Source organism: Exiguobacterium sp. PvP048, from assembly GCF_040549175.1.
Lineage (GTDB): Bacteria > Bacillota > Bacilli > Exiguobacteriales > Exiguobacteriaceae > Exiguobacterium_A > Exiguobacterium_A artemiae.
Genome location: NZ_JBEPSU010000003.1, coordinates 1 through 56,345, shown reverse-complemented (window position 1 = coordinate 56,345; position 56,345 = coordinate 1). Strand labels below are relative to the sequence as shown.

The window sequence follows — 56,345 nt, the reverse complement described above, 5'->3', positions numbered from 1 at the left end:
TGGCCGGTCTGTCGATTCTGTCGATTCTCTCGTTCTACCTGATTGGTCTGAAGCCACTCCTGTTCGTCGGAATCGGAATCTTCATTCTTGGATTCTTCCTCGCCATCTTCGAAGGAACGATGCCAAGTCTGTTGCCGAGTATCTTTTATACAGACGTCCGTTACCGGACATTGTCTGTCACGTTTAACGTTTCCGTTTCGATTTTCGGCGGAACGACACCACTTGTCTCGACTTGGCTCGTCCATGCGACACAAAATCCACTCGCTCCGGCGTATTACCTGACAGCCGTCAGCGTGATCGGCTTCATCACGTTCTTCTTCTTCTTCAAGAGCACATCGGGTAAAGCCTTAAAAGGTTCCCACCCGACCGTCTCGACGGAAAAAGAACTGCAAGCCGTTGCTAAAAAACCGGATGATGCCTTATGGTGGGCAGAATAATTGATTAAAAAAGACCGGCGTCGCTTCTGCGACGCCGGTCTTTGCTTATTTTGAAACTGATGTCTGCGTCAGTACCGCACCGTTTGAAGCGATGACTTCTTTGTACCAGTAGAATGAATCTTTCCGCGACCGCGCCAGTGTTCCCGACCCGTCATCATGTTTGTCGACATAGATGAATCCGTAGCGTTTGCTGTATTCACCAGTCGACGCACTGACGAGATCGATGCAGCCCCAGCTTGTATACCCCATCATCTCGACACCGTCCTCGATCGCTTCCATCATCGCTTTCAAGTGACCTTCGAGATACGCGATCCGGTACGAGTCATGAATCGCACCGTCCGCTTCGACTTCATCGTAGGCACCGAGTCCGTTTTCGACGATGAACAATGGAACCTGATAGCGGTCATATAATTTATTTAAGATGATCCGTAAACCATCCGGATCGATTTCCCAGCCCCAGTCGCTCGCTTTCAAGTACGGATTCTTGACACCGCTCATGATGTTCCCGCCGGCATCATTTCCGTCTTTTTCCGCTTTTTCTGTCCGCGACATGTAGTAACTGAGCGAGAAGAAATCAACCGTGTAGTCATGCAACAGTTTGAGATCGCCGTCTTCGAGAACGAGTTCGATATTGTTTTCAGTGAAGAAACGGTCGGCAAACGCCGGATAGGCGCCGCGGACGTGAACATCCCCGCAGAAATAGTTCATCATCCGTTCTTCTTCCAGGGCGAACTGGACGTCGACCGGGTTTGAGCTGAACGGATAAACCGGAGCGGCAATCAGCATGCAGCCGATTTGCATCGTCGGATCAATTTCCCGGGCGGCCTTCGTCGCCAGACTACTCGCGACGAACTGGTGATGCAGGCCTTGATAGGTCGACTGCAACATGTTTTCGTCTTCGCGGACCGCCATCCCGAGACTGAGCATCGGCATGAACTGGGCACCATTGATTTCGTTAAATGTCAGCCAGTATTTGACCTTTCCTTGATAACGCTCGAACAGCACCCGGCTGTAGCGTTCAAAGAACGTCACGAGCCGGCGGTCGCGCCAGCCGCCGTATTCTTTTGCCAAATGGAGCGGCAGTTCGTAATGCGAAATCGTGACGAGCGGCTCAATGCCGTGTTTCAGCAATTCATCAAAGACGTTGTCATAAAACTGCAGACCCGCTTCATTTGGTTCCGTTTCGTCCCCGTTCGGGAAGATCCGGCTCCAGGCGATCGACATCCGGTACGTTTTGAAGCCCATTTCGGCAAACAGGGCAATGTCTTCTTTATAGTGACTGTAAAAATCAATGCCGTCATGATTCGGATACGTATACTCTTCTTTTAACTCGAAATCGAACTGCGGATCATGGATGACCTGCATCCGGTGTTTGCCACCCGGCATAACGTCAGCAATCGACAATCCTTTGCCGTCTGTTGCGTACGCCCCTTCGAGTTGATTGGCAGCCGTTGCGCCGCCCCATAGAAAATCGGATTTGATCTGTTTCATGAATAATTCCTCCTCTGATTGGTTTTAGACTAAGATGCGTAAGACATCGCGTGACGGTTCGACCGTTCCTTGATACGTCGGTAAGACGTCGAGATAACTCGCTGTATTCGTCACGATGATTGGTGTGATGACGTCATATCCGGCTTGTTTGATCCGCTCGATATCGAAGCGGATCAACGGATCACCGACACGGATGGATTGACCACTCTCGACGAACGACTCAAAGTGTTGACCGTTCAGCTGGACGGTGTCGAGACCGATGTGAATCAAAATTTCAACGCCGGTGTCCGACCGTAAACCGATCGCATGTTTCGATGGATAGACCGTGACGACTTCCCCGTCAAACGGGGCATAGACGACACCTTCATCCGGAATGATCGCTAATCCTTTTCCCATTGCGCCGCTTGAAAAGACGGCATCATCGACTTGTTCAAGTGAAATGATTTCACCTTTGACCGGTGCGAGGACCGGTAAGCCAACCTGTTCGCTGATCGTCGGTATTTCTTGCGTCACCTGTTCGTTGTCGCGGGCAAAGAAGTATGTCAGTCCGAACGACACGAGTGTCGCGACAGCAAGACCAATCAGTGCACCCCAGAACGTCAAGTTGAGACCGTCCTGCGGAATCATGACCGGAATACCGAAAATCCCGAGTCCGCCCATCGCGTAGGAAGCTGTTCCGAGCCCGCCGCCGACCAAACCGCCGGCCGCTCCACCGACAACACCGAAAATGAATGGTTTTTTCCGCGGCAACGTCAAACCGTACATTGCCGGTTCCGTGATGCCGAAGATGCCGGCAATCGTCGAAGACGTTCCGAGTCCTTTGATTTTCGGATCTTTTGCCCGCATCGTGATCGCGAAGACGGCACCGACCTGACCAAATGTCGCCATCAGGACACCGACTGTAATCGTGTCAAAACCGTTGACGGCCAGGTTATTGATGATGATCGGGACCAGTCCCCAGTGGAGACCAAACATGACGAAGATTTGCCAAAAGGCGCCGATGAAGGCAATCGCGATGACCGGACTCAAGTTGTAGAGGAACGAGTAACCGGCTGCAAGCCCTTGGCTCGCGTATGTTGCAAGTGGTCCGATCGCAAGGAACGTTACCGGAACGACGATCATCAGGACGAGCATCGGTGTCGTAAAGTTTTTGACCGCTTCATGCGAGTGACGGTTAAAGAATTTTTCAAGTTTTGATGAGACAAGCGTCGCCAAGATAATCGGGATGACGGATGAAGCATAACTCATCAGAACGACCGGAATCGTCAGGAAGGTCAGACTCTCACCGGAAGCTTGCAGGGCGACGATCGACGGATAGACGAGCGCGCCCCCGATAATCATCCCGATATACGGATTGCCGCCGAATTTTTTTGCTGCCGAATGTCCGAGGACGACCGGGAGGAAGTAAAATAGGGCGTCCGCCGTCGCGTTCAGGACGATGTACGTACCCATCGTCGGTGTCAATAAGCCAGTCGCAACAAGAATCGCGAGCAACCCTTTTAACAGTCCGCTTCCTGCCATCGGTCCGAGGATTGGTGTGAAGATACCGGCAATCGTATCGATGAAGCGGTTGAATAAACTGGTCTTTTCCGTTTCTTCCGACGTTTCCTGACCGATTCCATTCAGTTCGTTGTAAACATCGCCGACATGGTTGCCGATGACGACCTGGAACTGTCCGCCGCTCTTGACGACGGTAATGATACCGTCGACCTGTTTTAACGCTTCGGCATCCGCTTTTTGTTCATCCTTTAGTTTGAAACGTAACCGTGTCGCACAGTGAAAAACCGTTTTGACGTTGTCTTCGCCCCCGACCAATCGGACGATATCTTGCGCCAGCGTTTGATATTTGCCCACCTGACTCACTCCATTCATGATTTTTTGGAATAAAAAAACCTAAACGACGACAAGTGAAAAACACCTGTAATCCTTTAGGTTTGGCCCGTCGATGCGGTAACCATCCTTACGCACGATTCTGTTTCATGAGATTCTCGATATGAATCATCAAGTAAAGCCGCTCATCCTTTGAGACGGCATAGTCATACTTTCCGGTAATCAAACTGGCAATCTTTTCGACACATTCAAAAGCGAGCGGATAACGTGATTTGACCATTTCATGCAATTCTTCGTCTCCCCCTGCCTTCAGCATCGATTTAGAGACAATCCGCTGGACAAAAAACTTGAGATGCGTTAAAAAACGGGCGTACGCGTGGGACTCTTCATCCAGTTCGACCTGAAAATGATAGGTGATGATCGTCATGATCGCCTGCGTCGCCTCCGTCATTTCGGTGACGATGTGGAGACTTTCACCTTTGACGCCGGACATCGAGGCATTGACCAGGTGCAGGGCAATCGAAACGGCTTCTTCCTCCTCGAGACGGACATTATGCCGTTCATTAATCAGCCGGACCGCTTCTTTACCGGCCGCGAATTCCGGCGCATAAAACCGTTTGACTTCCCAGACGAGCGGATTCCGAATCAGGATACCATCTGCATACCGTGACAGCGCATAATGAATGTGATCGGCCAGTGTCACGTACACTGTGTCATGGAGCGATTTGTTGAGTCTGGCTTCAGCCATCTTGACGATTTCCTTAACCGTCTCGATTTCAGCTGGCGGCATCTCGTTTAAAAAATCGATGAACCGTTCCCGGCTCTCTTTACTCTCGAGCGTAAAGACTTTCTCGATCCGTGATTCGTCAATCACATCGCCCATCCGTTTTTGAAACGCGATTCCCCGCCCCATGACGACGTGTTCCTGTCCGTTCGATTCAATCGCCACGACATTGTTATTAAACACTTTCACGATTTGCACGGAATCCCTCACCTCCACCCTTAAGCATCGTATTGAAAAGAAAAAACCTAAATTCATATCCATCGCCGCAACACGCAACAGATATCAATTTAGGTTTTGCCTGCTTTCGCAGTAACAATCCTGAATGGTTTATTCTTTTCATTACTAGAATACGATGGAAAACGTGCCGCGTCAATCATTTTATGAAGCGCTTTCAAAATATATTTTGAAACAGAAAAAAACAAGCACTCCCCGTGTTACAGAGCGCTTGCTGTTGTGGTTACGTTAGTTGTTAATCTCATTTTTCGTCGACGGCTTAAATCAGGCAACAAGCAACACAAACAGCGTCTAAAGTTTCGATCTGGGGCTTCGTCGCTCTCATCTTAACGATGATCGTGACATCAATCGCTGGTATCACAGGTTCACGTGTCGCTTCACGCGGTCGTATCGCCAACAAATAATTAAATGTGTTAAGCCGGAGGTCCCCGCGACCTTCGGCTTTTTTGTTTGACAATCATTTTGAATCTGTTAGGCTGTTAACTAACGACCGTTAGGAAGGTGAATGAATGAAAGCTTCATTATTATTGCAAACTGCCCTGCGGCATTTTGCACAACACGGCTACGAAGGCGCTTCCTTACAAGAGATTGCCCAGGAAGTCGGCATCAAAAAACCTTCGATTTACGCCCACTACCGTGGAAAAGACGATTTGTTTCTGACAGCGATGACACATGCGCTCGAGACACAGAAAACACATCTCGCCACGTACTTCATCTCGACGCGCCATCTCTCGCTCGAAGCGAGCCTAAAAGGTTTTTTTGATTGGTTTCTCGAGGAAAGCACCCAAAATGATCAGCTGAAATTCATTTTACGGATTGCCTACTTCCCGCCTGTCAAACTCGAGCGGGAAGTAACGGATTTGATTAATCCGTTTTTTGATTCGATGCAACGCCACTTGACCCGTTTGTTGCGGGAACGCGACCGACAAGAACAGATCTTATATTCGGATGATTACGAAAGTGCCGCGCTCGCCTACTTGACGGTGACGGAAGGTACGATGACGGAGTTCGTCTACAATGGTGTCGAAGCCTATCAACGACGTTTTACTGCCGTCTGGCCAATTTTTTGGCGGGGACTTATCCGCTAACTAAAAAAGAAACAGAGGAATTCACCATGCAAAATAACAAATTGATCTTAGGCACCCTGCTGCTTAATCTTTTTATCGCGTTTTTAGGAATTGGTCTTGTCATTCCCGTTACCCCGACCATCATGAACGAACTGAACATCTCCGGTTCGACCGTCGGTTACATGGTCTCGGCATTCGCCTTTGCCCAGCTCGTGTTATCGCCGCTTGCCGGTCGTGCCGTTGATAAATATGGCCGGAAGCCGATGATCATTATCGGTCTGTTCATCTTCAGCATGTCAGAACTGTTATTTGGTCTCGGTCAATCGGTTGAAGTCTTATTCGCATCGCGGATTCTGGGCGGGGTCAGTGCCGCCTTCATCATGCCGGCTGTCACAGCATTCATCGCTGACATCACGACGAATGCAACCCGTCCAAAAGCCCTCGGCTACATGTCAGCGGCGATTTCGACCGGTTTCATCATCGGTCCGGGAATCGGTGGTTTCCTGGCGGATATTGGTACTCGTGTCCCGTTTTTCTTTGCCGCAGCGCTTGGTTTGACGGCAATGGTTTTGTCGGTCTTTACGTTACGCGAACCGGAACGCCATTATGAACAGACGACAACACCGCAGCAAAAAAACGGTTTCCGGAAAATCTTTTCACCGCTCTACTTCATCGCCTTCATGGTGTTGTTGATTTCTTCGTTCGGTCTCGCTTCATTCGAATCGTTGTTCGCTTTGTTCGTCGACCGGAAGTTCGGCTTTACGGCAAAAGACATCGCGCTCGCGATTTCACTCGGTGCCATCGTCGGTGTCATTTTCCAGGTCGGCTTATTTGAACGTCTGACGCGCTGGTTCGGTGAGATTCGTCTCATCCGCTACAGCTTGATCGGTTCAACGTTGCTCGTACTTGTCATGACGTATGTGACAAGTTATCTCTCGATTATTCTTGTGACGATGGTCGTCTTCGTCGGCTTTGACTTAATGCGTCCTGCGGTCACGACGTATCTGTCGAAAATCGCCGGAAACGAACAAGGTTTCGTTGGTGGGATGAACTCAATGTTTACGAGCATCGGGAATATTCTCGGACCGGTAATCGGCGGCATCCTGTTTGATGTCGATCTCAACTACCCGTTTTATTTCGCGACCGTCATGCTTGCCATCGGCATCGCCCTGACCTTCGTTTGGCGGGAACAACAGCCGGCTGATCTGACGGCTGAAGAAAAAACGTCATAATATTGATAAATAAAATAGAAAAAACTCACGTATTTGTAGATATGTGAGTTTTTTTGCCGTCATTTTTACTGATTGTTAAAGAGAACCTCCCAATAATTATGATGTTTTGGAGTTGTCCTCCATCTTCGGTCGACGAGCAGTATCGTACAGCCGGAATAACCAAAGGTATAATCCGACACCGACGAAAGAAAAGAATAGGATGACGCCAAAAATACTAATCGGCGACAGGATTCCTGACAAATAGACAGTCAACGGAGCAAGCGTTTTTCCAAGTGTGTTCTGCAGACTGTCGGCTGCTAAGTACTGTCCTCTCACATGTTTAGGGGCATAATGACTCACGAAACTCTGCGTGACGGGTGTCCGAATAATTTCCCCCAGCGTAAAGATGACGGTACAGAAAAATAAATACAAGATATTACTGCTCATACCGACTAAAAACGTTCCGCCCCCTGCAAACAAGGTAGATACAATAAACAGACGTTTTTCTGACCAATGTTTTAGCGAAATTGTAACCGGAAGAATCAAGAGCACAAACAAAAGACCGTTAAACCCGACCAACCATCCGAACAATAACTGGCTCGTCAGACGAATCGGATCTTCCACCCAAGATAGAAGAGACTGCGCGGGTACCTCCTCAATCAAATAAATCGGCAAATAGAGATCAAGTTGCATGATCGGAAACAAGGAAAAAATTCCTGCAAGCACATACAGCATAAAAACTCGATCTTGAAAAATAATGCGGTACCCGGACCATCTTTTTTGAAAGGAATGTTTGATAGATGAAGTTACGTCTTCTTTCTTCTTTTCAAGGGGAACCGTTTCATGTGTCATGAAATACAGCGTCAACAAATACAGCAAAAGAATACCAGCGCACGTCCAAAGTAAGGTTTGGCGATGTTGAAAAAAGAAAACAGCTCCAATCACCGGACCAAGAACCGCTCCGATATTGTTCACAGTCGAAAACGTCGCAAATACCGATCGTAATGCATTCTCAGGAACAATATCTGCCACCATAGCAGAACTAGCAGGACGATAAAACGCAGCTCCGATTCCAATCCCAATAAAAGCGACATAGTCGATCCAATATGATGTTGAGACTGCAAACAATACGAACATACTCATTTGGAGAAACGTTCCAACGAGCATTACCGGGCGTCTTCCCCAAGTATCCGCAAGGTTTCCACCGACTAAACTCCCTAGGATACTCAGCAGAGGAGGAAGCGTCATCAGAAGTCCTGCTTTCTGCAAACCTAATGTTTGTCCGAAATAGACTGTGATAAACGGGAAATACATCCAAAATAATAAATTGAACAGACCCTCTCCTGCTAATCTGACTTTAATGTTTGAATCCCAAGAAAATTTCTCCATAATTTAAGTCCCCTCATTTCAATTCATACACGGAACAGCGCTTTTCTCGTGTAAATTTACTATAAGAAAACGACACAGAAAGAACTAGACTTATATTTCCGCATGGATTATACTAATATTATGAAAAATAAGTAAGGGAAGCCCTGTTTGAATTGTGTTATAAAACGAACATAAGTTCTCTAAACATAATCTTTGAATGTCTTACATACTGTCTATTCATTAGTCGGATACGGATGCTATATCTTCAAAATAAACATACATTGCCCTTAAAAATTGGACGTAACATTCCAACTTTTAAGGGCTTTTTTTGAGTATCAATCAAATAATCTATTCAAATCCTTCACGTGGATATGATGGATAATCCCAGATCACATGCCGGTACACCGTGTCGCCTCCTGTCGGACGATCCAGTCCTGTATCCGAATCAGTTTGTCTGTTTCCGGATTTTCCAAATAGTCAAAGGCTTTTAAGACAAGCGGTGACGCGTTCAACGCATCGACGTCTGCCCGGCTGACCCAGGACGAACCTGTCGAATCCTGCCCGTCAAACGTCTTTGTTACAGACCGTTCACCCTCTACTTCCAACACACGGAAAAACACGCCGATATGATGCAGATGCGACGCCCGGTGCCAGTCGGACTGAAGGAAAAATTCGAACGTTCCAAGCAACTGTTTGCAACGGACTGTCAGCCCGGTCTCCTCCTGGAATTCACGGTCCAGTGCATCCGGTAACGTCTCAAAATCTTCCAGACTGCCGCCCGGTAAATCGTACCGGTACGTGTACGGTCCGCCCTGCTTATGAATGACGAGCAGTTTTCCTTCATTATAATAGATGCCGTATGTACCGAATGCCCGGTGAAACGTATCTTTTGATTGTTGCATGATGATCCTCCATTTTTTAAATAATGAGTATGCGAGATGTTTTTCTGACACAAACCCCTGCAATCATTACTTCCCAATTTTTTGCAATATAGTTGACTGTGACCTCTACTAATCCTTCGCGTTTCATTTCATGTCCCTGTTCCACTCGAAAGGTATGTCGCCCCCAGGATTGTGGATTTATGTATTTAGCGTAATATGCCCCCATAACGCCACTTGCGGTACCTGTCACCGGATCTTCCTTTGTTCCAGACTGCGTTGCAGAAAAATGTCTACCATGCATATCAGCTTCCGCCAAATAGGTTTCAAGACAAATCGGGTGAATCGATGCTTCCGGAAACTGTTTTAAAACTGAAGAAAATTGTGCTACTCCCTGTTGCATCTGTACTTGAATTCCTTTTGGGGTTCGTACTTCCCCAATATTTAACCGACCAATTTTGGTCTCAATCAGTTGATTACGTTCGGAATTAAAGTTTTGCTCTTGCAACGCGGTCCAGGCAGCAATCGTGCCGTGCCCGCAAAGGTTCATTTCAGATTTCGGTGAAAAATATCTGAAGCGGGGAACAGATTCGTTTAATCGACTAACAAATGTCGTTTCCGTAAAGCCTGTTTGCGCTGCAATTAATTGCATTTGCTCTGTTGATAGGGCGTCACTGTTTAACACAACACCAGCAGGTTCCCTTTACCCGGTGTTGTCGTAAAAACATCATAGTGAAAGACTTTAACCCTAATCTCCATTCCTACTCACCCTTTCGTTTCATGTACAAACGAGATGTGTTAACCACCGCTCGACCGATTGTAACTCCCCTTCGAGATAGTCGCCGAACGCCGGGTCACTCTCCGTTCCGAGTAACGTCAGCGCATCTCTCCACAATCCTTCAAGCTCAATCGCTTCATAGACGGGAATTTCGATTAACGAGTCATCGTCGGCTAACGTGGCTGTCTCCATTTCCTTTGCCCAGTCCTGATAAAAAACAATACGTGGATCGGACTTCCGGTTCGAATAAACGGGTCAACTGATAGCGAAGCCTGCCCGATCCGCCTGCCGATCTGATCACGTCCCTCAAAAAGCGTGACCTCATATCACTTTTCCTGCAGACGCCAAGTAGTGTACAAACCGGTTAAACTGGCACCGATGATGGCAATTCTTCGCATGTTGACCGCTTTTTTCCAGTGATTTCCTTCTTAGTGTACCGAAAAACAATTCGACCGCCTACTCTTTAACAGAAGCAAACAAAAAAAACAGAGCGTCATCCGACACTCTGTTCGTTGTTCCTTAGGATGATTGCATATGTTGCCAGTCGTCTTCATCAAAGATCGACTGGACCCATTCGGTGGAAACATATAATGATTTGGCGATGGCTTCGTCGGATTTCCCGAGTTTACGCAGCAAATGGACGATTCGAATCCTTCGCTCGAGTTCACGCTCGTCAGGTAACAATTCCGGCATCATGTCGGCGCCTCCTTTCTCTCTTTAAGCCAACCGTCATCGTTTTGTGTAAGTTACCCGTTTATCGGTTGAATATTCCGATAATTCAAGAGGTTCGATGATTTTTGATAAAGAGTCTCAAAAAAGTAACAGTCTGTTTTTTGTTCACATGTAAAACGAACTTTACAAAATGTAAAACATACTTTACAATTTAAATACCAACTAATGAAGGAGAAACTGTGATGAAGCTGACGAACCGGGTTAAATCGTTGCGGAGCAGCAACGGATGGACGCAGGAACAATTTGCTCAGATGATTGGTGTTACGCGTCAAACCATCATTTCGCTTGAAAAAGGCAGTTACACCCCATCTCTGTTGCTTGCGATGCAGATTGCACGGGTGTTCGAGCGTCCGGTCGAATCGATTTTCTACTTGGAGGAGGAATCGGAATGAAACGTGTCATCATTCAGTCGTGTTTAAACATTTGTATGTATTTTTTGGCAGCTATTTTCATTAGTTCTATTCACGATCAACTAAATGTTTTTCAAAATGATCCGGTCAAAGGAACCGGCTTCAATCTGACACTGGACCTTTCCATTATTCTTCCTGTCATACTGGTCGCAATTGGTCTTTCGGTCACCGGCTACTGGATGCGAACAGATAAGAAGAGTTCTTTTTCCAAGTGGTCGTCGTCGACTACAGAGTTTTCTGATCAAGATGAACGGGAAGAAGTGATCACAGGAAAGGCAACACGCGCCGCCTATGTGACTTTTTTAATTACTTTACCCGCTCTAATGATTTGCTTTTTATTTGATGTTCCGCTGATGTCGATTTTTCCAAACTTTTCATTTTACGCCATTGCGCTCGTCTTAACAGCAGGAACGCTTTCCTATATGGCGGCCTGGGTCTATCATTACCAACGCTAAACACTCATAAATGCTTCACGAAAAAGTACTGGGTCTGTCCTTCCGCCGGATGATCGGGCAGACGACCGTATTCCTCGAATCCGAGTTTTTCATAAAAGCCCGGTGCCTGAAAGCTGAACGTATCAAGCAAGATCTTACTGCATGATTTTTCTTCGGCAATCGATTCGATTTTTGCCATCAGCTGTTTTCCGGTACCGCCGATTCGGTTTTCCGGGTCGACCCACAAAAAGTGCACTTGCAGATGATTCCACACATAACTTGCCGTAACACCGCCGAGGAGTTGCTCGTCTTCATCCCATGCCAAAAAGCAATATGGTTCCGTTTCCGTAAAGAGCGTTGCCGGAACGTGTTGTCGGTTATAAGCAATCAGTTGTTCCCGGATCCATTGCCCTTCTTCCGTCGTACCGCTTGTGATTTCCATCATTCAAAACCCCCGATTGAAATATTTTACAATACGTTCTCATCATATCATAGAGAGAAAAGAAAAAGAGGCGCCGCTTGGCACCTCTTTTTTTTACTTCTTAAATTCTTTTTCTGTACCATCGGCAAACTCGATCTCGATTTCAAGACGGGTCGCGTCATTGATGCCAAAGACTTTCTCGACTTGAGCAATCGCGTCATCATTTGACGTATCGGCATCAAGGTTCAGTTCGTCGAGCTTGGCATCCAGCGTCTTCATCGCTTCATTGCCTTGCGCCTGCTCACCGTTCATCTTGTAATCGGCTTCCGTCCCGTCGTTATCACGGTCATAACTAATGTCGACGGCGTCCATCATGTCCGAAGTATCTGCCTCAACTGACAGACTGACGAATCCGTAATCTTTGTCGGCATTGTCCGTCACTGTATCCTGATCTTGTGTACCTGACGTATCGTCGTTCATCGTGCTGTCATCCGTCATCGAATTATCATTTGTCGTTGTCGTTTCCTCGACTTTTTCCGTTTCCTGATTGTCCGAATTGCCGCATCCTGCGGCAAACAGGGCAAGACCAAGAACCGGTACCAAATATATCTTCTTCATTAGAATGACCCCCTCTTTTTTTGACTATACCCCGGGTCAAGACACATAAATCATTTTAATGTGCGATTTCAGAAAAAGATTCACTCGTCACTTCACAATCAAAACCGGACATTTGACGCGTTTGGCAATCTTATGACTGACACTACCGAGCATCATTTCCTGCAGACTGTTTAACCCCCGGCTGCCGATAATCGTTAAATCGACCTGCTTTTGATTGGCGTGATCCACAATTGTCGGACCCGGCTCACCGCGAAGAATCGTCACGTAATAGGAGACATCTGCTGCTTCGAGCTTTTCTTCGACCGGTGCCAGTCTTTTTCTGCGGGCCACTTCAAGCCCTGCCGTTCCTTTCGTATGCAGGACATCGTCTTTAATTTTTCCAAAATCGGCGACGAAAACGACTTCCACCTGACTGTCCGGACTGAGCCGGGCAATCTTAATTGCTTCTTCCGCCGCCCGGACGGAATGGTCCGAACCGTCGACGGCTAATAAGATATGTTGATACATAACCGTTCCCCCTTAACTCAATGTGTGGAAATTTTCGGGATCGGATCCTGATGAACCGCCAACCGATCAATCAGTTTCTTACTTTCCGGATTCAATCCGATCAGTTCGACTTTGTTTTGATTCGCCATCAAGCGGAGCATCACCTTGTCAATCGCTCCGACGGCCGAATCATCCCAAATTTGGGTGCTGCTGAAATCAATCCGGATTTGTTGGTTCGTCCCCTCATAATCAAACGAAGCGATGAAATGATCAACCGACGCGAAGAATAACGGACCTTTGACGGTATATACCGTTTTTCCGGACGTTATCTGTTGCTTGATCTTGATTTTCGAGACTTTGGCGACAAAGAACAGGGCACTTAACACGACACCTGCCATGACGCCGATTGACAGATCATGTGTGGCAACGACGATGCTGACTGTCGCGAGCATCACGAAGGCATCGGCTTTCGGAGCTTTACGGAGATACGTAAACGACGACCAGTCAAACGTGCCAATTGAGACCATGATCATGATTCCGACAAGAACCGGCATCGGAATTTGAACGACCCAGTTTCCGAGGACGATGATCAAAAACATCAGGAACAGCCCGGCGATAAGTGTCGACAGCCGCCCACGTCCTCCTGACTTGACGTTGATGACCGATTGACCGATCATCGCGCAACCCGCCATTCCGCCAAAAAATCCGGTGATGAAGTTCGCAATCCCCTGCCCGCGGGCTTCCTTGTTTTTTTCACTTTCCGTGCCCGTCATATCGTCGACGATCGTCGCCGTCAGCAATGATTCAAGTAATCCGACAATCGCGAGTGCCAGTGAATACGGGAAAATAATTTGAAGTGTCTCGAAGTTCAATGGGACGTCCGGCAAGAAAAACGACGGTAACGACCGTTGAATCGTTCCGAGATCACCGACCGTCCGTAAATCGACGTTTAAATAAATCGCCGCAATCGTCAGCACGATGATTGCAATCAGTGGTGCCGGAATCGTTTTAAGAAAACGCGGTAACAGATAGACAATTGTCAGCGTAATGGCGACGAAGACGTACGTCATCGTGGAAATCCCGATGAAATGCGGGACTTGGGCCATAAAAATCAGAATCGCCAGTGCATTGACGAACCCGATCATGACGGCACGCGGAATGAATTTCATGACTCGTGCAATCTTGAAGACCCCAAAGAGAATTTGAATGACTCCGGTTAAGATCGTTGCAGCAAGCAGATAATCGAGTCCGTGCTCCTTGACGAGCGGAACCATCAACAGGGCCATCGCACCGGTCGCTGCTGAAATCATCCCCGGCCGGCCACCAACAAAGGCAATGATGACAGCGATACAAAACGAAGCGTATAATCCGACCATCGGATCGACTCCGGCGATGATCGAAAAGGCAATCGCCTCCGGAATTAACGCCAGGGCGACAACGATGCCTGCCAACACATCACCTCTGATATTTGAGAACCACTGTTCTCGTAGACTCATTTTCATTTATTTCTTCCACCTTTCTGTTGAGAACTGTTTCTTTCTCAACATCCTGTCCTGTTTTGAATATCCACAGTCTAGCACCATTGGTTTCAAAAAGGAACACTTTTGGTCTTTTTATTTTCAAACGATAAATTTGATCCATACTAAAAAGGAGTTCATCCGAATCGATGAACTCCTTGTGTAGTACCGGAGTTGGATTTGAGTAGGTCGCTTAAACGTCTTCGGAAATCCTATCCTGAGCATACAGTGGTGATGACCAAAAAATGATTCATTTCAGTGCGCTTGTTTGCTAAGCTGAATGTAATTTCACAGAATCAATAGTTTGCACAGGAGGAATTTTAAATGATTGAATCCGTGATTTCTCTCCTTTCCCCACTCTTTGCCTCTGCTCACGTCAGATGGGGCATTGGTGGTTCGGTTCTCCTCGCCCACCATGGGTTGGTGGAGCATCCAAACGATGTGGATTTGCTCTTTCATCCGGACGATTTCGCTGTGGCTGAACGGATTTTGAAGCAGTTCGGTAAACAACAGCCGTCTCAAGATAAAGGAGTTTTTTTGACACGCCGGTTTGAAGAATACACGATTGGAAGCGTTGAACTGGATCTCATCGTCGATTTCAAAATTCAACATAAAGCAGGCGTTTTTTCATTCATTTTTGATGAGACGGCTATGACGGAACAGGTCAGTTTCGGTGGACAACGCTATCCGTTCATGCATCTTGAGGATTGGTACGTCTTCTATCTATTGATGCCGGGACGCGAATCCAAAGTCCGTCTCCTTGAAGACTACTGGCAGTCTCACCCGCTCGACGCGCCGGAACGGTTACAAACCGCACTCGCTGCTTCCTTGCCGGACAGCATCCGTCAACGGATTGAGCATACTTACCGGTATGCACAGTAAAAAAAGCGGCTCTTCTGCGAAGAAGAACCGCTTTTTGTCATCGGACCATTACTCGGTCAGACACTTTTTGCAATGTTGATAGTTTTTATTACCGCCGGATAAGTTACAGACATCCGTAAAACCTAGGTTTTTGAGCACGTTTTGTGCGGCGTTCCCGGTCACCCCTTTGTTACAGTAAACAATCGTCGGCAACGTCGGATCGAGTTCCTTCGCCCGTGTCCGCAGTTCACCGAGCGGGATATGAATCGCGCCGTCGACGTGATTTTTTTCGAACTGGGCTTTCGAACGGGTATCGATGATTTGGAACGACTTGCCGCCGGCGACCTGTTCGATCAACTCATTTGGTGTCATCAGACGGGCTGTTTTTTTAATCGCATTGTCGAGTGCCATTCCGGTATAGAGCACCGGATCCTTTGTTGTCGCAAACGGCGGCGCATAGGCAAGATCAAGGTGGAACAGATCTTCTGCTTTTGCCTTGAACGTAATCGCTGTCGCGAGGACATCAATCCGTTTGTCGACCCCTTGCGGACCAACGATTTGTGCGCCAAGGACCCGTCCTGTCGCCCGGTCGGCAATCGCCTTGATCGTCATTTCTTTTCCACCCATATATTCCGGACGATCCGGTTTAATATTGTGGAGAACTTCGATGTCGTATCCGGCTTCCCGCGCTTCTTTTTCCGTCAAGCCGGTTTGGGCGACCGTCAGATCAAACGCTTTGAAGATGCCGGTTCCAAGAATTCCGCGGTGTTCCGCTTCTTCCCCGGTGATGACCATCCCGGCAATCCGGCCCATCTTGTTGGCGGTCGAGCCGAGCGGACGATAAATCGCTTCTCCGGTAATGACGTAGAAACTTTCCGCGACGTCACCGACGGCATAGATATCTGCCACGTTCGTCTGCATCTTCCGGTTGACGGCGATTGCGCCTGTCTGACCAAGCCCAACGCCGATCTGTTTGGCGAGCTCCGTATTCGGTTTGACCCCGACTGACAGGATGACGAGCTCTGTCGCAATTGATTTGCCACTTTCAAGGGCGATGTCCGTGACCCGCTCCGTCCCGTTTAATGCCGTCACCGATTCTCCGAGCAACAGTGAGACGCCTTTATCTCTTAAATGATCAGCAACCCGTTCTGCCATGTCACGGTCAAGCGGTGGCATGACTTGCGGCAAACGTTCGACGAGTGTCACCTGAATCCCGCGGTATGACAGTTGCTCGGCCATCTCAAGACCGATGAAACCGCCGCCGACAATCGTTGCCGTTTTTGGATTATGGACGTCGATGTATGAGCGGATCGCATCGGCATTCCGGACATTGCGCACCGTGAAGACGTTGTCGTGATCGACACCCTGTAAGGGCGGAACGATGCTTGATGCACCGGTCGCAAGCACCAGCGTATCGTACGTATCCGTCAACCGATCACCGGTCGCCAGATTAACGATGGTCGCCGTTTTCGTTGCGTGATCAATCGATTCGACTTCGTGTCTTGTGTGGATGTCGATGTTATAACGTTTTTTGAAGAATGCGGCATCGCGCGGTGTCAATTCGTCGATGTCGGCAATCTCACCGCCGACGAAGTACGGAATCCCGCAACCGGAATAGGAGATGTCCTGATCGCGGTCATAAATCGTAATCTGTAAATCTTCACTGTTCCGGCGTGCTTTTGCACCGACCGATGTTCCGGCGGCAACTGAACCAATGATCAACAATTTCATGTAAGTGTCCTCCTGAAAATTAATAAAGTAACAAGCTGATGTACAATCCGAGCAACGTAATCGCAAGCGTTGGAATCGTCAGGATCGTACCGATTTTAAAGTATTGTCCCCAGCCGATTCTGACACCTTTCGAGCGTAAGACATGCAACCACAGCAGTGTTGCCAGACTGCCGATCGGTGTAATCTTCGGACCTAAATCGGAACCGATGACATTGGCATAAATCAAGGCTTCACGGATGATGCCGGTCGTCTGACTGTGCTCGATTGCCAGGGCATCAATCATGACGGTCGGCATATTGTTCATAATCGATGACAGAATGGCGGCGAGGAAGCCCATCCCGAACGTCGCACCGGCAAGCGTCGTCGCAAAACCGTCGATGACTTCGGCAAGCACTTGCGTCAACCCGGCATTTTGCAGACCATAAACAACGATATACATTCCGAGCGAGAAGAAGACGATCGCCCACGGTGCACCGGCGATGACTTTTTTCGTCGGCACACTAGGTGAACGACGCGCCATCAACAGGAAGAACAAGGCGATGACGCCGGCAACGAGACTGACCGGAATGCCGATGAAGTCACTCGTGAAGTAGCCGACGACAAGCAGCACGAGAACCAGCCACGATAACTTGAACATCCGCTGATCCTTAATTGCCGTGCTCGGTGCGACAAGTTGCGTCACGTCGTAGGTCTTCGGAATACTTTTGCGGAAGTAAAGATACAACACAAGCAGACTGCCGATGACGGAAAAGACGTTCACGAAGACCATCCGTGAGGCATATTCCGTAAAACCGATGTCAAAGAAGTCGGCCGAGACGATATTGACGAGGTTGGAGACGACGAACGGCAGACTCGCCGTATCGGCAATGAAGCCGGACGCAAACACGTACGCCAAAACGACGTAGTCCGGTAATTTTAAGTAGCGGACTATGGCAAGAACAATCGGTGTCAGGATCAAGGCAGCCCCGTCGTTCGCAAACAAGGCGGATACGAGTGCGCCGAGCAATGTCAGGTAAACAAACAGTTTGACGCCGCCGCCTTTTGCGATACGTGCCATGTGAAGCGCCGCCCATTCGAAGAAGCCGATTTCGTCCAAAATCAACGAGATGATGATCAGGGCGATGAAGGTAAAGGTTGCGTTCCAGATGATGCCCCAAACCGTCGAGACATCATCCAGATTCACTGCGCCGGTCAGTAAGGCAATCAATGCCATTCCTATCGCGGAGTAGCCGATGCCTAGACCTTTTGGTTGTTTGATGATTAAAAATAAGGTGATCAGGAAAATCCCGATCGCAAGTAGATGTGTTCCGGTCAATGCGTTCACTTCATTTCTTGATTAATTTTTTCCTCTGTTTTACAACGGCTAAATACATTTTTTCTTACATAACATTTCCGTTATGTATCAGCTCTGTTTATTTACTTAAAACTCAGCAACTCTTTGGTAAAGAAACTGGTAATGGTTCCATCGAGTTTAAGATCGTCAACAACAAGTCATGTTGCGGATGATCCGGATTCAATCGGAAATAAATCCATTGCCGTTCACGCCGTTCCAAAATCACCTGTGCTTGACGCAACAATTTTAAGTGACGGCTGACGGCGGGTTGTGAGATATCAAACATTTCGACAAAATCACAGACACAATGTTCCCGGGCATGCAACCGACGCAACACTTCAAGACGTGTACTGTCACTGAGCAGTTTCAAGAACTGGCTCATCTCTTCGACAGGGTTCGCCGTACGAATCAAGTCAATTCCTCCTTTCCGGATTGAGCTTCAACGGGAAAATCGTCAGCCGACACGTTCAGACTGACGATTTTCTCTATATAACCAATTTATTATATAACCTCTTTGTTATTCAAGTCTTTTTTTAGCTGACGTCTATTAAAACGGGGATACAATTGATTTACGATTAAAAAATAGGCAAAAAATGCAGAAAAATAAAAGGTGATGAATTTGTTCATTTCCGTTGTACTCAGCCAGATTGATTCATCGTACATCAACCGTCCAGATGCCGTGATGACGACAGGATACGTCGCAAGCGTCAGACCGATCAGGACGAATAAACAAACACCAAGATCATTGAGCCAGACTTGCGTGCTGCCTTTTGAATTACGAAACATCTTTTCCCTCCTTTAGTTTAAGATAGTTTTCTGCTATTTCCAGTATGATGCCTTCCGGTCCCCTGACATAACAAATTCGGTACGTTTCTCCAAACTGCTCTGCCGGACTGATTGAAGTATAGCCCTGCTCGTTCACGATTGTCATCATCGCGTCAAGCGACTCGACATTGAGACAAAGATGACGAAGACCTGCCGCGTGAACTTCGTTTGATGATTGACCAGTATCGACTGGATTCTGATATTGAACGAGTTCAAGCCACGTCTCTCCGTCGGGTACGCCGAGAGCGGCACATGAAGTCTTGACGTTACGCAGACCGGTAATCCGGTCGAGTTGCGGTGCGGACGATTCCCATTCACCTTTTACGACGAATCCCAGGCTGACGAAAAAATGTGTCACTTCCACTAAACTCAGTACGTTGATACTGACATGATCAATCCGGTTCACTTTCATACCGGTTTTTCCTGTGCGTGTTGTTCCCGTACCATCAACTGATAATCTGGTTGCAGCAATGAAAAAATTCGTCCATCGTGCGACGAGCCGTCTTGATAAAGATAACCACGCAAAATCCCTTCCTCTTCGAATCCGAGTCGTTTTAACAGTTGAACGGATGCCTCGTTTTCTAAAAATGTCACGGCACCCATCCGGTGTAATGCCAGTGTCTCGAAGGCATATTCCAACACAGCTTGAATCGCTTCTGCTGCATAACCACGCCGCCAGTGCGCAGGATCAAGTTCAAAGCCGATCTCCGCCTTTTTGCTGTACAGGCTGAGGTGATTCAGACCAAGCGTCCCGATAAACGTCCCGCTGTCACGGATCAGGATACCCCAACGAATGCCTTGTTGCGTGTCATACGTCTGTTTGAAAGACCCTATGATGTTCAACGCATCGTTTTGTTCACGAAGCGGATCCATTCCGTAAAAGCGGGTGACGGTTTCGTTCGATAAGATATGAAAGAGTGACGAAGCGTGTTCCGGTGTTACTTCCACCAGTGCGAGACGGGATGTTTCTAAAGTGGGAAAAGGCATATTGATTCCTCCAGTTTTGATGTCTTGGTTTCGGTTTGAATCTTTCGTCTAACTTGTGTCTTTTCAGTACCTCACCGCACATCACGCAACGGTTGAAGCACTTCGTTGTTGCCAGTGTCGTCCTATACTAAATGTATAGAAACGCGTGTTTTGTGTAATGAAGGAGTGACTGATCATGGAAGAAGTCAATTTACTCGTTCTTGCCACGCAGTATATGTTTTGGGTCGGATTCGTCGGAATGGCCGCCGGGACACTCTACTTTTTAGTCGAACGGAATTCACTGGCACCGGAATACCGCTCCACCGCTACCGTCGCTGCACTCGTCACCTTTGTCGCGGCCATTCATTATTACTTTATGAAAGATGCCGTCGGAACGTCCGGTCTGTTGTCAGAAATCGACGGTTTTCCAACAGAAATCCGTTATATCGACTGGCTCGTCACGACGCCTCTGTTGCTAGTCAAGTTTCCATTGTTGCTCGGTCTGAAAGGTCGGCTCGGCCGGCCCTTGCTGACGAAACTCGTAATCGCTGACGTGATCATGATTGTCGGCGGCTACATCGGCGAATCCTCAATCAACATCGCCGGCGGTTTCACGCAACTCGGACTGTGGTCGTATCTGATTGGATGTTTCGCCTGGATCTATATCATCTATCTGCTGTTTACGAATGTCACGAAAGCTGCGGAAAACAAACCGGCTCCAATTCGCGATGCTCTTCTGAAAATGCGGTTGTTCATCCTGATCGGTTGGGCCATCTATCCGATCGGTTACGCTGTCACGTTGTTTGCGCCGGGAGTTGAAATCCAGCTCGTCCGCGAATTGATTTACAACTTTGCCGATTTAACGAACAAGGTCGGGTTCGGTTTGATTGCCTTCTTCGCCGTCAAAACGATGTCGTCGCTATCGTCTTCCAAAGGAAAAACGCTGACGTCCTGAACGGATGTTTGAAACAGTTCCGCCTCGCGGTGGGCTGTTTTTTTGATTCTTTTCATTTTTCCAAGTGGTTAAACTCATGGTAATCACTTTTACTGGAAAACCCGACCAGTTCGACGCGTCCGTTGCGATTAACATTGTACTCATACGCAGCATCCGGTTCATTTTGAAAAACAACGGTTATGAAATAAGGATTAACGTGCTGATATTCGTCTTTTTGAAAAGGAACGGTTGAGATGGTCCACTTTTCGCCTGGAAACTCTTTCGCAAGATATGGTTTGACGGCTGCCACGTTTTCCTGAATCTGCGCTTTGATGTCTTCGTCATCCGGCTGGCTCATTAAAAAACTGCCGAACATCAGACAGAGCACTCCTGCCGTCATCAAAGCCAACATCCGTTTTTTTCCCGTCTTCACAAAGCCGAACACGACAATTGGAAGCACAATCAAACCGAATATTCCATATAAAATCCATTCAATGATTTCATGTGGTCCCATATCCGTAACCTCCCTTAATCGCTTTTTCTACCTATTACTGTTCACCACCTCAAATACCTGCTTTTTCCATTAAAAAAACAGATACCTGTTTTTAGGTACCTGTCTGATTTATTAGACGTTAAAACGGCTCGACAACCGTTTTAGGTCTTCTGCCATGGTCGCCAGTGATTGCGACGCGGACGAGATTTCCTGCATTGAAGCCATCTGTTCTTCCGTCGAAGCCGAAATATTTTCCGTTCCGGCGGCCGTACTTTCCGTCACACCTTGAATCTCCCGCATGATTGCGGAAATCTGTTCACTACCGGCCGCCATTTCCTGAACGGCACCGGACACTTCTTCGACTTGCCCCGTCACATCACTAATGGACCGTTCGATTGCTTCAAATGAAGCACTCGCTTCGCCGGCAACCTGAATGCCGTTCGTCATTTCCGTCGTGACTTTTTCCATCGAAACGACGGACTGTTCCGTTTCTTGTTGAATGACTTGAATCAAACTCTCGATTTGTTTCGCGGCTAGTGCCGATTGTTCAGCGAGCGTCTTGACTTCGGCAGCGACGACAGCAAATCCGCGCCCTTGTTCTCCGGCTCTCGCTGCTTCGATTGCCGCGTTCAGTGCGAGCAGGTTCGTCTGCGCCGCAATACCCGTGATCGAATCGGTGATTTGTCCGATTTCCTGCGACCGGTTGCCGAGTCCGACGATGACGTGACCGAGTTCCGTAAAGTCGGTGTTGATCCGTTCCATCTGCTGTCCGAGCTGGCGGACGACCTGACCGCCGTGGGTGACCTTGTCCATCGCATCACCCGTCGCATCCGTCATCTGTTGGGCATTCCCGGCGACCTGACTGACACCGGACGTTAAGTCCTGGACAGTCCGCGATGCCCCGGACACCTGGTTCAATTGCTGGCTGGCCCCGCTTGCGATTTCTTCCATCGTCACGGCGACCATTTCCGTCGCTTTTGTCGTCGCTTCCGCATTCGTACTTAATTCGTCCGATGCTGTCGCAACGTGTTTCGACGTATCCGTCATTTCGATGATGACGTGATGAAGTTGCTCCGTCATCGTATTAAACGACGTCGTCAATTGTCCGAGCTCGTCTTTGGAAACGTAGTCTCCGCGGACCGTCAAATCACCTTCACCCGACTGCTTCATCCAGCCTTGCAGCGAACGGATTGGTTTGGTGATCAGACGCGTGATATAGAGTGCAAGACCGGCAAACAATAACAAGGCGAGCAGGAAAATCCCGAGCATGATGTAAAAAGCAGTCTGCTTTTCCTGTTGGTTCAGTGCGTTGATGTCTTTCGACTGTTTTGTCATTGACATCATCAGACTCTTCGCCGTATTGGCGACTTCGTCCCGTGTTTTCTCGAGACTTTCCGAATAGAAGCGGTAGCCCTGTTCCTTATCTCCCTGTGTGACCAGATCCTGAATCGTGCTCAAGCCGTTATCATATGCCAAGACACTATCCTTTAAGTTCTCGACTTGTTTTTCTGATTGTTTCGTCGGTACAGATGTACGTTCGAATTTGTTGAGGGAAGAACGGATTTGCGCTTGCCGTTGATCGATTCGTGCCCCCAATTCTTCAATACGGGCCGGATCTTTCGTCAGCATCATTTCGACGAGGAACGAATCAAGCGCCCGTGTATCAATCCGGATTTGCGCCACTTCCTGGACCGGAATCAGATTTTCCTTATACATCGCCTACGAGGCATTTGACATCTGATTTAAAAAATAGAGTCCTGCACTGGCTAATAAAATCATCGCGACGATGGCCGTCGCAATCAACAGTTGAATCTTTTTCCGTACTGATAAATTTTTCATTATGTAGACCCCTCCCACCTGTTTATCGGTCAGTTCCACAAATGATTCAGTCTTTTCTCATTTTTCATATTCCGGATGTGTTGTACTAAGCCCTGGTTTACGACAGGTCGTGGCAGATTCGATATAATCAGAATCATACAGAAACAAAAGGAGTGAACGCTGTGCAGTCTGTCTCAAACGAAATTACGCAGTTCCGCGGCACGCACTATGAGTTCGGTCGCGAACAGGGCCGTTACGTCAAACGCAACGAACTGTTGCATAACCGTGAAGATAACTGGAAAATCCGGGTTCCCCGTTTTCAGGTCGATCCGGCCGAAACAAAAGAGATGTTTCTCCGCTACGCCCCGTATATCTGGGATGAGTTACTCGGCTTACAGGATGAGCTCGAATTATCGCTCGCCGATACGTTGCTTCATTTTGGCCATTACCGCGTCGAAGGACCGAGCAGCGGCTGTTCCATCATGACGGGCGATAACTTCCTCGTCCGTAATTATGATTATCATCCGATGACGTACGATGGACGCTTCTCTGTCTTTCAACCGACGGATGGCGGTTCCGCCATCATCGGCCCGGCGTCCCGTGTCACCGGGCGAATGGACGGGATGAACGAACATGGTCTAGCGATGGGCTACAACTTCATCAACCGGCGCCGTCCGGGCGACGGCTTCGTCAGTTTCATGATCGGGCGAATCATCCTCGAGACGTGTACGTCGGTCGAAGATGCGATATCACTTGTCAAAGAGATGCCGCACCGCGGATCCTTCAGTTATGTCGTTCATGACCGGTCGAACCGGTCATTCGTCATCGAGGCGACAGCCCGCGACATTGAAGTCCGGGAGACGAATCTCTGTACGAATCATTTTGATCTGCTGCAACACGAAAATCGGTTCCATCTCGACGATTCAAAACGCCGGATGATGGAACTGAAGACGCACCAGCATTTGATTCAGGATGCGGAATCGGCATTCCGTCTGTTAAACGATTCCGATAAAGGGGTCTTCTCCGAGTTGTACAGTCACTGGGCAGGCACGATTCATACGTCAGCCTATTTCCCGACCGACATGAAAGTCTGGTTCGCTCTCGGCAGTGATCAAGAGCCGGTTACGTTTGATTTTAAAGATTGGCTGGCCGGAAACGACTTTTCGTCCACACACATTCATGGCGAACTTGAAACGGATATCCAGTTCGCAAATACCCTTCAGACGTGGCGCTGAAGACAACAAACACCTCTGTCGTCCATTTTGGACAACAGAGGTGTTTGTTTGTCAGTTCAAGGTTTTCGTCATATGTAAATCCGTCGTGACGAATCCGGTTGTCTCATAAAGATGAATCGCCCGCGTGTTATGCGCAAAGACATGTAATTTGATTTTTTTAATGTTCATCCGTCGGGCGACCTGCTCCAGTACTTCCATCGCTTGCCGTCCGTACCCTTTCCCTTGATGACCTTCTTCGATTTTGAAATCAAAGATAAAGGCGGTTCGACCGTGCGTCGATTCACTTAATTGAAACCAAATCATACCGACCGGCGGCTGTTCGGGATCGTCAACGATCGAAAACAGATAATGCTGTTTCGTCTGGATACCGTCCGGTAATAATTGGCCGTACTCGGCGGCTGACCGGTCAAGCGCTTCTACCTCTGCCCATGTTCCGGCCTTGACCTTCTCTTCGGCATATTCCTTAATGGCTTCCGGTAAGTATGCAGCATAGGCCGCTTCTGTCATTTTCATGAATTGAACCATTCCGTGGCACCTCCTGCTTTAATTCATTTGCTGATTTTGTACGGATGATACGCACGTGCCGGACCAATCTTTTGCGAGCATCGCATAAACGGCAATATCATGATACGACCCGTACAAAAGCTCCGCGTCACGCAGAATCCCTTCCTGCTGAAAACCTAAACGTTCAGGAATCTTCCGGCTTCGGGTATTATCAACGGCACACTCGATGACGACCCGATTCAACTGCAACGTCGTAAAACAATAGTCGGTGATGAAAGAGACGACGGTCGTCATCAATCCTTTGCCGCGTCCGTTCCCGGTCAGGTAATAACCGATCGACGTTTGCCGTAACATCTGATTGATTTCGTGTAAGGCAATCGTCCCGACGAGTTCGCCCTCAAAATAAATCCCACAGGCAAAACCGTTGCCGTTCGCATAGTCTGTCAACCAGGCCGGAATGATTTCGTTCCGGTAGATGTCGGGTCCGGTCGCCCCGTCAACCCAGCCGAGCCATTCCCGCAAGTGATCCCGGTTGGCGTCAATCAGCGCGTAGAGCGTCTCGGCATCCTGGCGCTCAATCAATTTCACACTTAGTTGATCGGTAATCTGGTGCATGAACATGTTTCTTCACTCCCTATGTACGTCTAAAGCTATACTTTAGACGTCGACGCTCAAAATACCTGCTTGAGAATCTGTTGTTGGCTCGATTGCGACAAATTTTTATGAATGACCTGTTTGGGTTTTGTCGTTAACGCCTGCTCGAGGAAATTCGCTTGTGACCGCTCGCCGATGACGATGATCTGATCCCAATCCAGTGATCGGTTTAGTTTTTCGACCTCTCCCGACAACTCGCGGTAAAACCGTTCTGCCTGCTTTTCAACCCGATCGCGGAAATCATCCGTCTGATTGCTGCTTGAAGCACCACTTCGTCCGCTTCGTCCCTGATAACGCCGCCACTGTCCAGTATCGAGATCCAGCTCGTAGTCATGCGTCGCCTCGACTTCTCCAAGTCGTAAAGGTCGGCAAGACCTTTTCTTCTAGTCAACTGTGTTCCAGTTGCGGACATCAACACCAAGACGTGAAACATCTTGGCTTGCGGAAATGGACACGTCCGATTTGCGGGATCCATCACGACCGGGATGTGAACGCAGGACTGAATCTCAAACAAGAAGCCGAACGTATCTTAGCTTCTTCAACCGTCGGGACGACGGGGCTAGCCTGATCAGGTTTCGACCATTAGGTCGGATAACTCAGGAATCCTTCATCTCTAAGCGAAGCATAGGTGGAGGTAGTTCAACCGCTGTTCGTTCTGTTTACAACGATCTTCACTCCGTTCATCGTCGCCGGTATCCTGTTTTATCTGTCCGTCGGCTGCGCTCGCGCAAGCTGGCTATTTTCATCGTCCTCGTCTTACTACTAATCATCGTCACGGGTTTTTCTGTTGACCTTATTTCCGCTCATCACGAAACAGCTTTTCGCTTTCATCGGTGCCGTACCCGGTTTTGCCGAGCGTCTCTATACCCAATCGTTATCCCTCTATGCGAAATATGGAACCTCCATCCCGACACTCGACAATCAATTGTCGTCTGTCGAGAACTCGATGAAAAGTGCGACCGCGCTTCTTGGAAACGTCTTTTCCTCAATTGCCGGTTCTGTAATTTGGCTGATTCAATTCATCGCTTCGACCGTCTTCACATTATTCATCGCCCTGTTTTTATACATTTTCATGCTGTTCGACGGGAAAAAACTACCGAATGCCTTAGTCCAGTTCATCCCGGTCGGTTATCGCAAGGAGGCGCTGTTGATTTTAAAAGACATGAACGGAACGATCCGCTCGTATGTCCGAGCGCAATTGATTGTCTGTTCCTTCGTCGGGAGTCTCGCGACACTTGTCCTCTGGTGGCTCGATGTTCCGTACTTCTTACCGCTCGGTCTGTTCATCTTCGCGACGAACATCATTCCGTACCTCGGACCGTTTCTCGGTGCGGCACCGGCCGTCTTGATCGGCTTTTTGGACGAACCAATCAAAGGACTGTATGTCATCATCGGCATTACGATCGTCCAGCAACTGGATGCCAATGTCATCTCGCCGCTCGTCCAGGGAAAATCCCTGAAGGTTCATCCGATTACGATCACGGTCGTCTTGCTCGTCGCCGGTCAACTGGCAGGGATTCTCGGCATGTTGCTCGCCGTTCCCTTTTACGCCGTCGCAAAAGTGACGGTCCTCAACATCATCAAGTTGGCACAACTCCGGAAGACCGCGTTACGGGCGGACAAACCAGTTCCGGATCGTGTCCCGGAAAATCCAACCTAATACACCCGTCAGAATCAGCAGGCCGGGTAACAGGATGACACCGCCATGGGTCGCCCACCACATCGAAAAGCGGTTTAACAGACCATAGGTACCGAGACGATTGACGAGAATCGTCTACAGCATCGCATAAACGCCAGTTCCGGCTAGCGTTACCAGCACATACAGACGGTATGGATAGGCCAGCAGTCCGGACATATAGTGGATCGGCCGCCGGACACCGGGCAGGAAAAACGACATCGCGATGGCGACCGTACCTTTTTCCTGCAGAATCGCTTCCGCTTTCGCCAGATGTTTATTGGTCAATAACTTTTGAAAGAAGGGCAGTTCCCGAAAGAACCGGGGAATCGCATAAAACAGATTAAAACAGATGAAGCAAGCCGACCAGACCAACAGAAAAATCACGGCAGGGTTTTGATTCTGCCGGAGCCAACTGCTGATTTGACGGATGACCAGCAGATCATCCGAAATCGGGATGAATAGGATACTCGAGATGAACCGGATCCATTCCGAAAACATGCTGTTCCCCTCCCGTCAAAGTCCTATTTTCTGAAAACGAGGTGTTCGTATTGATGGACTATACCCTAATCCTGACGATTTTGCTCTATGTCGTGTTGATTGCCAACTTTGCAGCAGCAATCGCCATCCTGTTTTTTGAGCGGCGCGATGTCAGTGCAACCTGGGCCTGGCTGATGATCCTCTTGTTCCTGCCGGTCATCGGCTTTTTGATTTACTTGTTGTTCGGCCGCTCCTTGAAACAGGATTCGTTTTATCATGTGCCGGAAGATCGCCGGTTGGCGCGCGAACAAGACCTTACCGAACAGGCAGCTGAAGCGATTCCCCCCAATACACCACTTTATCCGTACCGGAAGCTGATTCAGGCGAATCGTTCATCAGGTGCCCTGTTGACGGAGGCGACGGACGTCCGGAGCCTGTTCGACGGTCATCAGAAATTCGATACGTTACTTGCTGACATTAAAAGCGCGCAAGTCAAAATCAATATCCAGTATTTTATCTTAAAACGTGATCCGCTCGGCGACCGTCTGCTGAACGCTTTGTTCGAACAGGCCAAGCGCGGCGTCAAAGTCCGGATTCTGTATGACGCCGTCGGTTCGTGGAAACTGAAAGCCAAGGATTTCGCGTCGTTCAAACAGGACGGCGGCGAGGTCCGCTCGTTCTTCTCGTCGCCGCTCGGTATCTTCAACCTGCGCATCAACAACCGGAATCACCGGAAACTCTGTACGATCGACCGGCAAATCGGCTATATCGGCGGCTTTAACGTCGGATCGGAATACCTCGGGGAAGACGAACAGTTCGGCTACTGGCGGGATACCCATCTGCGGGTTCTTGGTCCGGTCGTCGAAGAACTCGAATTTCATTTCGAACAGGACTGGGACGCTGCGAGCAACGAGCGGACCGACTGGTCGACCGCACCGATTCCGCCGCATGCTGCAGCGACGGATCATGTACCGGTTCAAATCGTGACGTCCGGTCCGACATCCGAGACGGAGTATTTGAAAAATATGCTGATTCAGATGATTCATTCTGCCGAAAAATCGGTTTACATCCAGTCGCCCTACTTCATTCCGGATGCCAGTTTCATGGACGCCTGCCAGATTGCCCTGGCTTCCGGCGTTTCGCTCAAAATCATGATTCCGAATCAACCGGACCATCCCTTTGTCTACTGGGCGACGTACGCGGCAGTCGGCGAATTGATTCAACACGGGGCCGAAGTCTACACGTACGAAATCGGCTTCATGCATGCGAAGACGATTGTCGTCGACGGGAAAATCGCTTCGGTCGGGACGACGAATATCGATGCCCGGAGCTTCCGGCTGAACTTTGAAATGAATGCGATTTTGTACGATGCGGCGATTGCAGAAGAACTGGAGCTGCTCTTCTTATCGGACGTCGCCGACAGTGCCTTGCTGACACGAGAAAAATACGCCGCCCGTCCGCGGATGATCCGCTTTAAAGAAAGTATCTCGCGTCTGTTGTCACCGATTTTGTGACGTTACGAGTAGCTGCAATCGTTTAAATCATAAATTAGCTCATTTTCATGTAAACATGTTCATTTTAATTGTTTTTGACTATGTTTAACTGTTTTAAATCCATATTAATTAGTTCATTTTTGAATAAACATACTCATTTCATCCTAAAATGAGTATGTTTATTCTTTTTGAACACGTTTAAATACGTTATAGTTTAATTAAACATATTCATTTCTTTAATAAATGAATATGTTTAGCTATCAATGAGTCTATTAATGAAAGAGGCGCTACATGTGAGAAACTATACGTATCGTTATTTAAATACCATTGCACTACCGATGGAAACAGTCCGCTTGATCAGCCGGATCAATGAATATAAAGGAAAACAAGATTTATATAAACAACAGGCTCCTCAAGTTCTCGATACGTTACGAGACGTAGCTGTCATTCAGTCGACAAAAGCATCGAACGCGATTGAGGGAATTGTCGTTACAGAAAGCCGCCTCCATACCATCATGTCGAAATCAGCCGATCCCGCCGACCGTTCTGAGGCGGAAATTGCCGGTTACCGAGATGTTTTGAATTTAATTCATGCTTCAGCACGAGATATCCCGATCAATGCGAACGTATTATTACAACTTCACAAGGAGCTTTATAAATTCGTTCCCGTCGAGGGTGGACGATGGAAGAATGTCGATAACGAAATCAGTGAATCCTTTCCTGACGGGACACGACGAACACGTTTCGTTCCGGTGCCGGCATTCGAGACTCCTGCCTCAGTCCAGGCATTATGCGATAGTTTGCGTGAGCGGCGACAACAAGAAGATGTCGATCCACTTATCTTGACGAGCCTCTTTGTACTCGATTTCTTGTCGATTCATCCATTCAATGATGGAAATGGTCGGATGTCACGCTTATTAACACTATTACTACTTTACCAGGAAGGTTTCGAGGTTGGACGGTACATTAGTCTGGAAAAGATCGTCGAGTCGCGTAAAGAAGATTATTATGAATCGCTTCGACTATCCTCTATCCACTGGCATCAGAATCAGCAAGATCCTTTCCCGTGGGTAAACTACCTGTTGAGCACAATCCTTGCCGCGTATAAGGAACTCGAGGATCGGGTCGGACTGATTACGACCGGCAATCAAAATAAGGCGGGACGAATTCGTCAATTTGTCGAAAGCCGAATCACACCGTTCACGAAAGCAGATGTCCGTAATGCCTGTCCGGATGTCAGCGAAGCCACCATCAATCGGCTTCTGCGTGAACTTCGGGATGAGGGACTCATAAAACCGTCAGGACGTGGACGAGGAGCAAAATGGATCAAAAGATAACCTTGATCTTACCACTCGTCCTAGGATTCTAAAAATGAAAAAGCATCGAGTACACGTGACAATCCCGAATACCTGATGCTTTTCATTTTTCTAGGTATTAGATTCAGAGGTGTTCTTCCTTATACTATAACCCTCCCCTGACTGCCCACGCCTGATGTGTATGAAACAATTCATTCACTGATTGAAGTGGCTGCCAGACTAGACGATGATCCAGTTCACGGGAAACTTGAATCTGCTTTAGCAATCGTATCTCAAAAAAGGATGCATCATTCAGGATCGCTTCTCCGCTTGGTGCCATTAGATACTGTTCGGCACGGCCAATCAACGCATCAATTTGAATCGTAAACCTGGTCTCTTCAAGTAGCTCTCTGTGGAGTGCTTGCTCCGGTGTTTCTCCTCGCTCGACTCCCCCACCCGGCAACAAAAGATTGTTCCATTTAGTCTCGACGGTTAAAAATGTCTGCTGTCGTTGATCGTATGCGATGCCATAGACACTTTGCTTATACTGGTAGTGTCGTCCCTTCAGTTTCACACCAAAAGTCGGTTTCTCCTGTTCAGAATCCATCATCAGTCATCTCCTTTATAGTCTCCCGTCAATTTCCCTCCGTCGTCATAGCGACCAAACAGTCGCCGTTGCGCCATATAGTTCAAAAACTTGGTCAGACGTTTTTCATACTCCGCGCTGTCTCGCTTGCAGTCCTGGATATAACTGATCCTGACACGGATGTAGAGCTCCGGCAACGTCCGGAAAAATTGATAGGTGTCCGGATCTTTTTTCAGTTCCGTGATGATGATGTGATCAATTTCAAACGGTACTGTCAAGTCAGGTGTCACCTTTATCCCTTGTTCTCGCATCTTTCCGAGTGCCATCAGTCGACGAACCCGTTCTTTATTCAGTTCGGTCCAGTGACTGTTTGTCCGACGCGGTGTAAATCGCTGAAGCAGACGGTCCCCGTCCTTCTTTTTAATCCCGTCAATCCAACCAAAACAAAGTGCTTCTTCGACGGTTTCGATATAATCCAACTGATATTTTTCTGCATCTTTTTTATCAAATACGAGCCAAACTTCGGTCTCTGTCAGATGATGGTTTTCCAGCCAACTCCGCCATTGCCCGATATGTTCGACGTACAATTGTGTCGTGATCTCCACTGGTCTCACCTCAGTTCAATCAAATCGTTTCCAGTGACCTTCTGAGATCACTTTCACTACGCCATCAACAACCTGAATCGCCGTTTGATCATCAATCGCATAGGATGGTCCTGTGAGATCAGCCGCCCATTTGACGGCTTCGTCCAATGTATTTTCCGGTAACAGTTCGTGATCCAGATGGGGGAAAATCGAAAATTCAACTAATCCAAGGGTTTCATCTGTCGTTGTATGAGGTGCTGTCCACTCCACGAACGCATGACCAATCCTTGGTGTCAGCACCATACTGCCGGCACTCAATCCGACGTAGACTGCTTTTAGCGAAGGCAATCGGTCGGCAAGTCCCGACTTTTTCATCCAGTAGTTTAAAAATAAGGGATCACCGCCATTTACCAACAACACATCGGCCTATTCGACAAGCGGCACCCAAAGTGATTCATCGAGACTCGGTAGTGCCGTCAATTCGAGAACACCGACCGATTTAAATCCTAATTCACACATCGGAGTGGAACCCGTTCCTGTGATGAACGAGTATGCGTGGTACGGTCCTTCTTTCATTCCGTAGACGGCTGTCGGAATGCAGAGGGCATGTGCTTCCTCAATCGGTTTTCCGAGTAGATCGACGAGCGCCCGACGTTGGCTGTCATTTTGAATGCCGCCTGAAGTCAGCAATAATTTCATAAGAACCCTTCTTTCTGCTTAAAATATCGAACCATGCTGTGATTTTGTATATTTTTCCATTTTCAAAAGATTTCCCTGCCGGTCATCCAGCCCCTTTCAGCCGTGCGGGTCATGTGTGCAAGAACTTTGGCAGCCGTTACCTACATCATGGTCCTCTTGATTCGCGTACGACAAACAACTTAAGTTTTTAAAAGCATTTGCTTTTTAAACCTCTGCTTGCTACACTCAATCCGAGCACTTATTAAAATATTTTAAAAAGTATAAAGGAGGTCCCTCATGGCCGGTATGAACACGGACTTATTAACCCAGTTGCGGCAAGCCCTCTTATTCGATCGGCTTCAGACGATTCCGGAACTGAGCCGGACGCTTTCGACGAGTTTCCCGACAATCAAAAAACATTTGGACATTTTAATCGAGCACGGTGAGGTCGATGAAGAGGATTCGGATGTATCGAGCGGCGGACGTCCGGCTAAACGCTATCGTTCCCGGGCCGATCACACTCACGGATTGGCGCTGTATCTCGAACTCGATGCCATCGGTTACCGGATTTTCGACGCTGTCGGCACATTACTGACGAACGGAACGGAATCCGTTCCCCGTCAGCAACCGCACGTTCCGGCTCTCGTCTGCCTGATTCACCGGTTGCTTGCGCAAGATCCGCGTATCACTTTTTTAAGTGTCGGCGTGGCGGCATCTGTCGAAAACGGGCAAGTCTTTTTTGCACCGGATTATCCGTCTTTGCAACAGGTCGATCTGAAACAGACGCTCGAATCCGAGTTCCACTTGCCGGTCGTCGTCGAAAATGACATGAATGCCGCCGTCATCGGCTTTCACGAAGCCTATCAGCAGCGGCAACAGTCCCTGATTTATTTGTACTTAGGAAAAAACGGACCCGGTTCCGGGATTTTAATCAACGGACAACTCGTCCGCGGCAGCAGTCACTTCGCCGGTGAGATTTCACTTGTCCCGCAGTATGACAAGGCGACGTTCGGAGAACGGATCGCCGAGCGAAGTGACGTCTTGAACGCGGACACGATTGATGCGATCAGCCGCTTGACGACGACGTTCGCTGCAACGCTGAATCCGCATCTGTTGATTTTTAACAACGCGGAAGTAACGGCGTCAGATTTGGAACAGATCCGGACGACAACAGCACGGTATATTCCGGAAGCCCATATTCCCCGGCTCGTCCGGAGTAACTGGGAAACCGATTATCTGAACGGCTTGACGCGTCTCGGATTACGGCTTCAGACAGAACAACCAATAAAGGGGACATCATTATGAGTGGAGTCTGGTTACTCAGCATCATCTATCTTGCCTTCATCAGTTTAGGATTACCGGATTCGTTACTCGGCGTCGCCTGGCCCGTCATGCGGACAGAGTTCGGGGCGAATCTCGAAGTCGCCGGCTGGCTGTTCATGACGATTGCCGGCGGAACGATCATCTCGAGTCTTTTCAGCGGCAAAATTCTCAACCGGTTCGAAACGAGTCATATCACCGCCTTTTGTGCTGCAGTCACGGCTGGCAGCCTGCTCGGATTTTATTTTGCCCCTTCGTTACTGTGGCTGTTTCTGCTTGCGGTTCCGCTTGGTCTCGGTGCCGGCGTCGTCGATGCGGCGCTCAATCATTTTGTCGCGACCCGCTACAAAGCGCATCATATGAACTGGCTTCACTGCTTTTGGGGCGTCGGCGCAACGGCCGGACCGTTGATCATGGCGGCGATGATGAGCGAATCCGGTGACTGGCGCAACGGATATCTGACCGTCGCTCTGGTCCAGTTCGGTCTTGCCCTGCTGCTCGTCCTGAGCGTTCCGCTTTGGAAACAGGCACTGGTCGCCATCCCAGCACAGCCTGACGATTTGTCTTTACACGGGACACAGGCGAAGCGTTTGACCGGTCTCCCGTTCGCCCTTGCCTCGTTTGTCCTCTATTGCGGTGCTGAAGCATTGATCGGTTTATGGGGCAGCAGTTATCTCGTCCAGGTGAAGTCTTTTTCCGTCGAGACAGCGGCCACCTGGATTTCCGTCTATTACGGCAGCATCACCGTCGGCCGGTTTTTGAGCGGTTTCTTATCACTTCGGATGTCGAACCGCCAGTTGATCCGGTTGGGACAAGGGACAGCCCTGCTCGGCAGTCTGCTGTTTTTCCTGCCGCTCGACGGTTTGATGATGACCGGATTTATCCTGATCGGACTCGGACTCGCGCCGATTTATCCGGCCATGTTACACGAGACGCCGGTCCGGTTCGGTCAGGATGCGGCCAAACGCTTGATGGGGGTTCAGATGGCCTTTGCCTACAGCGGCAGTACGTTCCTGCCGCCGTTGTTCGGTATTCTCGCCTCGTTCCTGACGTTACAGCTGTTCCCTGTGACAGGTTTCCTGATGATTCTGTTCCTGTTGCTCTGTTCCGAACGGCTCAACCGTATCCTTACGAAACGGGCATTGTCCCGCGCTTCCTAAATCATTCAAAAAGGAGTCTGCTCTCATGAAAATTGAACATATCGCCATTTGGGTCAAGGATCTCGAACGGATGAAACACTTTTACGAAACATACTTCGAGGCGCAGGCCAATGCGTTGTACCATAATCCGCTCAAAGGATTTTCGTCCTACTTTCTCCACTTTAAGTCAGGCCCACGGCTCGAGTTGATGCACCGGACGGATATCGACCACGATGCCCCGCGCGACCGGTTCGGTTATGCCCACATTGCTTTTTCGCTCGGCAGCCGCTTCGCTGTCGATCAACTGACGGCACGGTTGGAGGGGGACGGCTATACCCGGCTTGACGGGCCACGTCTGACGGGTGACGGTTACTACGAAAGTGTCTTTCTTGATCCCGAAGGACTGACGATTGAATTGACCGTCTGACGCCAATTCAAAAACACCATGCTGTTTCGTACGCTTCCGGTCAAGGAGACGTCGAACTTCATGGTGTTTTCTTTTGTATGTGTTCGGCCAATCATTCTGTAAACAGTTTGCACCTGTTTTTTCCTGATGATTTTGCTTCGTATAACGCGATATCCGCTTGGCGGAGCAGCGTTTTCAGACTGATGTCAGCGTCTTTGTAGGTGACGATTCCGATGCTGGTCGACAGTTCATATGTGTCCCACGTACTCAACCGGACAAGAATTTCATCTGCTTGATCGATCAATGCTTGCTGAGAATCAAAGTGCGTAAACCGAATGACAAATTCGTCTCCGCCCAAGCGGACCGCATATGCTTCTTTTTGTCCCGCAATCAGTGACTTCAACCGCCTTGCGACCTCCTGCAGAACAGCGTCCCCGGCATCGTGCCCGTACAGATCGTTGACATTTTTGAAGCCGTCCAAATCAAGGAAGAACAAAGCCCCTTCCGTCTGCGGATGTTGGTCGAATTGATGTGTCAAATACCGCCGATTGTACAGATCCGTCAACATGTCACGCCAGGCAAACCGCTCGAGTTCCAGATAATACGAAAACAGGCGGACGATCCGTTGCAGTAACTCGATACTCTTGCTCTCGAACAAACTGACTTCATCATTGATGGCGCACAATGTACCGAACTTTTCTCCGTTCGCAAGCGAAATCGGAATCCCTAAATAGGACTGAACATTTGCCCCCTCCAATACTTCCCTCATGCCGTCGAGACTGCGATCTTTTGTGACATCTTCGTATATAAGCGGTTGTTTCGTTTGAAAATCGATTCGTTGGCAGAGCGAGTAATTCAAATCAATGACCATTCCTTCTGTGACCGGCATCCGGGTCTGCTCTTCGGACAGTTTAATGATCAATTGCTCGGTCTCATTGATGGCTGATAAATAAAACAGCTGTTCCGGCAGAATCTCTTTTGCAAGATCCAGTAAATCATCTGCTAAATCATCAAATTTCGTGTACATTTTCAGTTCTTCAAAGTGTATGTTCATTCAGCACCTCGACACGTCATAGTTTTTAAACACTTCGTCTGAGTTTTTTTATAGACAGCATCTGCTAATCTATTTCATTTTACCATATATCGGATATTGATTTACTGTTCAACTCAAAAAAACACCGCCTTGTCGCACAGTCTCTCAACAGAGAAACGGGTACAAGGCAGTGTGTTTTGGTCGCATTCACGCGCGGTTTTTCCGCAGCAGATACAAGAAGTACGGTACACCAATGATTGCTGTGATCAATCCGGCCGGAATTTCAAGCGGCGGATGAATCCCGCGCCCAATCGCATCGGCTACGACCAACAGTCCGCCGCCGACGAGAACGGCCATCGGAATCAACAGGTGGTGCCGGTGACCGATCAAACGTCGGGCCATATGCGGGGCAACGAGTCCAAGGAACCCGATTGATCCGACCATCGCGACGGCGACACCAGCGAGAACAACAGCAAGCGCGAGAAAGACATACCGGGTTCGTTTCATCCGTAACCCGAGACCGATCGCCGCGTCTTCACTGAGTGACAGAATATCGAGTTGCCGGTGTCCAGACCAGATGGCGAGTCCGAGAATCAGAAAGACCGGCGCCAGGACATACACTTCCGTCCAGCCTTTGCCGAACAGACTGCCGGCAAGCCAAACGAGTGAATCATTCGTCTGGAGCGGAAACTTGATCAACAGATATTCCGTTCCCGACGCACAAATCGCACTGACGGCGATGCCGAGCAAAGCAAACGAACTGTGTTGCAGCTTGCCGTGATCGGCAAGTAACATCAGGGCAATCATCACGAGTGCCGCTCCGCCCATCGCTGCAAGCGGCGTCAAAACGAGCGGACCGTCCGGAAGTAACGCAATTGTCAAAACGGCAAACAAGGCCGCTCCGTTCGTCACGCCGATGACGTCCGGGGAGACGAGCGGATTCCGGATGATCGCCTGCAACAAAACACCGGATAGGGCAAAACAACCGCCGGCGAGTAACGCGAGAAGTGTCCGCGGCAACCGGTAGTTCAAGACGATGAAGGCACTTCCATCTCCTTGCAGGGCTGCGACAATTTCACCCGGTTTCAAGTAGACGGAACCGACGCCGAGCAACAGAAAACTGAGCACAGTGACAAGGAGCGACATGAGGACGAGACCAAGCCATGGTTGTTGACGGAGTCTGTTCATTTACGCCACCCCTTTCGTCTGACGTTTCGCTAAATACAAGAAGAACGGCGCCCCGAGTAATGCCGTCACGATCCCGACCGGTGATTCATAGGGATAAGCGATGAACCGGGCGAGGACATCGGCAGACGTCAGCAACAGTCCGCCGCATAACGCGGACACCGGCAGGACATACCGGTAATCCTCCCCGACCAGGCGCCGGACGATGTGCGGGACCATCAGACCGATGAAGCCGATGGCTCCGGCGACGGCAACCGTCACACCGGCCAGCAAGACAACAGCGACGGCTGCCAGCATCCGGATTCGGGTGATGTTTTGCCCCAGTCCGACGGCGACGTCCTGACCGAGTTGGAAAATGGCCAGCGATTTGGCCAGGCTGAAGGCTAAGATCAAGCCGATGATTGACCACGGCACAATCAACCGGACTTCAAGCCAGCCGCTGTCACTGATCGAACCGGATAACCAGTACAAGACATTCGTGATCCGGTCATTGAACAAAATCAACCCTTTCGTCAAAGACGTCAGCAACAAGTGGATCGCCATCCCGACGAGGGCCAGTTTCAGACTCGTCATGCCGCGGACAGAAGCAAACGAAAAGACGAGCAACCCGCCAATCATTGCACCAAAGAAAGCGAAGTACACGAGATTGGCCGTCCCGAGCGCCGGGAACAGCAATAACGCGAGAACCACGAACAACGAGGCTCCGGCGTTGACACCAAATACCTGCGGCGAGGCGAGCGGATTCCGGGTGACGGCCTGCATCAATGCTCCGGCGACGGCTAGGTTTGCCCCGAGTATCAGTCCCAGTACTAATCGTGGTAATCGAAGTGTCGTCAGGACCAATGTTTCTTTTGACAAATCACCGGATGACCATTCCCGGATGGCTTCGAGCGGCCGGATCGTCGTCACGCCGAGAAACAGACTGAGATAGGAGCTGAGTCCAATCAGCACAATAAGTAGAACGAGCAAACGGATCAATCGTGTTTTCCGAATCATCAACGGCTTCCCCTTTCATCAACAAAAGCCAGATTGCTCTGGCTCGTGTCGTCGTTTATGATTTTTTCGGATACAGCAGTTGAATCGCTTCGTCGGCGATTTGTTCCGCTGCGTCCAGTCCGCGGTAACGGGTCCACAAATCACGATTGACTTCGTAGACTTCACCTTTTTTCACAGCCGTGATTTGATTCCAGAGCGGATTCTTTTTCCACTCGTTGAGCAGTTTCGGGTCGGCTTCCGCCATGAAGATGACGTCCGGATCCCATTTGACAATCTGCTCCAGCGTAATCGTCACAGTTGGTTCTACTGTTTTCGTGATGGCATTATCGATGCCGAGTTTTTCAAGCAGTTCCCCGTCAAACGATGTCTCTCCGTGTGCCGTCAATGAATCGGACCGGAAGACACCGACCATGATTTTGCGTTGATCGTCCGGATCGACTTTTTGTTTGGCAACTGCGAGCCGCTTGTCATGCAATTTCAGTCGTTGCTCCATTTGATCGGTCTGCCCGACGGCTTCCGCGATGCTCTTGAATGATGCAAGGTTTTCCTGATAGGTCGCATTCCGGCTTTTTAAGATGATCGTCGGTGCGATTTGCTGCAATTGTTTGTAGATTCCTTTATGCCGGTTGAAATCTCCGATGATCAAGTCCGGTTTCAGCGAGCTGATGACTTCGAGATTCGGTTGCTGGCGTGTCCCGACTTCCGTAAAGGAAATCTTCTTATCGAGCAGCCCCGATACATCATCCTTGTTTTCCTGTGCGATGCCGACCGGTTCAATACCCAGTTCGTCGAGCGCATCGACGAACGAGAACTCAAGAGCCACGATCCGTTTCGGATGGTCCGGTACGTCCGTTGTTCCTGCTTCATGCGTGACAGCGTGCGTCTTTTTCGTCGTCTCTTCTTTCGCTTGTCCGGCACATGCCGCAAGCATCAGACAACTCATTACAATAAGCGCTAATGCGCCGGTCATTCGTTTTCGTAACATGAGGAGCCTCCTTCTTCATCCGGAATGAGAATCATTCTTAATTAATCCTGTTTCAGCATAACAAAGTTCATCACGAAACAAAAGACCAAATCTTATTTTCAGATAACATGTATCCTGTCATGAACGGGAATATGCGATAATGGAATCATCGATTAAAGGAGGAATTGTCTTGTCTACATTTATTAAAGACGTAGCCGGCCGGATCCATTATCCGCTCGGTCATACGTTAACGTTTGCCGATTTACCGGCGCTGCTTGAAGCCTTTGCCTATCACCTGCCGTTTGACAATGCAGCGGTTCTTGAAAAAGAGTCGGTTCCGTTTGACCAGAACCGACTACGACAGACCTTCATCGAACGTCAGGCTGGCGGTGTCTGCTATGATCTCAACCATTTGCTGTACGAAGTGTTACGAATCAAAGGGTTTGACGTTTCACTTCTCAAGGCGACCGTCTTCGATCAGGAAAATGACGTCTGGTCCGCGACCGGTCCGACCCACGTCGCCGTCCTGCTGTCGCACCAGGAGCAGACCTATCTCGTCGATACGGGATTCGGTGTCAATCTCGCCTTACGCCCAATTCCTCTGACCGGAGAAACGATCACATCACCGAGCGGCAACTACCGGATTGCCCCGAACGGCGCCGGTTATCAGCTGGAGATGTTACGGACCGGTCAGGATGACGAGTTTGTCATCGGGTACCATTTCTACACGCAACAGACGATCGAACCGGCTGCTCTATCCGAGATGGAACAGATCATCCAGGAACATCCGGCTTCCCCCTTCAACAAACGCAGTCTGCTCGCCATCCGTAAGGCCGATGGACACCGTATTCTGACACGACAGGCGTTGACGACCTGGACCGACGGCAAGAAAACGATTCAACCGGTCACATCCGACGACCAGTACGCGGCCTTTAAACACGACTTCTTTTAAGGAGATGAGGAGACTTGTATCGTTATACCCTCTGTTTGATTCGCAAGAACGATCAGTTGTTGCTGCTGAACCGGCAAAAACAACCGGCGATGGGGATGTGGAACGGGGTCGGCGGTAAAATCGAACCCGGCGAGTCCCCGGCAGAATCCGTCATCCGGGAAACGTTTGAAGAAACCGGTCTGACGCTGACCGCTGTCCAGTTCTCTGGCACGATTCTCCTGCAGGCGGACGAGACGGTCGGAATTTATTTGTTCCTTGCCGAACTGCCGTCTGATCAGCTCCTCGTGACACCGCTCGCGACCCGGGAAGGTATTCTCGACTGGAAACAGCTTGACTGGATTCTTCATCCGGACAATACCGGCGTCATCAGTAATCTGAAGGCTTACCTGCCGCACGTCTTAAAACAGACGACACCACAGCTCCACACGTTTCACTATGACGGGCACCGGCTGCTTGAGCACCATATTTCTGAACTGGAACAAACCATTCGTTAAAAAAGACATCCGTTTGCCTGCTGCTGACCGAAATCAACAGTGCAAACGGATGTCTTTTAAGTTTCAGTTAAAACCAAGCAGTTCCAAACCGGTCACGATCAATCCGACCATTACGATTCCGGGTAACAAGTTCGCGACCCGGATTTTGGTGATGCCGGCTAGATTCAAGCCGATTGCTAAAATCATCACACCGCCGGTCGCCGTCATCTCCACGATGAATTGCTGAAGGATAGCGTCCGGAACAAATTGCGTAATCGCCACTGCGCTGAGAGCAATTGCTCCTTGATAAACGAGAACCGGAATCGCCGAAAAGATGACGCCGATCCCGAGCGTCGAACTGAGGACCAGTGCCGTGAAGCCGTCAATCAGTCCTTTTGTATAGAGGACGTCGTGGTCTTGGCGCAGCCCACCGTCCAATGCTCCGAGCACGCCCATCGCCCCGATGACGAAGATTAATGTCGCAGTGACGAATCCTTCGGCGATGTTTGACGGTCGCCCCCGTCCGATTTTAAGTTCAAGCCATTCACCGACTCGATTGAGTTTTTCGTCAATCCGTAACCATTCGCCGATTGCTCCGCCTAAGACGAGACTGCCGATGACGATTAAAAAGTTTTCGCTTTTCAGCCCCATCTGGACACCCAGTACGACGACGGCGAGACCAATCGCTTGAACGACGGTTTCTTTCATCCGTTCGGGAATTTTATGGAACAACAAGCCAAGTAATGTTCCGACAATGATTAATCCTGTATTGACGAGTGTTCCGGTTAAGACCATACTGCTCCTTCTTTCCTTGTTAAAAATTTTAAGCTAATATGGTAATTGAAATAATTAATGTTCTGGAACTGACTTTTGCTCTGCCTGCTTCAGACTATGGATGGTCATCCCGAGCATGACGAGGAGCATCCCGATCAATGCCAGTCCGGTCGGAAAGACGGCATGTAAAAAGACCATCTCACCGAGAATCGTGAATAAGATCTCAAACGATTGCGTCGCTTCAACTGCCGCCAACCGGATCGGTTCGGTCCGGACAAGTGTCGTCGCATAAAAAAACAGCGATGTCGCAATCACGCCGGAGAACAGCGCGACCAGTCCCGACTGTCCGACTTGTGACGCCGATGGCAGACCCACCTGCAGGTAAGCCAAACTCGACAAGACAAACCAGAACGGCAGACTGGCAAGTGTCATCCCGAGAATCCGGTCAAATACACCAAGTTCATCGCCGTACCGCTCCATCATCTTCCGGTTGCCAAGCGGATAGGCAACCGCAGCCAGAATCACCGGCACGATCCCAAGAACCAGAGTCGTCACCGACACCTCACCCGCAACCGACAGTTGCATCAGCAGGACACCGGCAACAATCAACAGCGAATAGCGGAGCGACGCCCAGGGAATCGTTTGCTTGAACAGTGGTGCCAGCAACGGTCCGGCCAGAATCGTCACTTGCCAGGTGCCGGCAATCAACCAGCCCGGTGCGTAGTCCGCGGCGAGACAAATCCCGCTGTAAAAAATACCGAAGCCGATCGTGCCGTACGTCAGCCAAAACCAGGGTGCTGCCTGGAGCGCCGACCAGACACGACCAAGGCGGCGCCGGTAGCCGACAATCACAATCAAAAATGGCACCATCAAGTAAAACCGTAAGGCGGCGCTGTAAATCCAATGTCCCCCGCTCCCTTGCATCGATTGATTCAAGATGAAGGTGACAGCGAAAAACAGGGCTGACAGGATGCCAATCACGATTGGTCGCATGACGTCTCCTCCTCTAAGGCCGCGACCAGATGTCGTCCGAGACCGTTCCAATTTTGTTCCGTCGTCCGGACGAGTGCTTCCGCGTCCCGCTTCTCACAAGCCACCAGAATCGCTTCGTGATCGGCCATCGAGTCGTGCCCGTGCCTAGAAAACTGGGCATACTCCAACCGGCGGATCAGCGGTGTCAGCCGGTTCAACGTCTCGATCAGTTGACCGTTTTCGCTCCGGGCAAGGAACAACCCATGAAAAGCATCGTCCAGCCGCAGTGCAGCTTCGGCATCGTCTTGCATGATCGCTTCCTGAAACGCCTGATGGATGTCTCTTAACTGTTCGATATCTGCTGCTTTGAGCAACGGCAATGCGAGACGTGCCGCTAATGCATGCAGTGTCGCGACGATCGGAAACGTTTGCCGGGCTTGCGTTGCGTCCAACCGGGTGACGTTTGTCCGTGACCCGCGTTTCGCGACGACGAGTCCCTCCTCTTCTAATTTCTTTAACGCTTCGCGGACCGGTGTCCGGCTGACACCGAATGCTTCGGCCAGCTCCTGATCGTTCAGCTTTTGCCCCGGTGCGAGTGTTAAGGTGATGATTTGCTGTTGCAATCGTTGATACACTTCTTCACTTAAGGAAGTTCGTTGAATCGGTTGATTTTTCATACAACTAATATATTACATATCAATTCTAACTGTACAGTCTTTTTTTTCCAAAAAAATGAAGCAACCAAAATCGGTTGCTTTAGATTGCAGATAAATCCCCATTTCCACTTTCTTGAAAATTGATTGATTGTAGCCAAACGGTACAACTTTCGGTCCCTACTATCGGATAGAGCGGTATCGCCCTGTTCCATTCCTTATACCGCAGTGCTTTATCGTGTTTTAATCGAATCACATTGTTATAATACACAAAAGTTTTGAGTCACATGATAGTATTTGCTCGCAGACAAAGTTCGCTCCCGCGGTATAAAATTTAAGTATTAATTTGTTAAAGCATCAGTATCATCAATCCGCTAATACTCGATTAATAAAATCACCTTTTACCCGCGTATAGCGTTCTCGATCATCCCTATATTCTTTCGCCAATTTTTTTTTAATTTCTCCGTATTCTTTTATGAGAGATGGATCAGCTCTCAGCTTATCGCGAAACTTTATTTGTTCTTCCCAACGTATCTCGTTTACTTGGATGAGTTGTAAATGAGCTACTCGCTTATCCTTCTCCACTCGTACAAAAAACCTTCTCCAATACTGACCATCCAGTTCAGGTGGTACATAGTTCCAATCATGCGAAACAAGCGTGTCGACAATTTCATTGATTTTTTCGAATGATATGACGCGTACCATCACATCGATAATGGGTTTGGCCGATAAACCTGGAACGGCGGTACTACCTATATGCTCTACCTCTTTGATGTCAAATTGTGAAAGAATGGTAGACAGCTTTTTTTTCTCCTGCAAACCTCGCCGCTCCCATTGTGAACTTGAAGCTTGTATTTCAACTGTTTCGTAAGCCCAGGCTGGAATAGATGAAGATTCATGATTTTCACCCTTCATGATTTCACTCCCTCTTCTTGATATCTAATATGTTATTTATGCCAGAACAATTAAGTTCTTCATTGCCAGACGACGACACGTGACTGATACAGAGAATATGCCTTTGCCTCTTACATTTGCTCGACCTGTCCGTTCCTTACACAGTGCACGAAGAGTCGTTAACATCAAAAAATGATTTATCATCATCTATGGCAAGATGCAATGGTTGCTATTGAGCATTCACGGTACACTCGCTCCTGAAATCCCCACTGGAAATTCCTCATTCCGAATCATTCTGTAGCTGTGTAGATAACAAACTGAAGCAACCAGAATCGGTTGCTTCCTGTAGGTCCCCTGTTCATTCACGTCGCAAGCGGTCGTTTCAAATGACTGAGATCATGCCGCTTGAGCAGCAACAGCTGAATCAGAATCGCCAGGGCAACAAACACTTGCGTCACGAGATTCGGGATTGCGAGATTCACGTTCAGAACATCCGCGGCGATACTTGAAAAATCCCACAAGGCGTGGAAAAAGATCAACGGCCACAGATTGTTGAGCTTCAGTGCAATCAAGGCAAAAAATAATCCGAACAAAAACGTATTGCCGAGTTGAAAAATCATCGCACTTACCGGAATGAAGGCAATCAAATTCAAGAGATGAAACGACGAGAACAAGGCCGCACTGATGACAATCGCCCGGTACGGGTGACGTTCAGGATGGAGATTGCGTAAGATGATGCCACGGAATAAGACTTCTTCGTTAAAACCGACGAACAATGTCGTCACGAATACGATGGCGACAAGCTGAATCGTTGCTGCGGACAGGTCGTCATAGGAAGCAACCAACGCATTGACGACGAGGACGACTTGATACAGCACAATCAGCAGAATTGGAATGTACCAGACGAGTCCCCGGATTTTTAACGGGGAGAAACCGACTGCTTCAAATGAACTGTTACGACGGATGAACCAAATTAAAAAAATGGCGGTCAAGATTTCACCAAAAATCGCAATCCGCAACAATTCCGGATTTCCATACTGAATCCCGAATCCAAATGCCGAGACGGCCATGACAAGCGCCATGATCAAAAAGACAACGGCTGCCGAGATGATGATCGTCCGTTTTTCCACCTTTGTCTCCTCCTTACATGAGTGACTGGTTTTCCGCTCCTTTTACCTTTTATTTACCTCGTTCCCGTCAAACATAATCCTGACTTTCCCCATTACCTTGCAATACATGATAGTATGAGATACACTTACCTTGTATTACATGATAGCGAAACGAGGAATAATGATGTCATCCACCCAAATGTTAAAAGGAATTCTCGACGGTTGTCTCCTCGCCTTGATTGCCGAAGAAGAAGTATATGGTTATGAACTGGCAACACAACTCGCCGCCCACGGTTTTGCCGACGTCAGTGAAGGGACGATCTACCCGCTGCTGATGCGGATGCAAAAACTCGGCTGGATCGAAGCAACGCACCGTGTCTCTCCAAGCGGACCAAAACGGAAGTATTATACCGTGACGCCGGACGGCCGAACGGAACTGGCCGCCTTTACGACGCGCTGGCAGAAGTTATCGGCAAGCGTTCAACATATTCTGAAGGAGGAGTCTTAAATGCAGACCTTATCTCCCGCATCCGTTCGATTTTTGGCGGACTTAAAACTCTATTTACTCGCATCCGGCAAAAATGAACAGGCGACGCAGGACATCGTGACGGAACTCGAGAATCACTTACAAGAAGCAGAAACCGACGGCAAGTCGACCATCGCGATTACCGGAGCCAGTCCGGCCGACTACATGAAATCCATCGCATCGGAAATGACGACGGATTACCGTGAATCGGTTGCCGTCCTCTTGCAGATCATCGCCGGCGTGTTCAGTTATTTACTGTTTCAAGACCTGCTCGACGGACCGCTCGCGTACAGTCTTTATTTTCTAATCGGCTTCATCGTGTTGATCAGTCTCTTTCTGATTGCGCTGAGCCGATTGTTTCGGTACAGCGCCACGCATCCCGACTCGAAACGGTCATTCATCTGGTTCGGTCTTTACGGCAGTCTGACATTCCTCTTGCTGATTGGACTGTTTTTCACGGATTCGCTCGTCTCTTCGCCGATGATTCATTTCTCCTGGTGGAGCAGCTGGCTGATTGGTCTGTTTGCCTTTTTATTCACCGTCTACATGGCTTACCGGGCAAAAACTTGGATTTTACCGATTGGTCTGCTTGCGTACCTGTTGCCGCAAGTCGTGATCCGGTACGGATTTGACGGCTCGCCACTACTCGCTGTACTGGTCGCTTATCTCTTTGCCACCGTCACGATGACCGGTCTGTTTTTTTACGAAACCAACTTCAAAAAGTCGGAAACTATGGAGGATTAACCGATGTCTCACACGCTATTATTTGTTGTCATCCTTCTGTCGCTCGTGATTTGGTTGACACTCTCAAAAGAAGTCTCGAAATCCTCAAAAGAAATCAACCGTCCCAAAATGCTGACCTTGTTGAGCGCCGGCTGTCTGTCGACGCTGATTTTGGTTCTCGCACTGGTTCAACGATAACCACCATGTTCCTCCAATCAAACGGTAAGGAGACATTTCATGAACTTCAAAATATTTCTTCTCAGCTTCATCCTGATTTACCTGCTGCTCAATCTTCCCGCCTTCTTCGGAATCGGCTACGTGATCGACTGGGTACCGGAAGCGACGCTCGGTCAGAAGTTCAACGGTTATGTGATCGCAGGGCTCGGAAACCAGTTCCTGCTGAAAAGCTTATGTGCCGTGATTGCAAGTATCGTCCTGAGTCTTCTGCTGTCTAACCGTAAAGTAGGAAAACGTATGTAATGCCACACGAAGACGTCCCGCTCTGTTGGAGTAGGACGCCTTTTGCTGTATTTCTTGAGTAGAATCGGGATTAAGAAGCCTGTTGTTTCTCGACGACTTTTTCTTTCCGGAACAAGCCGAGATAGACCAGCCCGAGTCCGAGACAGACGATCAGTCCGATGTAGACACTCATCATGAACGGTGCGAGCATCGCTCCGAGAATGATCGTCGAGCGGGACAACAGATCGGCACCGGCATGTGACGTACTGGCAAATGCCGAGTAGGCGCCGCGTTGGTCGGCCGGCATCATGTTCGCTTTTTCCGCATTCAGCGTCGGGGAATAGAGCAGCTCCCCGATTGTCGCGATGAAGATGAACGTCAAGAGCAGCGTCAGTGAATTCGCACTCGTCACGGTCGCATAACCGATGATGTAGAGGACCAGTCCGCCGACCAGCGCCTGTTTATTCGTAAACCGGTTCGAGAACCGTTGAATGAAGAATGTCAGACAGACGACGAGAATCGTATTTTCAATGTTGATCAGACTGAGCATCCGGACGCCGTTGACGGTCAGGTCGCCGATCGTCACCGTGTCGAATTCGTCCGCCAAGCGGACGGCGACGTAACTGCCGATCGAAAATTCGGCCGCGAGAATACACATCGAACCGAAGACGACTTTGACGAACGGCCGGTCACGCCAGGCGATCTGATAACTTTTTCCGAGATCTAAAAATACATTCCGGAGCGGTTGTTTCTGCCAAACGTGTTTCGATTCGTCGAGCAAAAAATGATAAGCGACCGGCAACAGCAACGACGTACACGTCAACAGACTGAATAAAAACAACCGGTTGCTGACGTAAAGCCAACCGCCAAGCGCCGTTCCGAGGGCGATCGACAGATTGATCAGCCAGTAATCAATCGCATAGACCGCACGCCGGTTTTCCGGTGTCGTCGCATCGATGATGATTGCACTCATCGCCGGCCGTCCAATGTTGCTCGTCACTGTGAAGATCGCATAGGCGAGCGTAAAGAGCAGCATTTGATTGGCGGCAAGACTGATCGTCATGATTAAAAACATCAAACCGTTCGCCGTCGTCGACAGGACGAGCAGGCGTTTCCGCGGGAAGCGGTCGGCGAGGTAACCTCCGATCAAGCCGATCAGGAAGCTGATAATCACCGTTCCGATTAAAAAAATTCCGGCAAACACTTTGTTGTACGCTTGAACAAATAACAGTGCCATAAACGGCATGATGGCGAACGAAATCGTCCGGTTGATAAATGATGTGACCAACCTGACTTTAATTGGTCGAGGCATTTCTTTCCATTTCATGTTTTCACCTTCCATTCTCTACCTGTATACTAAACAAGACAAGTAGATAAAAAAATGGACATCGTCAGAAAAAGATGTCCCCTTTTAGAACGGAGGAATACGATGGATGCTTATTTATTCACATTATGGAAAACCTGCCGCGAAGGTTCGTATTCGATTGCCGAACTGGCCGACACCATCCATTTAAGCCCAAAACAAACGAAACGGTATTTAACGCGCTGGCAGGAAGACGGTTGGCTTGCGTATACGAGCGGTCGGGGCCGCGGTCATTTGACACGGCTCGTCTGGCTCCGTCATGTCGAACGCGAATATGCGAAACAGATGCTCGAACGGATTGAACGGGAATCGGTCGACGCCGTGACGGAAGAACTGAGCTGGGACTGGTCGCCGGCACAAACGGGACGGTTCATGCGAAAGCTTGAGCAAAAGTTCGGTTATACACAGGAATCGTCCGATGCCCTGCTGATTCCACGCCGACGTCCTTTTTTAACGACCGATCCGCTCGAAGCCGCCGACATTCACAGTGCCCACCTCGTCCAAAACGTCTTCAGCCGGTTGTTCGCGATTGACGCAGACGGCAAACTGCAAGGTGAACTGGCCCATCATTATGCCTGGAACGGTCCCGTCCTGTCACTCTACTTACGAAAGGATGTCCGCTTCCATGACGGTTCGCTCTTAACGAGTAAGGACGTCACGAAAAGTCTCCGGAAACTGGTTGCCTATCCCGCTTATGCCAAATCGTACCGGCATGTCCAACATATTCAATCCAATGGACCGTACCAGGTTGATATCACGTTGGACCAGCAGCGCCATTCGCTGCTGCCAAAACTGGCGACGATCCATACGAGCATCGGCAAGGACAACGTCGGGACAGGACCGTTCCAGCTGACCCGAAACGATCCGAAAAAGACGGTGTTATCCGCCTTCCCGAACTATTACGGCATCCGCGCTCTGCTCGACCGGATCGAGTTCATTCAGATGCCCGATGCCTATGATCCCGTCTACCGGACATCACGGTCGGACTCCGGTGAAACGGATACGATTTCGACCCAGTCCGGTTTCGGCCTCGTCTTTTTGAATCCGCGTCCCGGTGGCCCGTTCGAACGACCGGACGCGCGGCACTATATTCACCGGTTGATTGCCGCGATCCGTCCGTCGATCCAGTCACTCAGTGAACGCAGTTTTCCGAACGACCGTGGGTTTCTTGAACAGTTCAGTTCCGTCCATTCGCTTCCGGAAGGTCCTGCCGTTTTGTTTACGCAACCGCTCCGGATCAAGCTGACTGACTTTACGGACAAGGTGACACGCTGGTTATGCGAGACACTCGACGCGCAAGGAATTCCCTATGAGTTCGTGCCGATTGGTTTTAAAGCGAGCATCACCGATTTTCATGCCTTTGACACGATTGATCTCGCCGTTCACGCCGAAGTCTTTGAACGGAACTTGCCGGTCGCCTTTCATCAGTTTTTAACGAATGATTTTTCCCCGCCGGCGAAGATGTTCCGGCAGATGCCGGAGATGGACAAATGGATTGACCGGTACGATGAGACGCCGTTCGAAGATTGGATGAGGTTACACCAGGCGGTCGAACGGCATTTAATCGACTCGTCCTACTTCATTCCGTTGTATGATGATACGCGGATTATTCCGTTTCCGATTGAGCTGCAAAATATTACGATTGATTCGTTCGGCTATTTGGACTTCTCAAAACTGTGGATTTCCTCTTGACCTCCGACCTTCCTCGGAGGTTTTTTGTCGGTTGCTTGACGAAATGATGGCGTACTTGTGACAAATATCACGTACTTTTTTAAATCTAGTATTTTATCTATTGCATTAAAATGATTTCTGACAGATACTGAAATCGAACCTGATCCGATCACCCATTATCCGAAAAGGAAGTGTCTTTATGTTAACGTCATCGACAATCGCCATCATCAAATCAACCGTCCCGGTGCTCGCTGAACACGGTCACAGCATTACACGTGTCTTCTATCAGCGCCTGTTTGAAAATCATCCGGAAATGAAACATATCTTTAATCAATCGAATCAAAAAAGTGACCGCCAGTCGCAAGCTTTAGCGACAGCGGTCTATGCGGCAGCTGCTTACATTGATCAGCTCGAAACGCTCAAACCGACGTTATTGCCGGTCCTCCATAAGCACCGCAGTCTGCAGATCAAACCGTACATGTACGACATCGTCGGAACGGAACTGATCGGTGCGATCCAGGACGTCCTCAAAGACGCAGCGACACCGGACATCATCGACGCCTGGACAGCCGGCTACGGGGAAATCGCCAAGCTGTTCATCTCGCTCGAAGCGGAACTGTATCAACAGGATGAACAGGCAACGGACTTTGAAGGGTATCAACCGTTCGTTATCGAAACGATGACGACTGAATCAAGCGACATCAAAGCGTTTACGTTACGTCCGGCAGACGGACGACCACTTGCTCCGTACCAAACCGGTCAATACGTCACAGTCCGCCTGCAGGCACCGGATGGCTTATGGCAAAATCGCCAATACAGTCTGACGACAGTCGCCAACGGCACATCGTACACGATCGGTGTCAAACAGGACGGGTCCGTCTCACGTCAGCTGCACGGTCTGTCCGTCGGTGAAAAGGTCCTGCTCAGTGCACCGGCCGGTTCGTTTACATTAACGGACGCTTCGACTCCGTTCGTCGGTCTTGCCGGCGGAATCGGTTTGACTCCCCTCCTCGCGATGACCGAAGCGGCTCTTGCGGTTGGTCGTAAAACGACGTTATACGTCGCCGTCCAGGACGATCTCGACCGCCCGTTCGCTGAACAATTGGCCCGCTTTGAAGAACAGGGAGCAACGATCATCCGCTATGCGGAACGTAATGCATTGCCGGGTACAACACCGGGACGCTTGTCGGTGGATGATGTAACGAACATTGACCGGGCGGCCGACACGTATGTGTGCGGACCGGAAGCGATGATTCAGTTCGTCCGCCGCTACTTTAGCGGTCAGGCGGACAAATTGCACTTTGAAGTGTTCGGACCAAGTCTGGCACTCGAAGCACCGACCGCCGTTTCTTAATGCCTCTCTATTGTTGACGACAAAAAAACGGACGAGACTGAACCCTTGAGAAAAGGGTAGTCTCGTCCGTTTTTTCATCATAACAATCGACTCTACGGTAATATGTACGTTGTTATTTTTCAAGCTCCGGTGTCATCCGTCGCCATAAGACATTCAACATGACCGTCATTCCACCGATCGGAATCAAAAACATCAACGCAAGCATCGCCATTCCATCCATCTTTTGCATTCTCCTCTGTAAGCGTTTTTTTAAGTATAACGCCCCCCGTTTCTCCTGCCCTCCGCCTGAAGGCCGATTTGTCATCCGACCTCGTCCCGTCGCACTTCCGTCGCCGGTGATTTACGCTGAAGTCGTAGGATCAGCAGGATCAACAGACCGCTTCCGGAAAAGAACAGAAACACGGTATCGATCGCAAACACGGTCGTCAAATAGGCCGACAATCCGAAGAACAACGCCGAACTGAAGGTTGAAGCAGAGACCATCGCCGAACGGATCCGTCCGAGCAGGGCGTCCGGTGTCGTCTGTTGCAGTAACGTCGAGAACGGGATTCCAAACAGACTGAGCGCCATCCCAAGCAACAACATCCCGCTGAAGGCAAACGGCAGAGATGTCGTCAGTCCGATCAGCAGGGTAAAACCGCCCTGCAAGACCATCGACAGATAAAACATCTGTATCAGATCAATCCGGTTCGCAAGTCGCGCATACAACAGCGACATGCCGATCCCGCCGATGACGAGGGCCAGTTCGAGCAGCGAAAACGTATTCGCTCCACCCCGGATGACGTCTTTCGCAAACGGCGCGAGTAACGCGTTGACCGGTGTAATCATCCAGTTGGCGAGGATACCGAAGACGAGAATCCGGATCAAGCGGCTGTCCCGCGTTAAATAAGTAAACCCTTCCCGTAAATCGGTCCAATAAGTCAGTTGCGGTTTAACTGCCGTGTCTGGTGCCGACCGTAACGGGAACAACAGGAACCAGGCGATCAGGTGGACGACGGCTTCCATTCCTAAAATCACCGTAATCGAAAATCCACTGATTAATAAACCACCCGCCAATAGTCCGGCCAACGTCCCGACCCGGTCGAGCGTACTCAAATAGGCATTGGCAACCGGCAACTGCTCGGACGCGACGATCCGGGTGACGACTTTAAACGCCGTATTGCCACCGATGACCTGCAACAGCATCTGAGCCGCAAGCAGACTCAGCAACGGCAGAAGGACTGCCTCCGTTTGCGTCAGGAGATACCAGACGGCACCAAGCAGTAAAAACCGGATCAAGACGGTCGCTTTCAGCAGACGGACCGGCTCGATCCGGTCAATCCACGGTCCGACCAGACTCGAACTGATGAAACGGATGACAAACACGGCACCGATGACTAACGAGACGGCTGCCGGCGACAGCAGTCCGGCACACGTCCAGTAGATCGCGATATAGGAGATGCTCGCTCCGACAGTTGCAATCAGGTCAGAGACATAAAAATAACGAAACAGGCGGTTCATTCCAACTTCTCCTCTCACAAGCGGGTTCTCTCCCCCGACATTTTCTCTTTCATCAGTTTACACTTTTTTACATAACCAGGACAGAAGCATTTCCATTTTTTACAGAACGTGTTTTTTCCGACATCTGTTCGTCATATTCGACGGATCTTGTTATCGACTTCTCATCGGACTGTAACGCAGAAGTCGTCCGAAGTCCTCTATACTGAACACAGAAGGAAGTGAAGAGCCAATGAGAATGCATACACGTACAGTCACCCATCATGAATCGACGGATCATCCATCGGAAACACGGCTCGGCTATTACTTTTTATTAATCGTCTTGCCGCTTGGTTTGGCGCATCTTGCGCAGTCGCTGATTCCATCAGTCGATTCCCATCAATCGTTTTTATTATCCATGCTTACAATTTGCGCAATCAGTCTGTTTTCGATTCTTGGAAGCCGGACCGACGGCAGTGCTAAAACTACCTTTTTCAGCTACGCGCTGTTTTTAGTCGTCAGTTTAACGTCGACGTTTGTCATGCCGCTGATTTAAGATGAACTACATATCGTTTCATCTGCTTCAGACACAAAAAAAAGCCAGTTTCCGCAATGCGGAAGCTGGCTTTTGATCTTTTACTTATTCGCACCGACATACGTAAAGAGTGGTCCGCGCAGTTCAAACGAATAATCTTCCGCGTTGACGATGCCGACGATTTGATCACTGTCGAGCAGTTGATCGAGGAACGTCGCCATCTCTGCCGCCGTATGGTACTTGGCGACGTTTTTACTGTAATCAAATCCAGCTTCCCCGCGTGATCGGTCGGCGAATTCCGTTTCCGTCGCCGCCGGTGCGAGGACTTTCGCCCGCAGTTTCGCCCCAGAATTTTTCAATTCCTGTGCGAGTCCTTCCGTATAGGCGCTGACATAAAACTTCGTCGCGCAGTACGTGACCGCGTTCGGGACGATCCGATAGCCGCCACCGGATGAGACGTTCAGGACCGTCGTGCCTTCGACATCATGATAATCATGGACATAGCGGCTCGTTAAGACCGTCAAGGCTTCGATGTTCAGCCGGAGCATCTTTTCAATTTTCGGGACTGACACATCTTTGACATTGTCGAAATCACCGAATCCGGCATTGTTGATCCATGTCTCGATATCGAGATCTTTCAACGAGTCATACAGTTCGTGGACGTTGGCCGATTCCGTTAAATCAACGGACCGGAGAATGACATCACTGTCCGGTGCCAGGGCTTTGACTTCATCGCGTAATTTTTCCAGTTCATCCGTCCGGCGGGCAACGAGAACCAGTGATTTTCCTTTTTTCGCAAGCACTTTTGCCGTTTCGTATCCGATACCGGAGCTGGCTCCTGTAATGACCGTGTATTTCATGAACAATTCCCCATTTCTGTTTGGTATAGTGAAAGTCTACAAGTTAGAGTCAACTCTAAGTCAAGCAGGAGAGGTGTGATTAAGATGTATACGATTTCAGAAATCAGCCGATTAACCGAGACGACGGCCCATACGATCCGCTATTACGAAAAAGAAGGACTGTTATTCCCGACCCGCACCAAAAGCGGCGTCCGGCGTTATGATGAAACCCAACTGACGTGGCTCCGCTTTGTCCTGCGGCTCCGGGCGTCGCATATGCCGATCGATCAGATCCGGGAATATGTCGAACTGTTCCTCGCATCGTCCGAGACGCACGATACGTCGCTTGAGCGGCTCCGTCTCCTTGAAGCACATCAAGAAAACGTCCGCCGGCAACTCGCGGAACTCGTCCGGACGGAACAGATGATCACGGAAAAAATTGCCGTTTACGAACAGCTCCATCCGTCAGTCAAAGAAACGTTTTAAGAAAAAGCTTGCCGGAGCCGGGCAAATCCGGCGTCTCGCATTTGCGGATCCAGCTCTCCGTAAGCATCGCCGACACTGATTTCTGTTGAACAATACCCGTCTTTGTCGACGAGATAACCTACGAACCCGAGCCCCGTCTGTTCCTGGACCTGCTCGAGTTTCGGGGAAACGTCCGCCGCCTGTCCGTCAAAATGAAGGTGGAACATGTTCGAGACCGGAACTTCCGGTGTCGTATGGACGCCCGGTAAGGCATTAAACTGCTCTGCCAGTTGTTTTGCCTGCTCATAGTACTGCCCCATCCGGTCCTTTCGCAGTTCATAATAATAATCGGCCGAAACGATGTACGGATACAAACTGATTAAGTCCCCGCCGTAACGCCGCTTCCAAATTCGCGCCGTCTGACAGAATGCTGCCGGGCCTGCGAGAATCGCACCGGCAATCCCGCCGAGTCCTTTATAAAACGAGATATAAATACTGTCAAACAAGCCGGCAATCTCCGCTGCCGTCTTTTCATAATACGGTAACATCTCAAACAGCCGTGCGCCGTCGAGGTGCAGCCGGATTCCCCGTTCGCGGCAGTACCGGCTGATCGTTTCGAGTTCACTGAAAGCCGGAGCGACACCGCCGATTTCCCGTTGCGGCAACTCGAGCAACAGACAGGCGATGTCCGGTAACGCCTTAATTTCATCGAGCGTCATCAGCCGGTCCGCTGCGCCGACCAGAATCGTTTCGATCGGGTGCAACTCCTTCAGTCCGTCCTGCTCATGGATTTCGAGATGACAGAGCGGATGGTAAGCGACAGTCCGGTTGTCCGTCTTGTCCGACCAGATCCGTAACGCCACCTGTTGCGCCATCGTACCGCTCGGGAAAAAGACGGCATCGTCCGTTGCGAGCAACTCCGCAAACTTTTGTTCGAACGGTTCGATGATTGATCCCGTTCCGTATTGATCACTCGCCGTCCCGTCTGCCACTTCTTCAAAAGCGGTTTTTAAGACGCCGACATTCCGTTTTCCGTGTCCACTGATCTGACCGGTTGCTTGTTGAAAACTTGTGCGTAAGCGATTCATGGGGTAACCTCCATTTATTTAGGAAATAATGACTATTTTTGGCTCATCACCATAACACGTGGTTGCTATTTTAACCACCAAGCTCGAGGCGCAATCTCAAAAAGAATCGTTCGAGGTTTCGGTAGCCATAACCAC

At 49.4% G+C, this 56,345-nt stretch carries 62 protein-coding genes and 3 pseudogenes (1 of these 65 running past the window's edge); 25 read left to right on the top strand and 40 right to left on the bottom strand.

Translation table 11 applies throughout. From position 1 onward, the window contains the following. A protein-coding gene (locus tag ABIC15_RS07990; RefSeq protein WP_012370326.1) for an MFS transporter crosses the window boundary here: on the top strand, positions 1–437 show its end. The gene continues 949 nt to the left of window position 1, outside the view; 437 of the gene's 1,386 nt are visible here — the last part of the coding sequence; its start codon lies off the left edge, out of view; its stop codon occupies positions 435–437. Positions 438–482: 45 nt separating this feature from the next. On the opposite strand, the gene ABIC15_RS07985 is transcribed toward ABIC15_RS07990, so the two are convergent. From ABIC15_RS07985 to licT, 3 genes are all read right to left on the bottom strand, one after another. Further along, complete coding sequence (locus ABIC15_RS07985) at positions 483–1,928, bottom strand: glycoside hydrolase family 1 protein (protein ID WP_354020398.1); 1,446 nt, start codon at positions 1,926–1,928, stop codon at positions 483–485. A 24-nt stretch (positions 1,929–1,952) separates the two neighbouring features. Then, complete coding sequence (locus tag ABIC15_RS07980) at positions 1,953–3,800, bottom strand: beta-glucoside-specific PTS transporter subunit IIABC (protein WP_354020397.1); 1,848 nt, start codon at positions 3,798–3,800, stop codon at positions 1,953–1,955. A gap of 88 nt (positions 3,801–3,888) precedes the next feature. Further along, the gene (gene licT, locus ABIC15_RS07975; protein WP_354020396.1) at positions 3,889–4,740 is read right to left on the bottom strand and encodes a BglG family transcription antiterminator LicT; all 852 of its coding nucleotides are present in this window, start codon (positions 4,738–4,740) and stop codon (positions 3,889–3,891) included. 545 nt (positions 4,741–5,285) lie between these two features. On the opposite strand from licT, the gene ABIC15_RS07970 reads away from it, so the two are divergent. Both ABIC15_RS07970 and ABIC15_RS07965 read left to right on the top strand, forming a co-directional pair. Further along, the gene (locus ABIC15_RS07970; protein WP_354020395.1) at positions 5,286–5,864 is read left to right on the top strand and encodes a TetR/AcrR family transcriptional regulator; all 579 of its coding nucleotides are present in this window, start codon (positions 5,286–5,288) and stop codon (positions 5,862–5,864) included. 26 nt (positions 5,865–5,890) lie between these two features. After that, positions 5,891–7,075: an MFS transporter gene (locus ABIC15_RS07965; protein WP_354020394.1), complete on the top strand. Its 1,185-nt coding sequence runs from the start codon at positions 5,891–5,893 to the stop codon at positions 7,073–7,075. Between the two features lie 96 nt (positions 7,076–7,171). On the opposite strand, the gene ABIC15_RS07960 is transcribed toward ABIC15_RS07965, so the two are convergent. The 5 genes from ABIC15_RS07960 to ABIC15_RS07940 all read right to left on the bottom strand — a co-directional run bounded on the left by ABIC15_RS07960 (position 7,172) and on the right by ABIC15_RS07940 (position 10,774). Next, positions 7,172–8,443, bottom strand: coding sequence for an MDR family MFS transporter (locus ABIC15_RS07960; RefSeq protein ID WP_354020393.1), 1,272 nt, complete (start codon positions 8,441–8,443; stop codon positions 7,172–7,174). Between the two features lie 368 nt (positions 8,444–8,811). Then, positions 8,812–9,324, bottom strand: coding sequence for an NUDIX hydrolase (locus ABIC15_RS07955; protein ID WP_354020392.1), 513 nt, complete (start codon positions 9,322–9,324; stop codon positions 8,812–8,814). A 16-nt stretch (positions 9,325–9,340) separates the two neighbouring features. Further along, positions 9,341–9,985 (bottom strand): PhzF family phenazine biosynthesis protein, encoded by a 645-nt coding sequence (locus ABIC15_RS07950; protein WP_354020391.1) that lies wholly within the window; start codon positions 9,983–9,985, stop codon positions 9,341–9,343. Positions 9,986–10,078: 93 nt separating this feature from the next. Next, a complete protein-coding gene (locus ABIC15_RS07945) occupies positions 10,079–10,270 on the bottom strand; it encodes a hypothetical protein (RefSeq protein WP_354020390.1) in 192 nt (63 codons plus the stop codon). 327 nt (positions 10,271–10,597) lie between these two features. Next, entirely contained in the window at positions 10,598–10,774 is a 177-nt protein-coding gene (locus tag ABIC15_RS07940; RefSeq protein WP_012370320.1) for a hypothetical protein, read from the bottom strand. A gap of 218 nt (positions 10,775–10,992) precedes the next feature. On the opposite strand from ABIC15_RS07940, the gene ABIC15_RS07935 reads away from it, so the two are divergent. Both ABIC15_RS07935 and ABIC15_RS07930 read left to right on the top strand, forming a co-directional pair. Next, a complete protein-coding gene (locus ABIC15_RS07935; RefSeq protein ID WP_014970328.1) occupies positions 10,993–11,202 on the top strand; it encodes a helix-turn-helix transcriptional regulator in 210 nt (69 codons plus the stop codon). Beyond that, positions 11,199–11,675 carry a hypothetical protein gene (locus ABIC15_RS07930; RefSeq protein WP_354020389.1) on the top strand — a complete coding sequence of 159 codons (477 nt, stop codon included), beginning with the start codon at positions 11,199–11,201 and terminating at the stop codon, positions 11,673–11,675. The genes ABIC15_RS07935 and ABIC15_RS07930 overlap by 4 nt, the downstream gene beginning before the upstream one ends. 4 nt (positions 11,676–11,679) lie before the next feature. On the opposite strand, the gene ABIC15_RS07925 is transcribed toward ABIC15_RS07930, so the two are convergent. The 4 genes from ABIC15_RS07925 to ABIC15_RS07910 form a co-directional block, all read right to left on the bottom strand. Next, a complete protein-coding gene (locus ABIC15_RS07925) occupies positions 11,680–12,099 on the bottom strand; it encodes a GNAT family N-acetyltransferase (protein WP_131504094.1) in 420 nt (139 codons plus the stop codon). Between the two features lie 90 nt (positions 12,100–12,189). Further along, complete coding sequence (locus ABIC15_RS07920; RefSeq protein ID WP_354020388.1) at positions 12,190–12,693, bottom strand: YusW family protein; 504 nt, start codon at positions 12,691–12,693, stop codon at positions 12,190–12,192. A gap of 87 nt (positions 12,694–12,780) precedes the next feature. Beyond that, positions 12,781–13,200, bottom strand: a complete 420-nt coding sequence (locus tag ABIC15_RS07915) for a universal stress protein (RefSeq protein ID WP_214849383.1) — start codon at positions 13,198–13,200, stop codon at positions 12,781–12,783. Positions 13,201–13,217: 17 nt separating this feature from the next. Next, entirely contained in the window at positions 13,218–14,681 is a 1,464-nt protein-coding gene (locus ABIC15_RS07910; protein WP_354020387.1) for a SulP family inorganic anion transporter, read from the bottom strand. Between the two features lie 339 nt (positions 14,682–15,020). On the opposite strand from ABIC15_RS07910, the gene ABIC15_RS07905 reads away from it, so the two are divergent. Continuing rightward, positions 15,021–15,578, top strand: a complete 558-nt coding sequence (locus ABIC15_RS07905; RefSeq protein WP_012370313.1) for a hypothetical protein — start codon at positions 15,021–15,023, stop codon at positions 15,576–15,578. Positions 15,579–15,626: 48 nt separating this feature from the next. Here ABIC15_RS07905 and ABIC15_RS07900 read toward each other — a convergent pair whose 3' ends face one another. From ABIC15_RS07900 to ABIC15_RS07875, 6 genes are all read right to left on the bottom strand, one after another. After that, positions 15,627–17,288, bottom strand: a complete 1,662-nt coding sequence (locus tag ABIC15_RS07900; protein ID WP_354020386.1) for an FAD-dependent oxidoreductase — start codon at positions 17,286–17,288, stop codon at positions 15,627–15,629. A gap of 19 nt (positions 17,289–17,307) precedes the next feature. Further along, positions 17,308–18,612 carry an arsenic transporter gene (locus ABIC15_RS07895; protein WP_012370311.1) on the bottom strand — a complete coding sequence of 435 codons (1,305 nt, stop codon included), beginning with the start codon at positions 18,610–18,612 and terminating at the stop codon, positions 17,308–17,310. A gap of 103 nt (positions 18,613–18,715) precedes the next feature. After that, positions 18,716–19,033, bottom strand: coding sequence for an ArsR/SmtB family transcription factor (locus ABIC15_RS07890; protein WP_012370310.1), 318 nt, complete (start codon positions 19,031–19,033; stop codon positions 18,716–18,718). An 89-nt stretch (positions 19,034–19,122) separates the two neighbouring features. Then, positions 19,123–19,407: a hypothetical protein gene (locus tag ABIC15_RS07885; RefSeq protein WP_012370309.1), complete on the bottom strand. Its 285-nt coding sequence runs from the start codon at positions 19,405–19,407 to the stop codon at positions 19,123–19,125. Then, positions 19,397–19,858: a VOC family protein gene (locus tag ABIC15_RS07880; RefSeq protein WP_354020385.1), complete on the bottom strand. Its 462-nt coding sequence runs from the start codon at positions 19,856–19,858 to the stop codon at positions 19,397–19,399. Before ABIC15_RS07880 ends, ABIC15_RS07885 begins: the two co-directional genes overlap by 11 nt. Further along, positions 19,855–20,433, bottom strand: coding sequence for a GNAT family N-acetyltransferase (locus ABIC15_RS07875; protein WP_012370307.1), 579 nt, complete (start codon positions 20,431–20,433; stop codon positions 19,855–19,857). The genes ABIC15_RS07880 and ABIC15_RS07875 overlap by 4 nt, the downstream gene beginning before the upstream one ends. A gap of 175 nt (positions 20,434–20,608) precedes the next feature. Here ABIC15_RS07875 and ABIC15_RS07870 point away from each other — a divergent pair, with 175 nt between their 5' ends. Next, on the top strand, positions 20,609–21,367 hold the full coding sequence (locus ABIC15_RS07870; protein ID WP_012370306.1) for a bacteriorhodopsin: 759 nt from the start codon (positions 20,609–20,611) through the stop codon (positions 21,365–21,367). A 52-nt stretch (positions 21,368–21,419) separates the two neighbouring features. Here ABIC15_RS07870 and ABIC15_RS07865 read toward each other — a convergent pair whose 3' ends face one another. Then, positions 21,420–21,860 carry a hypothetical protein gene (locus ABIC15_RS07865; RefSeq protein WP_354020384.1) on the bottom strand — a complete coding sequence of 147 codons (441 nt, stop codon included), beginning with the start codon at positions 21,858–21,860 and terminating at the stop codon, positions 21,420–21,422. A gap of 111 nt (positions 21,861–21,971) precedes the next feature. Beyond that, positions 21,972–23,555 (bottom strand): methyl-accepting chemotaxis protein, encoded by a 1,584-nt coding sequence (locus tag ABIC15_RS07860; RefSeq protein ID WP_354020383.1) that lies wholly within the window; start codon positions 23,553–23,555, stop codon positions 21,972–21,974. Positions 23,556–23,839: 284 nt separating this feature from the next. On the opposite strand from ABIC15_RS07860, the gene ABIC15_RS07855 reads away from it, so the two are divergent. Further along, positions 23,840–24,892 (top strand): C45 family autoproteolytic acyltransferase/hydrolase, encoded by a 1,053-nt coding sequence (locus ABIC15_RS07855; protein ID WP_354020382.1) that lies wholly within the window; start codon positions 23,840–23,842, stop codon positions 24,890–24,892. 51 nt (positions 24,893–24,943) lie between these two features. Here the strand turns inward: ABIC15_RS07855 and ABIC15_RS07850 are convergent, their stop codons facing one another. The 3 genes and pseudogenes from ABIC15_RS07850 to ABIC15_RS07840 all read right to left on the bottom strand — a co-directional run. Next, on the bottom strand, positions 24,944–25,417 hold the full coding sequence (locus tag ABIC15_RS07850; RefSeq protein WP_354020381.1) for a GNAT family N-acetyltransferase: 474 nt from the start codon (positions 25,415–25,417) through the stop codon (positions 24,944–24,946). Positions 25,418–25,435: 18 nt separating this feature from the next. Further along, positions 25,436–26,017 carry a GNAT family N-acetyltransferase gene (locus tag ABIC15_RS07845; protein ID WP_354020380.1) on the bottom strand — a complete coding sequence of 194 codons (582 nt, stop codon included), beginning with the start codon at positions 26,015–26,017 and terminating at the stop codon, positions 25,436–25,438. Positions 26,018–26,067: 50 nt separating this feature from the next. Next, positions 26,068–26,376 (bottom strand): annotated as a pseudogene (locus ABIC15_RS07840) (VLRF1 family aeRF1-type release factor); the annotation flags it as partial. Between the two features lie 29 nt (positions 26,377–26,405). Here ABIC15_RS07840 and ABIC15_RS07835 point away from each other — a divergent pair. Next, positions 26,406–26,618 (top strand): annotated as a pseudogene (locus ABIC15_RS07835) (zinc ribbon domain-containing protein); the annotation flags it as partial. Between the two features lie 219 nt (positions 26,619–26,837). Next, positions 26,838–27,710: an AI-2E family transporter gene (locus tag ABIC15_RS07830; RefSeq protein WP_354020379.1), complete on the top strand. Its 873-nt coding sequence runs from the start codon at positions 26,838–26,840 to the stop codon at positions 27,708–27,710. 114 nt (positions 27,711–27,824) lie between these two features. On the opposite strand, the gene ABIC15_RS07825 is transcribed toward ABIC15_RS07830, so the two are convergent. Further along, positions 27,825–28,226: a DedA family protein gene (locus tag ABIC15_RS07825; RefSeq protein WP_354020378.1), complete on the bottom strand. Its 402-nt coding sequence runs from the start codon at positions 28,224–28,226 to the stop codon at positions 27,825–27,827. 53 nt (positions 28,227–28,279) lie between these two features. Between ABIC15_RS07825 and cls the strand changes: the two genes are divergently transcribed. Beyond that, the gene (gene cls, locus ABIC15_RS07820; protein WP_354020377.1) at positions 28,280–29,719 is read left to right on the top strand and encodes a cardiolipin synthase; all 1,440 of its coding nucleotides are present in this window, start codon (positions 28,280–28,282) and stop codon (positions 29,717–29,719) included. Between the two features lie 272 nt (positions 29,720–29,991). Further along, positions 29,992–31,035, top strand: coding sequence for a Fic family protein (locus ABIC15_RS07815; protein WP_041261595.1), 1,044 nt, complete (start codon positions 29,992–29,994; stop codon positions 31,033–31,035). A gap of 124 nt (positions 31,036–31,159) precedes the next feature. Here the strand turns inward: ABIC15_RS07815 and ABIC15_RS07810 are convergent, their stop codons facing one another. The 3 genes and pseudogenes from ABIC15_RS07810 to ABIC15_RS07800 form a co-directional block, all read right to left on the bottom strand. Further along, positions 31,160–31,603: an NUDIX domain-containing protein gene (locus tag ABIC15_RS07810; protein ID WP_214764896.1), complete on the bottom strand. Its 444-nt coding sequence runs from the start codon at positions 31,601–31,603 to the stop codon at positions 31,160–31,162. Beyond that, positions 31,603–32,184, bottom strand: a complete 582-nt coding sequence (locus ABIC15_RS07805) for a YdeI/OmpD-associated family protein (RefSeq protein ID WP_354020376.1) — start codon at positions 32,182–32,184, stop codon at positions 31,603–31,605. Before ABIC15_RS07805 ends, ABIC15_RS07810 begins: the two co-directional genes overlap by 1 nt. 15 nt (positions 32,185–32,199) lie before the next feature. Then, a pseudogene (locus ABIC15_RS07800) lies at positions 32,200–32,862 on the bottom strand (Type 1 glutamine amidotransferase-like domain-containing protein). Between the two features lie 276 nt (positions 32,863–33,138). On the opposite strand from ABIC15_RS07800, the gene ABIC15_RS07795 reads away from it, so the two are divergent. The 3 genes from ABIC15_RS07795 to ABIC15_RS07785 are packed head-to-tail and all read left to right on the top strand — an operon-like array spanning position 33,139 to position 35,727. Further along, positions 33,139–34,146: an ROK family transcriptional regulator gene (locus ABIC15_RS07795; RefSeq protein WP_354020375.1), complete on the top strand. Its 1,008-nt coding sequence runs from the start codon at positions 33,139–33,141 to the stop codon at positions 34,144–34,146. Further along, on the top strand, positions 34,143–35,321 hold the full coding sequence (locus ABIC15_RS07790) for an MFS transporter (protein WP_354020374.1): 1,179 nt from the start codon (positions 34,143–34,145) through the stop codon (positions 35,319–35,321). Before ABIC15_RS07795 ends, ABIC15_RS07790 begins: the two co-directional genes overlap by 4 nt. A 25-nt stretch (positions 35,322–35,346) precedes the next feature. After that, positions 35,347–35,727 carry a VOC family protein gene (locus ABIC15_RS07785; RefSeq protein WP_354020373.1) on the top strand — a complete coding sequence of 127 codons (381 nt, stop codon included), beginning with the start codon at positions 35,347–35,349 and terminating at the stop codon, positions 35,725–35,727. Between the two features lie 91 nt (positions 35,728–35,818). Here ABIC15_RS07785 and ABIC15_RS07780 read toward each other — a convergent pair whose 3' ends face one another. From ABIC15_RS07780 to ABIC15_RS07765, 4 genes are all read right to left on the bottom strand, one after another. After that, a complete protein-coding gene (locus tag ABIC15_RS07780; protein WP_354020372.1) occupies positions 35,819–36,760 on the bottom strand; it encodes a sensor domain-containing protein in 942 nt (313 codons plus the stop codon). A gap of 186 nt (positions 36,761–36,946) precedes the next feature. Next, positions 36,947–37,927 (bottom strand): FecCD family ABC transporter permease, encoded by a 981-nt coding sequence (locus ABIC15_RS07775; protein WP_114595929.1) that lies wholly within the window; start codon positions 37,925–37,927, stop codon positions 36,947–36,949. Further along, positions 37,928–38,920 carry a FecCD family ABC transporter permease gene (locus ABIC15_RS07770; protein WP_188004256.1) on the bottom strand — a complete coding sequence of 331 codons (993 nt, stop codon included), beginning with the start codon at positions 38,918–38,920 and terminating at the stop codon, positions 37,928–37,930. A 55-nt stretch (positions 38,921–38,975) separates the two neighbouring features. Next, positions 38,976–39,905 carry an ABC transporter substrate-binding protein gene (locus ABIC15_RS07765; RefSeq protein ID WP_354020371.1) on the bottom strand — a complete coding sequence of 310 codons (930 nt, stop codon included), beginning with the start codon at positions 39,903–39,905 and terminating at the stop codon, positions 38,976–38,978. 169 nt (positions 39,906–40,074) lie between these two features. On the opposite strand from ABIC15_RS07765, the gene ABIC15_RS07760 reads away from it, so the two are divergent. Next, positions 40,075–40,836 carry an arylamine N-acetyltransferase family protein gene (locus ABIC15_RS07760; protein ID WP_354020369.1) on the top strand — a complete coding sequence of 254 codons (762 nt, stop codon included), beginning with the start codon at positions 40,075–40,077 and terminating at the stop codon, positions 40,834–40,836. A 14-nt stretch (positions 40,837–40,850) separates the two neighbouring features. Continuing rightward, entirely contained in the window at positions 40,851–41,330 is a 480-nt protein-coding gene (locus tag ABIC15_RS07755; protein WP_354020367.1) for an NUDIX hydrolase, read from the top strand. Between the two features lie 63 nt (positions 41,331–41,393). Here the strand turns inward: ABIC15_RS07755 and ABIC15_RS07750 are convergent, their stop codons facing one another. The 5 genes from ABIC15_RS07750 to ABIC15_RS07730 all read right to left on the bottom strand — a co-directional run bounded on the left by ABIC15_RS07750 (position 41,394) and on the right by ABIC15_RS07730 (position 45,732). Next, on the bottom strand, positions 41,394–42,104 hold the full coding sequence (locus ABIC15_RS07750; RefSeq protein ID WP_354020365.1) for a DUF554 domain-containing protein: 711 nt from the start codon (positions 42,102–42,104) through the stop codon (positions 41,394–41,396). Positions 42,105–42,158: 54 nt separating this feature from the next. Then, positions 42,159–43,076, bottom strand: a complete 918-nt coding sequence (locus ABIC15_RS07745) for a DMT family transporter (protein ID WP_354020364.1) — start codon at positions 43,074–43,076, stop codon at positions 42,159–42,161. Further along, on the bottom strand, positions 43,061–43,732 hold the full coding sequence (locus ABIC15_RS07740; RefSeq protein ID WP_354020362.1) for a GntR family transcriptional regulator: 672 nt from the start codon (positions 43,730–43,732) through the stop codon (positions 43,061–43,063). The genes ABIC15_RS07745 and ABIC15_RS07740 overlap by 16 nt, the downstream gene beginning before the upstream one ends. Before the next feature lie 342 nt (positions 43,733–44,074). Continuing rightward, entirely contained in the window at positions 44,075–44,623 is a 549-nt protein-coding gene (locus ABIC15_RS07735; RefSeq protein WP_354020360.1) for a GrpB family protein, read from the bottom strand. Positions 44,624–44,964: 341 nt separating this feature from the next. Beyond that, a complete protein-coding gene (locus tag ABIC15_RS07730) occupies positions 44,965–45,732 on the bottom strand; it encodes a CPBP family intramembrane glutamic endopeptidase (protein WP_354020358.1) in 768 nt (255 codons plus the stop codon). Positions 45,733–45,895: 163 nt separating this feature from the next. On the opposite strand from ABIC15_RS07730, the gene ABIC15_RS07725 reads away from it, so the two are divergent. The 4 genes from ABIC15_RS07725 to ABIC15_RS07710 are packed head-to-tail and all read left to right on the top strand — an operon-like array spanning position 45,896 to position 47,440. Next, positions 45,896–46,219, top strand: a complete 324-nt coding sequence (locus ABIC15_RS07725; RefSeq protein WP_354020356.1) for a PadR family transcriptional regulator — start codon at positions 45,896–45,898, stop codon at positions 46,217–46,219. Next, positions 46,220–46,981, top strand: a complete 762-nt coding sequence (locus tag ABIC15_RS07720; protein ID WP_354020354.1) for an HAAS domain-containing protein — start codon at positions 46,220–46,222, stop codon at positions 46,979–46,981. 3 nt (positions 46,982–46,984) lie between these two features. Further along, complete coding sequence (locus tag ABIC15_RS07715; RefSeq protein ID WP_318093040.1) at positions 46,985–47,158, top strand: hypothetical protein; 174 nt, start codon at positions 46,985–46,987, stop codon at positions 47,156–47,158. A 39-nt stretch (positions 47,159–47,197) separates the two neighbouring features. After that, entirely contained in the window at positions 47,198–47,440 is a 243-nt protein-coding gene (locus ABIC15_RS07710) for a hypothetical protein (RefSeq protein ID WP_354020352.1), read from the top strand. Between the two features lie 70 nt (positions 47,441–47,510). Here ABIC15_RS07710 and ABIC15_RS07705 read toward each other — a convergent pair whose 3' ends face one another. Next, on the bottom strand, positions 47,511–48,746 hold the full coding sequence (locus ABIC15_RS07705; protein ID WP_354020350.1) for an MDR family MFS transporter: 1,236 nt from the start codon (positions 48,744–48,746) through the stop codon (positions 47,511–47,513). A gap of 102 nt (positions 48,747–48,848) precedes the next feature. Here ABIC15_RS07705 and ABIC15_RS07700 point away from each other — a divergent pair, with 102 nt between their 5' ends. Together ABIC15_RS07700 and ABIC15_RS07695 are read left to right on the top strand one after the other, a co-directional pair. Then, complete coding sequence (locus ABIC15_RS07700; RefSeq protein ID WP_354020348.1) at positions 48,849–50,474, top strand: ABC transporter substrate-binding protein; 1,626 nt, start codon at positions 48,849–48,851, stop codon at positions 50,472–50,474. A 178-nt stretch (positions 50,475–50,652) separates the two neighbouring features. Then, a complete protein-coding gene (locus tag ABIC15_RS07695; RefSeq protein ID WP_354020346.1) occupies positions 50,653–51,807 on the top strand; it encodes a globin domain-containing protein in 1,155 nt (384 codons plus the stop codon). 300 nt (positions 51,808–52,107) lie between these two features. Here ABIC15_RS07695 and ABIC15_RS07690 read toward each other — a convergent pair whose 3' ends face one another. Further along, a complete protein-coding gene (locus ABIC15_RS07690; protein ID WP_354020344.1) occupies positions 52,108–53,307 on the bottom strand; it encodes an MFS transporter in 1,200 nt (399 codons plus the stop codon). A 235-nt stretch (positions 53,308–53,542) separates the two neighbouring features. Between ABIC15_RS07690 and ABIC15_RS07685 the strand changes: the two genes are divergently transcribed. After that, the gene (locus ABIC15_RS07685) at positions 53,543–53,839 is read left to right on the top strand and encodes a hypothetical protein (RefSeq protein WP_354020343.1); all 297 of its coding nucleotides are present in this window, start codon (positions 53,543–53,545) and stop codon (positions 53,837–53,839) included. An 80-nt stretch (positions 53,840–53,919) separates the two neighbouring features. Here the strand turns inward: ABIC15_RS07685 and ABIC15_RS07680 are convergent, their stop codons facing one another. Then, on the bottom strand, positions 53,920–54,678 hold the full coding sequence (locus ABIC15_RS07680; protein ID WP_354020341.1) for an SDR family NAD(P)-dependent oxidoreductase: 759 nt from the start codon (positions 54,676–54,678) through the stop codon (positions 53,920–53,922). A gap of 84 nt (positions 54,679–54,762) precedes the next feature. On the opposite strand from ABIC15_RS07680, the gene ABIC15_RS07675 reads away from it, so the two are divergent. After that, positions 54,763–55,143: a MerR family transcriptional regulator gene (locus ABIC15_RS07675; RefSeq protein WP_354020339.1), complete on the top strand. Its 381-nt coding sequence runs from the start codon at positions 54,763–54,765 to the stop codon at positions 55,141–55,143. On the opposite strand, the gene ABIC15_RS07670 is transcribed toward ABIC15_RS07675, so the two are convergent. Continuing rightward, positions 55,140–56,210 (bottom strand): threonine aldolase family protein, encoded by a 1,071-nt coding sequence (locus tag ABIC15_RS07670; RefSeq protein WP_354020337.1) that lies wholly within the window; start codon positions 56,208–56,210, stop codon positions 55,140–55,142. The two genes, ABIC15_RS07675 and ABIC15_RS07670, sit on opposite strands and share 4 nt — an antisense overlap. Positions 56,211–56,345: the final 135 nt, after the last annotated feature.

Coding starts and splice junctions, on each gene's coding strand:
- ABIC15_RS07985 (WP_354020398.1), bottom strand. CDS start 1,928: ATGAAACAGATCAAATCCGATTTTCTATGGGGCGGCGCAACGGCTGCC.
- ABIC15_RS07980 (WP_354020397.1), bottom strand. CDS start 3,800: ATGAATGGAGTGAGTCAGGTGGGCAAATATCAAACGCTGGCGCAAGAT.
- ABIC15_RS07970 (WP_354020395.1), top strand. CDS start 5,286: ATGAAAGCTTCATTATTATTGCAAACTGCCCTGCGGCATTTTGCACAA.
- ABIC15_RS07965 (WP_354020394.1), top strand. CDS start 5,891: ATGCAAAATAACAAATTGATCTTAGGCACCCTGCTGCTTAATCTTTTT.
- ABIC15_RS07960 (WP_354020393.1), bottom strand. CDS start 8,443: ATGGAGAAATTTTCTTGGGATTCAAACATTAAAGTCAGATTAGCAGGA.
- ABIC15_RS07955 (WP_354020392.1), bottom strand. CDS start 9,324: ATGCAACAATCAAAAGATACGTTTCACCGGGCATTCGGTACATACGGC.
- ABIC15_RS07945 (WP_354020390.1), bottom strand. CDS start 10,270: ATGGAGACAGCCACGTTAGCCGACGATGACTCGTTAATCGAAATTCCC.
- ABIC15_RS07940 (WP_012370320.1), bottom strand. CDS start 10,774: ATGATGCCGGAATTGTTACCTGACGAGCGTGAACTCGAGCGAAGGATT.
- ABIC15_RS07935 (WP_014970328.1), top strand. CDS start 10,993: ATGAAGCTGACGAACCGGGTTAAATCGTTGCGGAGCAGCAACGGATGG.
- ABIC15_RS07930 (WP_354020389.1), top strand. CDS start 11,199: ATGAAACGTGTCATCATTCAGTCGTGTTTAAACATTTGTATGTATTTT.
- ABIC15_RS07925 (WP_131504094.1), bottom strand. CDS start 12,099: ATGATGGAAATCACAAGCGGTACGACGGAAGAAGGGCAATGGATCCGG.
- ABIC15_RS07920 (WP_354020388.1), bottom strand. CDS start 12,693: ATGAAGAAGATATATTTGGTACCGGTTCTTGGTCTTGCCCTGTTTGCC.
- ABIC15_RS07915 (WP_214849383.1), bottom strand. CDS start 13,200: ATGTATCAACATATCTTATTAGCCGTCGACGGTTCGGACCATTCCGTC.
- ABIC15_RS07910 (WP_354020387.1), bottom strand. CDS start 14,681: ATGAAAATGAGTCTACGAGAACAGTGGTTCTCAAATATCAGAGGTGAT.
- ABIC15_RS07905 (WP_012370313.1), top strand. CDS start 15,021: ATGATTGAATCCGTGATTTCTCTCCTTTCCCCACTCTTTGCCTCTGCT.
- ABIC15_RS07900 (WP_354020386.1), bottom strand. CDS start 17,288: ATGAAATTGTTGATCATTGGTTCAGTTGCCGCCGGAACATCGGTCGGT.
- ABIC15_RS07885 (WP_012370309.1), bottom strand. CDS start 19,407: ATGTTTCGTAATTCAAAAGGCAGCACGCAAGTCTGGCTCAATGATCTT.
- ABIC15_RS07880 (WP_354020385.1), bottom strand. CDS start 19,858: ATGAAAGTGAACCGGATTGATCATGTCAGTATCAACGTACTGAGTTTA.
- ABIC15_RS07875 (WP_012370307.1), bottom strand. CDS start 20,433: ATGCCTTTTCCCACTTTAGAAACATCCCGTCTCGCACTGGTGGAAGTA.
- ABIC15_RS07870 (WP_012370306.1), top strand. CDS start 20,609: ATGGAAGAAGTCAATTTACTCGTTCTTGCCACGCAGTATATGTTTTGG.
- ABIC15_RS07865 (WP_354020384.1), bottom strand. CDS start 21,860: ATGGGACCACATGAAATCATTGAATGGATTTTATATGGAATATTCGGT.
- ABIC15_RS07860 (WP_354020383.1), bottom strand. CDS start 23,555: ATGTATAAGGAAAATCTGATTCCGGTCCAGGAAGTGGCGCAAATCCGG.
- ABIC15_RS07850 (WP_354020381.1), bottom strand. CDS start 25,417: ATGGTTCAATTCATGAAAATGACAGAAGCGGCCTATGCTGCATACTTA.
- ABIC15_RS07845 (WP_354020380.1), bottom strand. CDS start 26,017: ATGTTCATGCACCAGATTACCGATCAACTAAGTGTGAAATTGATTGAG.
- ABIC15_RS07825 (WP_354020378.1), bottom strand. CDS start 28,226: ATGTTTTCGGAATGGATCCGGTTCATCTCGAGTATCCTATTCATCCCG.
- cls (WP_354020377.1), top strand. CDS start 28,280: ATGGACTATACCCTAATCCTGACGATTTTGCTCTATGTCGTGTTGATT.
- ABIC15_RS07810 (WP_214764896.1), bottom strand. CDS start 31,603: ATGATGGATTCTGAACAGGAGAAACCGACTTTTGGTGTGAAACTGAAG.
- ABIC15_RS07795 (WP_354020375.1), top strand. CDS start 33,139: ATGGCCGGTATGAACACGGACTTATTAACCCAGTTGCGGCAAGCCCTC.
- ABIC15_RS07790 (WP_354020374.1), top strand. CDS start 34,143: ATGAGTGGAGTCTGGTTACTCAGCATCATCTATCTTGCCTTCATCAGT.
- ABIC15_RS07785 (WP_354020373.1), top strand. CDS start 35,347: ATGAAAATTGAACATATCGCCATTTGGGTCAAGGATCTCGAACGGATG.
- ABIC15_RS07780 (WP_354020372.1), bottom strand. CDS start 36,760: ATGAACATACACTTTGAAGAACTGAAAATGTACACGAAATTTGATGAT.
- ABIC15_RS07775 (WP_114595929.1), bottom strand. CDS start 37,927: ATGAACAGACTCCGTCAACAACCATGGCTTGGTCTCGTCCTCATGTCG.
- ABIC15_RS07770 (WP_188004256.1), bottom strand. CDS start 38,920: ATGATTCGGAAAACACGATTGATCCGTTTGCTCGTTCTACTTATTGTG.
- ABIC15_RS07765 (WP_354020371.1), bottom strand. CDS start 39,905: ATGTTACGAAAACGAATGACCGGCGCATTAGCGCTTATTGTAATGAGT.
- ABIC15_RS07750 (WP_354020365.1), bottom strand. CDS start 42,104: ATGGTCTTAACCGGAACACTCGTCAATACAGGATTAATCATTGTCGGA.
- ABIC15_RS07745 (WP_354020364.1), bottom strand. CDS start 43,076: ATGCGACCAATCGTGATTGGCATCCTGTCAGCCCTGTTTTTCGCTGTC.
- ABIC15_RS07740 (WP_354020362.1), bottom strand. CDS start 43,732: ATGAAAAATCAACCGATTCAACGAACTTCCTTAAGTGAAGAAGTGTAT.
- ABIC15_RS07735 (WP_354020360.1), bottom strand. CDS start 44,623: ATGAAGGGTGAAAATCATGAATCTTCATCTATTCCAGCCTGGGCTTAC.
- ABIC15_RS07725 (WP_354020356.1), top strand. CDS start 45,896: ATGTCATCCACCCAAATGTTAAAAGGAATTCTCGACGGTTGTCTCCTC.
- ABIC15_RS07720 (WP_354020354.1), top strand. CDS start 46,220: ATGCAGACCTTATCTCCCGCATCCGTTCGATTTTTGGCGGACTTAAAA.
- ABIC15_RS07715 (WP_318093040.1), top strand. CDS start 46,985: ATGTCTCACACGCTATTATTTGTTGTCATCCTTCTGTCGCTCGTGATT.
- ABIC15_RS07710 (WP_354020352.1), top strand. CDS start 47,198: ATGAACTTCAAAATATTTCTTCTCAGCTTCATCCTGATTTACCTGCTG.
- ABIC15_RS07705 (WP_354020350.1), bottom strand. CDS start 48,746: ATGAAATGGAAAGAAATGCCTCGACCAATTAAAGTCAGGTTGGTCACA.
- ABIC15_RS07700 (WP_354020348.1), top strand. CDS start 48,849: ATGGATGCTTATTTATTCACATTATGGAAAACCTGCCGCGAAGGTTCG.
- ABIC15_RS07695 (WP_354020346.1), top strand. CDS start 50,653: ATGTTAACGTCATCGACAATCGCCATCATCAAATCAACCGTCCCGGTG.
- ABIC15_RS07690 (WP_354020344.1), bottom strand. CDS start 53,307: ATGAACCGCCTGTTTCGTTATTTTTATGTCTCTGACCTGATTGCAACT.
- ABIC15_RS07685 (WP_354020343.1), top strand. CDS start 53,543: ATGCATACACGTACAGTCACCCATCATGAATCGACGGATCATCCATCG.
- ABIC15_RS07680 (WP_354020341.1), bottom strand. CDS start 54,678: ATGAAATACACGGTCATTACAGGAGCCAGCTCCGGTATCGGATACGAA.
- ABIC15_RS07675 (WP_354020339.1), top strand. CDS start 54,763: ATGTATACGATTTCAGAAATCAGCCGATTAACCGAGACGACGGCCCAT.
- ABIC15_RS07670 (WP_354020337.1), bottom strand. CDS start 56,210: ATGAATCGCTTACGCACAAGTTTTCAACAAGCAACCGGTCAGATCAGT.